Here is a 55,071-nt window from a genome sequence, read left to right on the forward strand (position 1 = left end):
TGGGCGGCCGGGCTCGACGACGTCGCGACCCCCTACACCCCGGCGTGGCAGGAGGAGATCACCTCGGTCCCCGCGCAGGCCGTGATCCGCACCGCCCGCGAGTTCGCGGCCAACGCGGAGAAGTCCGGCGGCCGGTCGATGATCATCCTGGGCGCCGGCATCTGCCAGTGGTACCACGGGGACGTCACCTACCGGGCGATCCTCGCGATGCTCATGCTCTGCGGGTGCCAGGGCCGCAACGGCGGCGGGTGGGCGCACTACGTGGGCCAGGAGAAGGCCCGCCCCATCACGGGCTGGGCCGCGATGGCCGCCGCCACCGACTGGACCCGCCCGCCCCGGTTCATGATCGGCACCGCGTTCTGGTACATGCACACCGACCAGTGGCGCTCCGACGGCTACTCCTCCGACTCCCTCCAGTCCCCCCTCGCCGAGGGGCACCTGAAGGGCATGCACACCGCGGACGTGATCGCGAAGTCCACCCGGCTGGGCTGGATGCCGTTCTACCCGCAGTTCGACGAGAACTCCCTCGACGCCGCGGACCGCGCCGCCGAGGGCGTGGCGCGCGGAGAGGCGCCGGACGAGGCGCAGTGGGTCGCCGACCGGTTGAAGTCGGGGCAGATGCGCTTCGCCGTCGAGGACGTCGACGCCCCCCAGAACTGGGCCCGCACCCTGGTGCTGTGGCGCTCCAACCTGCTGGGGTCCTCCGCGAAGGGCGAGGAGTACTTCCTCCGGCACCTGCTCGGCACCCACCACAACGTCATGGGCCAGGACCACTCCGCGTCCCGGCCGCGGGACGTGACCTGGCACGAGGAGGCGCCCGAGGGCAAGCTCGACCTCCTGGTCTCCGCGGACTTCCGGATGACGAGCTCCACCCTGCTGTCCGACGTCGTCCTCCCGGCGGCCACCTGGTACGAGAAGCACGACCTGTCCTCCACGGACATGCACCCGTACGTGCACGCCTTCACCCCGGCGATCAACCCGCCGTGGGAGGCCAAGACCGACTACGAGCTGTTCCGGCTGCTGTCCGAGGAGTTCTCCCGCCAGGCGCGGACCCACCTGGGGGTGCGCAAGGACCTCGTGGCCACCGCGCTGACCCACGACACCCCCGGGGAGATCGCCCAGCCCGGCGGGCACGCGCCCGACTGGAAGAACACCGACCTGCCGGCTGTGCCCGGCCGGAACCTGCCGAACCTCAAGGTCGTGGAGCGGGACTACACGGCGATCGGGGACAAGTTCTCGGCGGTGGGCCCCCTGGCGGAGCAGCTGGGCTTCACCACGAAGTACATCACCTACGACGTCTCCCACCAGGTGGACCAGCTGGCCCGCCTGCACGGGGTCTTCGACTCGGGGGCCGCCGCGGGCCGCCCCGCCGTGGACACCGACGCGCGGATGGCCGAGGCGATCCTGCTGTTCTCCGGCACCACCAATGGGGAACTCGCGGTGCAGGGCTTCGAGACCCTCGAGAAGCGCACCGGGGTGGAGCTCGCGGACCTCGCCCGCGGCTCCGAGGAGAAGCGGATCAGCTTCGCCGACACCCAGGCCGCCCCGGTCCCGGTGATCACGTCCCCGGAGTGGTCCGGCTCGGAGACCGGGGGGCGGCGCTACGCCCCGTTCACGGTCAACATCGAACGGCTCAAGCCCTTCCACACCCTCACCGGGCGGATGCACTTCTTCCTGGACCACGACTGGATGAAGGACATGGGCGAGACCCTGCCGATCTACCGCCCGCCCCTGGACATGCACCGGCTCTTCGGCGAGCCGCCGCTCGGGGAGCGGGGGGAGCTGTCCATCGCGGTGCGGTACCTGACCCCGCACAACAAGTGGTCGATCCACTCGGAGTACCAGGACAACCTGTTCATGCTCTCCCTCTCCCGCGGGGGCACCACGGTGTGGATGAGCCCCCAGGACGCCGCGCTGATCGAGGTCTCCGACAACGAGTGGGTCGAGTGCGTCAACACCAACGGCGTCTACGTGGGCCGGGCGATCGTCAGCCACCGGATGCCGGCCGGCGTGGTCTACGTCCACCACGCCCAGGAGCGCACCATCGACGTGCCGAAGTCCGAGGCGACCGGCCGCCGCGGCGGGATCCACAACTCGGTCACGCGCATCCTCGTCAAACCCACCCACATGATCGGCGGCTACGCGCAGCTGTCCTGGGCCTTCAACTACCTCGGGCCCACCGGCAACCAGCGCGACATCGTCTCCGTGGTCCGCAAGCGCTCCCAGGAGGTCCAGTACTGATGCGAGTCATGGCCCAGGTCGCCATGGTGATGGCGCTCGACAAGTGCATCGGGTGCCACACCTGTTCGGTGACGTGCAAGCAGGCGTGGACGAACCGCGCCGGCACGGAGTACGTGTGGTTCAACAACGTGGAGACCCGTCCCGGGCAGGGCTATCCCCGCCGGTACGAGGACCAGGAGAAGTGGAAGGGCGGCTGGGAGCTCAACCGCCGCGGCAACCTCAAGCTCAGGTCGGGCGGGCGCTGGGCGAAGCTCGCCGGGCTGTTCGCCAGCCCCGTCCAGCCGGAGCTCAACGACTACTACGAGCCGTGGACCTACGACTACGAGACCCTGACCAACGCGCCCGCCGGCACCGACTTCCCCGTGGCCCGTCCCAAGTCCCTGATCACGGGGGAGGACACCAGGATCGAGTGGTCCGCCAACTGGGACGACAACCTCGGCGGCGTCACCGAGGCCGGTCACCTGGACCCGATCGTGGAGAAGGTGCGCCGCGAGTCCGAGGACAGGATCAGGTTCGAGTTCGAGCAGACGTTCGCGTTCTACCTCCCGCGCATCTGCGAGCACTGCCTGAACCCGTCCTGCATGGCCTCCTGCCCCTCCGGCGCGATCTACAAGCGGACCGAGGACGGGATCGTGCTGGTGGACCAGGACCGCTGCCGCGGCTGGCGGCAGTGCGTCACCGGCTGCCCGTACAAGAAGATGTACTACAACCACAAGTCCGGCAAGGCCGAGAAGTGCACCTTCTGCTACCCCCGGATCGAGGTGGGCATCCCCACGGTCTGCGCGGAGACGTGCGTGGGCCGGCTGCGCTACATCGGCATCTTCCTCTACGACGCCGACCGGGTCACCGAGGCCGCCGCGACCCCGGACGAGCGGGACCTCTACGAGGCCCAGCTGGACCTCATGCTCGACCCGCACGACCCGGAGGTGGTCGCCGCCGCCCGCGCCGAGGGCATCCCCGAGGACTGGCTCGACGCCGCGCGCCGGTCCCCGGTCTACACCCTGGCCAAGGAGCTGCGGGTCGCGCTGCCGCTGCACCCCGAGTACCGGACGATGCCCATGGTCTGGTACGTCCCGCCGCTGTCCCCGGTCGTGGACCTGCTCAAGGACCAGGGGCACGACGGCGAGGACGCGGGGAACCTGTTCGGCGCCATCGAGTCGCTGCGCATCCCGGTCGAGTACCTCGCCGAGCTGTTCACGGCGGGGGACACGCAGATCGTCACGGACGTGCTGCGCAAGCTCGCGGCCATGCGCTCCTACATGCGCGACATCGCCCTCGGGGACGCACCCGACGAGTCGATCGCCGAGGGCGTCGGGATGACGGGCTCCGAGATCCAGAAGATGTACCGGCTCATGGCCATCGCCAAGTACGACGAGCGCTACGTGATCCCCTCCGCCCACCTGGAGGACGCGCACAACCTCGAGGAGATCGGCTGCTCCCTGGACGTGGACGGCGGGCCAGGAATGGGCCAGACCGGTGTGTTCGGCGAGGCGTCCGGCCGCCCCACGCCCGTGGCGGTGGAGAACTTCAACGCCCTGCAGGCACGGCAGACCGGCGAGTCCGCCACCGGGGAGCAGCAGATGGCCGGCCGCGTGAACCTGCTCAACTGGGACGGCAGAGGAGCGCCCGCGGGACTCTTCCCGCCGCGCTCCGAGGACGGGGACCGGCCGTGAGCCTGCTGGAGAAGCTGCTGGGCAGGCCCGGCAAGGGCACCCTCGACCCCGGGACCTTCACGGACCGGCACCCGCGGCGCAGCGCGGTGGCCCGGCAGGCCGCCGCCGTGCTGCTGGGCTACCCCGACCGCGAGCTCCTGGCGATGCTGCCGGTCCTGCGGGAGGCCCTCGAGGAGGTGGGCGCGCCCGTGCCCGAGGACCTCCTCGACCGGCTGCTGGGCCGTCCGCTCGACGAGCTGCAGGCCGACTACGTCCAGGAGTTCGACCTCTCCCGGCGGCACAGCCTGCACCTGACCTACTGGACCGACGGGGACACCCGGCGGCGGGGCGAGGCGCTCGCCGCCTTCAAGGAGGTCTACCGCTCCCACGGCGCGCAGCTGGACGAGACCGAGCTGCCGGACTACCTGCCGCTCGTGCTCGAGTTCGCGGCGAAGGTCTCCCCGGAGGACGGCTACGAGCTGCTCCAGCGCTACCGGCCGTCCCTCGAGCTGCTGCGGCTGGCACTGCGCGACGACGGCCTGCCGTACCACGGCGTCGTCGCCCTCGTGTGCTCGACCCTGCCCGGTGTCTCCCCGGAGGACCGGGACGCCGCCATGCGGATGGCCGGCTACGGCCCGCCCACGGAGTCCGTGGGCCTCGACCCCTACGACCCCCGGCTGCTGCCCGTGACCGAAAGGAACAGCGCATGACTGCCACCGCCGCGAGCCTGCTCGCGCCCGGGACCTCCCTCCCCCTCGAGGCGGCGGTCCCGGCCGCCGCCGAGGTGGGGGTCGGCGAGGTCCTGCTCTGGGGCGTGCTGCCCTACGTCGTGCTGGCGATCGTGATCGGCGGCACCGTCTGGCGGTACAAGTACGACCAGTTCGGCTGGACCACCCGGTCCTCGCAGCTCTACGAGTCCCGCATCCTGCGCATCGCGTCCCCGCTGTTCCACTTCGGGATCCTCGCCGTGCTGGCGGGCCACGTCATGGGCCTGCTCATCCCGAAGACCTGGACCGAGGCCGTGGGGGTCACCGAGGGGATGTACCACTTCCTGGCCCTGAGCATCGGGCTCGTGGCCGGCGTGGGCACGCTGCTCGGGATCGTCCTGCTCATCTGGCGCCGGCGCACCACCGGGCCCGTGTTCATGGCGACCACCAAGAACGACAAGTTCATGTACGTCATGCTCGTGGCCGCGCTGCTCACGGGGCTGGGCACCACCCTCATCTCGGTGTTCGACCACTCCGTGGTCAGCTACCGCGAGACGGTCTCCCCGTGGTTCCGCTCGATCTGGATCCTGCAGCCGGACGTCGCCGCGATGACGGCCGCCGGGATCTCCTTCAAGGTGCACGCCCTGTGGGCCATGGCGCTGTTCGCGATCTGGCCCTTCACCCGCCTGGTGCACGCGTTCACCGCGCCCGTGCACTACCTGTTCCGCCCGTACATCGTCTACCGCTCCCGCGACGGGCGGTCCTCCTCCGGCCTGGTGCCGGTGCGCCGGGGCTGGGAGCCGGTGGGCACCCAGGACCGCGTGCGCGGCTCCTCCCGCCGCCCGGCCGACCGCGGCAGCACCCGCGCCGGCCGCCGCTGACCCCTCCCACCGACCGACCCTGCAGGAGCACCATGTCAGCCGCATCGTCAGCCTCCGCGGACACCGCCGCACCGGACCTGCGCTCGGGACAGCTGCGCAATCTGCTGCTCGCCACGGTGGCCTCCGCCGTCGGCTTCTGGGCCTGGACCATCGTCGGCCCGCTGTCCAGGCGCTACGCCGAGCAGATGGAGCTCGACGCGGGCCGGGTGGCGGTGCTGGTGGCCATGCCCATCTTCGTGGGCTCGATCGCCCGCGTGCCCGTGGGCGCCCTGACCGACCGCTACGGCGGGCGCACCATGTTCACCGTGGTCCTGGGCGTCACCGCGCCGCTGGTGCTGCTGACCGGTCTCGTGGGCCGGACCGGCAGCTTCGGGCTGCTCGTGGTGGTGGCGTTCTTCCTCGGCATCGCCGGCACGGTGTTCGCCGTGGGCATCCCCTTCTGCTCCGCCTGGTACGAGTCCCACCGCAAGGGCTTCGCGACCGGGGTGTTCGGGGCAGGCATGGTCGGCACGGCCGTCTCCGCGTTCTTCACCCCCCGGCTCGTGGCCGGGCTCGGCTACCTGGGGGCGCACGTCGCCATCGCGATCGTGGTCGCCGTGATGGCGGTGCTCTGCGCGGTGGCGCTGCGCGACTCGCCGGTGCACACGGCCAAGACCCCGGAGCCGGTGCTGCCCAAGATGAAGCACGCCTTCACCCTCGTGGTCACCTGGCAGCTGTGCTTCCTCTACGGGGTGGTCTTCGGGGCCTTCGTGGCCTTCTCCAACTACCTGCCCACCTATCTCGACAACGTCTACGGCTGGGACGCCGCCGCCGCCGGTGCCCGCACCGCCGGCTTCGCCCTCGCCGCCGTGGTCGCGCGCCCGATCGGCGGGATGCTCGCGGACCGGGTGGGGCCCCGGACGGTCACGGTGGTCTCGCTGGTGGGCACCGCCCTGCTCGCCGTGGTGGTCGCCTTCCAGCCGGGCGCGGAGCGGGTCTACGGGCCCACGTTCCTGGCCATGGCCCTGTTCCTCGGCCTGGGCACCGGTGGCGTGTTCGCCTGGGTGGGGCGGGCCGCCCCGCCCCGGGACGTGGGCACGGTCGGCGGGATCATCGCGGCCGCCGGCGGCCTGGGCGGCTACTTCCCGCCGCTCGTGATGGGCGCCACCTACGACGCCGAGAACAGCAGCTACTTCGTGGGACTGACCCTGCTGGCCGTGTTCGCGGTGGCCGCCCTGGTGCTCGCGTTCACCGTGCGCAACGGGGGGAAGGTCGACGAGCGCGCTCGTGGATGAGCGCCGCACGGGCACCGGGGACGGTGTCCGTGCGGCGCCCGCTCAGCGGCTCCGCCGCCCCCGGCTCACTCGTCCGGGGAGTGCCGCGCCCCCGACAGCGGGGTGCGCCACACCTCCGGGTCCGCGACCGGGAACCGGCGGCCGGTCACGGGCCCCGGGACGATCCGGACGAAGATGCCCTTGCGGCCCGCCTGCCACGGGAACAGCGGCAGGTCGAGGGTGTCCGTGAGCTCCTGGACCTGCCGGATGCGCTCGGCGCGGCCCTTGACCACCACGCTCCACGCCTTCCCGGAGGCCTCGTCGTACCCGTCGATCTCGACCGCCACGGGCACGTCGGTCAGGGCTCCCGCGAGCTTCGTCCCCTCCGCCGAGCGGAAGACGAGGGTCCCGTGGTCCACCACGAAGTTGACCGGGAAGATGTCCGGGTGGTCCTCCACCCACACGGCGAGGCGGCCGACGCCCGCGTCCCGCAGCAGCTCCCAGCAGCTGTTGACCGCCAGCTCCTCCACGTCGTTGCCGTGCGTGTCCGTCATCGTGTCCTCCGTCGTCGTCGCTGTCCCGGCCTGCGGCCGCGTCCTGGTCCCCGTCCCGGTCCTCGTGCCGGTGCGGGGGTCTGCACTGTTCCTCACTCGAAGTCGGCGAGCCAGAGGTCCGGGCCGAACACCTCGTACTGGATGTCCCGGGCCGGGACGCCCCTCGCGACGAGCGCGCTGCGCACGGCCTGCATGAACGGCAGGGGCCCGCACAGGTAGTACTGCGCGTCCTTCGGCAGCTCCGCGGCGCGGAGATCCATGAACCCCTCGTGCTCGTTCTCGCCGCGCTCGCCCCCCGCCCAGGGCTGCTCGAACCACGCCTGCAGGGAGCCGTCCTCCAGGGCGGCGAGGTCCTCCTCGATCTGCCCGCGCAGCGCGAACGTCTCCGGGGAGGCGTCCGCGTGCAGGAACCGCACCGTGCGCTGCGAGCCGTCCTTCACCAGGTGCGAGAGCATCCCCGCCATGGGCGTGACGCCGATGCCGGCGCTGGCCAGGACCAGGGGCCGGTCGGAGTACTCCAGGACCACGTCGCCGGAGGGCACCGACAGCACCACCTCGTCGCCCACCTGCACCCGGTCGTGCAGCAGGGTGGACATCTCGCCGGCCGGGGTGCCGTTGCCGCGCACCCGCTTGACCGCGAAGCGCCGGTGGTGGCCGTCGTCGGCGCGGGTCAGGCTGTACTGCCGGGGCTGCTGCACCCCGTCGGGCATCTCCATCCGCAGGGTCACGTACTGCCCCGGCAGGGACCGCTTCACCTCGCGCTCGTCGACGCGCTCCACGACGAACGTCGTGACGTCCTCGGTCTCCGGGATCTTCTCGACCACCCGCCACGTCCGCCAGACGGTCTCGGGGGAGAGCCGGACCGCGTCGTAGAGGCCCCGCTCCTGGTTGATGAGCACGTTGGCCATCAGCCAGTAGACCTCGTCCCACGCCGCGGCGACCTCCGGGGTCACGGCGTCGCCCAGGACGTCCACGATGGCCCACATGAGGTTGTCGTGCACGATCTGGTACTGGTCCGGGTGCAGCCCCAGGGAGACGTGCTTGTGCGCGATGCGGGAGAGCAGGTGGTCCGGGAGCTCGGTCGGCTTGTTCACCAGGTAGCCGGCGAAGGCGGCCACGGACCCGGCCAGCGCCTGCTGCTGCCGTCCGTCGGCCTGGTTGCCGCGGTTGAACAGGCCGTCCAGCAGCTCGGGGTGCTCCTCGAACATGTGCGCGTAGAAGCGCCGGGCGATCTCCTGGATGTTCTCCCCGACCACGGGGAGCGTGGCCTTCACCACGGGGTACGAGGTGTCTGACAGCACGATGGGCTCCTTCACGAGCACCGACGTCGTCGACGGCGCTCTGGTCGCGTCACGTCAAGCTAGCACCGCGCCGGGCGCGGAACCAGGAGATGACACGGCGGCGCCCGGAGCCGTCGTGGGCCAGAATGGGAGGGACGCACCGACGGCACAGGCGAAGGGGACCGGACCGACATGACCGAGCAGCAGCAGGGCCTCACCCACGTGCGGGCGGACGGGTCCGCGCACATGGTGGACGTCTCGGCCAAGGCCGTCACCACCCGCGAGGCCACCGCGACGGCCACGCTGCGCACCCGCCCCGACGTCGTCGAGCAGGTCTTCGCCGCGGACCTGCCCAAGGGGGACGCCCTGCCGGTGGCCCGGGTCGCCGGCATCATGGCGGCGAAGAGGACCCCGGAGCTCGTCCCGCTGTGCCACCCCCTGCCGATCAGCAAGGTGACCGTGGACTTCGAGCGGCTGGCGGACGGCGTGCGGATCAGCGCGACGGTGCGCACCCGCGGGGTGACGGGCGTGGAGATGGAGGCGCTCACCGCGGCGACGGTGGCCGCCCTGACGCTCTACGACATGATCAAGGCCGTGGACAAGCTCGCCGAGATCGAACAGGTGAAGGTGCTCGCGAAGTCCGGCGGCAAGTCCGGGGACTGGGCGCGGACCGGCGGGGAGGGCGCATGAGGAGCGCCGCCGTCGTCGTCGCCTCGACCCGCGCCGCCGCCGGGGTCTACCAGGACCGGAGCGGGCGGATCGCCGCGGACTGGTTCGGCTCCCACGGCTTCACCGTGGAGGGCCCGTTCGTGGTGGCCGACGGCGAGGACGTCCGCGCCCAGCTCGAGCGGCTGCTCGTGGCCCGGGCGCCGGAGGACCGGCCCAGCGTGGTGGTGACCAGCGGCGGGACCGGTCTGGCCCCCGACGACCTCACCCCCGAGGTCACCCGGCCCTTCCTCGACCGCGAGCTGCCCGGCATCATGGAGGCACTGTGGGCGGAGGGCCGCAGGACCACCCCCCTGGCCGCGCTCAGCCGCGGGCACGCCGGGGTCAGCGGGCACACGTTCGTGGTCAACCTCCCCGGCTCCACCGGCGGGGTGTGGGACGGGCTGAAGGTGCTGGAGCCGCTGCTCGACCACGTCTGCGACCAGCTGGAGGGCCACCGCGACCGCGGGCACGCCGGCCCCCGCCACGACCCCCGACCGCACGAGGAGACCGACCGTTGAGCACTCCCGGACCCATCCAGGCCGACACCGCCGTCGTGGCCGCGTTCGTGACGGACGAACCGCTGGACCACGGGCAGGCCGTCGCGGCCGTGCAGGACGAGCGCACCGGCGCCGTGGTCTCCTTCAGCGGCGTCATCCGCGACCACGACGGCGGCCGCCCCGTCACGAGCCTCGACTACACCTGCCACCCCGGCGCCGACCGGGCCGTCCAGGAGGTCGCCCGCCGGGTCGCCGAGGAGTTCCCGGGGGTGCGGATCTGGGCCGCGCACCGGGTCGGCCGGCTCCGGATCGGGGACTCCGCCCTGGAGGCCGCCGTGGCCTCGGCCCACCGCAAGCTCGCGTTCGCCGCGTGCGACGCGCTCGTGGACCGGATCAAGACCGAGGTGCCCATCTGGAAGGAGCAGCTGTTCGCGGACGGCTCCACCGAGTGGGTCGGACTGGACGCCTGAGCGCCGTGGACCTGCCCCCGCTCGTCGAGCCGGCGCCCGAGCTCACCGACGCCGAGCTGCGCCGCTACGCCCGCCACCTGACCGTCCCCGAGATCGGCGAGCAGGGCCAGCGGCGGCTCAAGAACGCCCGCGTGCTCTGCGTGGGCGCGGGCGGGCTCGGCTCCCCGGCCCTGCTCTACCTCGCCGCCGCGGGCGTCGGGACCCTCGGCGTCGTCGACGACGACGTGGTGGAGGCCTCCAACCTGCAGCGCCAGGTCATCCACGGCGGAACGACGCTGGGCGCGGCCAAGACCGCCTCGGCCGCCGCGCGGATCGCCGACCTCAACCCGCTGGTGCACGTGGTGGAGCACCGCGAGCGGCTCACGGCCGCCAACGCGGAGGACGTCCTGGCCGGCTACGACCTCGTGCTCGACGGCACGGACAACTTCGGGACCCGCTACCTCGTCTCCGACGCGTGCGAACTGACCGGTCTGCCGCACGTGTGGGGCTCGATCCTGCGCTTCGACGGCCAGTACTCGGTGTTCTGGGGCGCGCACGGGCCCACCTACCGCGACCTCTACCCCGTGCCGCCGGCACCGGGCACGGTGCCCAGCTGCGCCGAGGCCGGGGTGCTCGGCGTGCTGCCGGGGATGCTGGGCACCGCCATGGCGGTCGAGGCCGTCAAGCTGGTCACCGGGATCGGCACCACGATGCTCGGCCGGGTCGCCACCTACGACGCCCTCTCGGCGCGCTGGTGGGAGATCCCGCTGGCGCCGACACCGGGGCGCGCGCCCGTCACGTCCCTCGCCCCCGGCACGACCGGCACCGGGGCCGACGGCGGGGCTCCCGCCTGCCCGGCGCCCGCCCCCGGACCCGAGCACGTCCCGACCGTGACGGCTCCCGAGCTCGCGGCGCTGCTGGCGGCGCGGGAGCGCGGCGCGGCGGACTTCGAGCTCGTCGACGTCCGGGAGCCCTACGAGGCGCGGCTCGCGGCGATCCCCGGCGCGCGGCTGGTCCCGCTGGGGCAGTTCGAGTCCGGGGAGGCCTTCGCGCGCATCGCCCCGGACCGCCGGGTGCTGCTGCACTGCAAGGCCGGGGCGCGCTCCGAGCGCGCCCTGCGGCTCCTGGTGGCCTCGGGGCACCCCGACGCCGCGCACCTCGAGGGCGGGGTGCTGGCGTGGATCGAGCAGGTGGACCCGTCCCAGCAGCCCTACTGAGCAACCCGGGCGGCCTCCCGGTGCGGTGCTCCCGCACTACGCGGGGAGCGGACAGCACTGGCCAGGGACCGGTCCCGTCCGCCTACGGTGAGGTCGTACCGCAGACGACGGAAGGACCAACAGCATGACCGAGAACAGCATCTCCGCCAGCCGCGTCATCGACGCCCCCGCCGACGCCGTCTTCGACGTCCTCAGCCTGCCCTCGCGCCACCGGCAGATCGACGGCTCCGGCACGGTGGTCTCCGGCGACGACCAGCGCATCCAGCAGGTCGGCCAGGTCTTCGTGATGAACATGAACGGCGAGCACATGGGCGGCGACTACGTCATGGAGAACACCGGCTCCGGCTACGACGAGAACAAGCTGCTCGCCTGGCGGCCCAAGCCGCAGGGCGCGGAGCTGGAGGGCTGGGAGTGGATCTGGGAGCTCGAGCCCCAGGGCCCCGGCGCCACGCTGGTCACCGAGACCTACTCCTGGGAGCACGCCACCCCGGAGGCCCGGAAGGCCGTGTCCTTCCCGCTCTTCGGGGAGGGCGCCCTGGAGCACTCCCTCGAGCGGCTCGCCGCGGCCGTCTCCGAGAAGTGAGCGCCTGAGCCGCCCGGCGGCACGGAGCCCGGTCACCCCGAGGTGACCGGGCTCCGTGCCGCCCAGGCCTGTGGGTCAGGGCTCCCGGCGGGCGGCGCGCGCCGGGGCCGCCGCCGGGTCGACCCACAGGATCTCCCACTGGTGGCCGTCGGGGTCCCGGAAGCAGCGCGAGCGCAGGAAGCCGTAGTCCTGGGCGTCGCCCTCAGTCCCGCCGGCGCGGACGGCGCGGTCCACGATGGTGTCGATCTCCTCCGGGGAGTCGACGCTGAGCGCGTTGACCACCGAGGCGTCGGCCGGGGTGCCGGGAGTCCCGGGACCCACCAGGCGCAGGTGGCGGTCCTCGCTCAGGACCATGACGTGCTCGTCCTCGCGGATCTCGACGGTCCCCGCCCCGCTGCCCTCGAACGCCGGGTGCAGCCGCCAGCCCAGGCCGGAGTAGAACCGCTTCGAGCGCTCCAGGTCCGAGACGGGAAGGGTGATGAATTCTGCCGGTGCCATGACGTCCCCCTCGTGCTGCGGCGGTCCCCGCCCTCAGCATGGTCCCCGGCCCGCGGGGGCGCAACGGTGTGACAGGATCTCCGCCCGCATGTCGCGGCGGCATCGCCACGGCATCGGAGCGGAGCCGGAATGGGTTCGTCCGTCCCGGGGTTGGAACGGGCATGCAGGTCATCGGAGTCGAGTCGTTCGGAGGGCCCGAGGTCCTCGCCGTCCACGAGCTGCCGGACCCCCACCCGGGGCCCGGGGAGGTGCGGATCCGGGTCAGGGCGGCTGCCGTCAGCCCCACGGACACCGTGCTGCGCGCCGGCGGTCAGCCGCTGGAGCACCTGAGCCCGCCGTACGTGCCGGGGATGGACGCGGCCGGGGTCGTCGACGAGGTCGGGCCGGGCAGCGCCTGGCGGGTGGGGGAGGCGGTCATGGCCGTCGCCCTGCCGCGCGGGGAGCACGGGGGCGCCTACGCCGAGCTCCTGGTCGCCCCCGACGACTCGATCGCCCGCCTCCCCGCGGGCACGGACTTCGCCACCGCCTCCACCCTGCCCATGAACGGGCTCACGGCCCTGCAGATCCTCGAGGTGCTGGACCTGCAGCCCGAGCAGACCCTGGCCGTCACCGGGGCCGCGGGAACCCTGGGCAACTACGTGGTGGAGCTCGCCAAGCACGAGGGCCTCACCGTCGTGGCCGACGCGTCGGAGCACGACCTGGAGCTCGTGGAGAGCCTCGGCGCCGACCACGTGGTCGCCCGCGGCGACGACGTCGCGGAGCGGATCCGAGAGTTCTTCCCCGACGGGGTCGACGCCCTCGTGGACGCCGCCGTGCTCCACGAGAAGGCGGTCCCCGCCGTCCGGGACGGCGGGGACTTCGCGACCGTGCGGCACTGGACGGGGGACCCGGGGCGCGGGATCACCGTCCACCGGATCAGCGTGCCCCGGGAGTACCACTCGGGCCGGAAGCTCGACCGGCTGCGCCGGCACGTGGAGGAGGGGGTGCTCTCCCTGCGGGTGGCCGCCGTCCTGCCCGCCGCGGACGCCGCCGAGGCGCACCGCCGGCTCGAGGCCGGGGGCGTGCGGGGGCGCCTCGTCCTGGAGTTCTGAGGCCCGGGTCCCGGAGGACCCGACTCAGAAGTGGGACCGGTACTGGTGGTCGATCCCGACCTGGTCCACCTTCCGGTGGAAGCGCATCCCGGCCAGGCCGCCCAGGACCGCCGCGAGCAGCGGGATGAGGACGGCGACGACCAGGGCGATGATGCCGCCCGTGGTGAGGGTGCCCTCGCCGATCGGGATCCGGGGGAAGCTGTTGAGCTCGCGCAGCACGTTGAACTGCTCGCCCGCCACCGCGCCCAGGAGCGCCAGGACGATCGCGATGAGGATCGCCCAGACCCACACGGCCACTCCCTGCTTGGCGCCGTCGAAGCGGGCCATGCGCCCGGCCACGTAGCCCCCGGCGAAGTAGGCGACGAAGAGGACCAGGGCGAGGGCGATCCCGCTGACCACGCCCACGGTGCCGGCGTCCTGGGCCACCTGCTCCGCGATCTCGCCGGGGTCGGTGCTGGTCGCCACGCCCACGCCCGCGCCGATCGCCCCGAGCAGCGCGGTGAGCAGCACGGCGATGCCCGTGGCGGTCATCCAGCCGAAGAACGCGGAGCCGAACTTCACGCCCCCGAACTCCCGCCTCTCCGCCGCGACGACCTCCTGCCGCCGCCCCCGCGGGGTGGACGCGCCCGGGCGGTCCGTGCCGGACGCCCGGGGCTCCTCCGGGACGGTCGATCCTGACTGGTCCTGGGTTGCCACGACTGTCTCCTCACGTCCGGCCGTCAGCTTGCTTCACATGCTCCTCTCCTCGGCGGTGGTCCGCAACGGGTCCGGAGGAGCGAATCGCACGAGCGACCCGGACCACGGCGGGGGGTGTGCCCGGGGTCGTGGCCGGACATAGGCTGAGGCCCCCGGGCCGCCCCGCACGGCGGTCCTCGCACCGGACGGACGGAAGGCCACGATCATGGAACGCACTCCCGACTTCGACCCGCGCACGGCCGTGGTGACCGGCTCCGACTCCGGTATCGGGCGCGCCACCGCCGTGGCGCTCGCGGCGGCCGGCATGGACGTGGGCATCACCTGGCACCAGGACGAGGCCGGCGCCGAGCGGACCGCCGAGGAGGTCCGCTCCTACGACCGGCGGGCCGTGGTCGCACGGCTGGACACCACGGAGCTGGAGAGCTGCGGCGCCGTCGTCGACGGCCTCGTGGAGCGGCTCGGCGGCGTGGACGTGTTCGTGAACAACTCGGGCACGGGGGCGAACGTCCCGTTCCTGGAGACGTCCCTGGCCACGTGGCGCAAGGTGCTGGCCACCGATCTCGACGGCGCGTTCCTGTGCCTCCAGGCGGCGGCACGGCACATGGTGGCCGCAGGCCGGGGCGGCCGGCTGATCGCCGTCACCAGCGTGCACGAGCACGTGCCCCGGGTCGGCTCGAGCGCCTACGACGCCGCCAAGCACGGACTCGGGGGACTCGTGAAGACCATCGCGCTCGAGCTGGGGCAGCACGGGATCACCGCGAACTCGGTGGCCCCCGGGGAGATCGCGACCCCCATGACGGGCCAGGAGGACGAGAACCCGCGGTCCACCCACCGTCCCGGCGTGCCGCTGGGCCGGCCCGGGGACGCCCGGGAGATCGCCTCGGTCATCGCGTTCCTCGCCTCCCCGGCCTCCGCCTACGTCACCGGGGCGTCCTGGGTCGTGGACGGCGGCATGGTTCAGATGGGGCCGCAGGCCGGATCCCACCTGACGAGCGACGAGTGGCGGAAGGGCTGACTCTCCGGCCGGTCCGCGGGACGCCACGGCTCCCCGCCGGCCGGGGCGCCGGCCCGCAGGGGCTCGCACGCCGTCCCCAGCGGCTTCGGACGGGGACGCGCCCTCAGCGGTCGAAGTGGGTGGTGGCCGGGCCCTGCCCCACGGTGGCGACCAGTTCCGCGGCCAGGTCGCGCAGCTTGAGGTTGCGGTGGCTGGAGGCGGCCCGCAGGATGGCGAAGGCCTCCTCCTGCGTGCAGCGGTTCTGGCCCATGACGATGCCCACGGCCAGGTCGATGGTGGTGCGGGAGGCCATGGCCGCCTTGAGGTCCGCCTCGGCGTCCCGGTGCTTCTCCATCCGCACGGCCAGGCGCAGCGCGGTGGAGGCGGACGCCACCTCGCGCTGGACGACCTCGATCGTCGCCGGGTCGAACTTGTGGGGGCGGTCGGCGTAGACGTCCAGGGCCGCGGAGGCCTCGCCGCCGAGGTCCAGGGGCACCCCGAGGGCGGAGCGGATGCCGTTGGCGGCGGCGGCCCTGCCGTACTCGGGCCACCGGGGGTCGGAACGGGTGTCCGCGACGTGGACCAGCCGGTGCTCGCGGGAGGCCGTCAGGCAGGGGCCGTCACCGTAGTGGTACTGGATCTCGTCCAGGGCCTCGGCCGCGGGGCTGGAGGAGGCCACGGTCGAGGACCTCTTCGGCCGCAGCAGGGTGACCGCGCACCACACCTCGTCCCCGTCGGTGGACAGCGCCTGGGCGATGGTGGCCGTGAGCGCGTCGAGGAAGGACGTGATGTCCTCGCTCTCGAGCAGCAGCTCGTGCGGTGCCGTGGGCGATGCGCCCGTCTCGTGCTCCGTCATGGTCTTCCTCCGGTGGTCGCAGCGGGCCCGCGGTGCAGGTGCCGTCGGCCCTGGCGGCAGAGGCCTCGGGGTCCGCACGGTCCATCATGCCGTGTTCCCGCGCCCCCTGCGTCCCGGCGTCCGCCGGGCGCGCGTGCGGCCCGTGCCGGTCACCGGCGATCCCGGTGCGGGGCCGCGCGGGATTAGAGTGGGGGCCGACCCCGCACGCCGGCGCACGGAGTGCGGCGGCGTGCCGGGCAGCGGCGGACCACGCCGCCGCGCGGCGCCGGCTCCGCCGCCCGCGACATCCCCGCCCCGTCCGCGTGCACTCCTGCACGCACCGACCCGAGAACTGAGGTCCTGGTGAGCGCTACCCCTGCCGCCGTCACGTCCCGCGCGGGACGCTCGACGGCGCTGACCGGCCTGGTGTGGCTGCTGCTGGCGGGCGCACTGGTGCGGTCCGTGTGGCTGACCCTCGACGGCAGCATCGACCTGGACGTCTACCGGCTCGGCGGCATGGCCGTGGTGGACCGGCACGGGTTCGCCGACGAGCTCTACGGGCCCGGGCTGAGCCTGCACGACGACGGCGGACTGCCGTTCACCTACCCGCCGTTCGCGGCGCTGCTGTTCGTGCCGCTCGCCTATCTCCCCGAGCAGCTCACCGAGCTCGCCCTGGGGCTCGTCACGATGGGCATCGCCGCGGGTCTGTCGGCCGTCCTCCTGCGCCGGGCCGCGGAGCGCGGCCGGCCGCTGCCGCTGCAGGGCCTGCTGGGCCCGGCGACCGCCGTGGCCGCGGGCACCGCGGTGCTGCTGTGGTCGGGGCCGTGGATGCGCAACGTGGGCCTCGGGCAGATCAACGCCCTGCTCCTCGCCCTCGTGCTCTACGACCTGCTGCGCACCCGGGACGACAGCCTCCTGGGCCGGATCCCGCGGGGGTTCTGGATCGGGCTGGCCGCGGGCGTCAAGCTGACGCCCCTGGCGTTCGGGCTGGTGTTCCTGATGCGCGGACAGCTGCGGCCGATCCTCACGATGGGCCTCACGTTCGCCGCGACCGTGCTGATCGGGTTCCTGGCGCTGCCCCGGGACGCCGCCGTGTTCTGGGGCGAGGCCGTGGTCAGCGACGAGCGCGTGGGCGACACCGGGTACGTCGACAACACCTCGCTGCAGGGGGTGCTCCTGCACCTGGGCGTCCCCGGCGAGGCCGAGCCCCTGCTGCGCTGGGCGCTGGTCCTCGTCATGGTCGTGGGCGTCGCCCTGCTGATCCGGGTCCTCGCGGCCCGGGGCATGGTTCTCTCCGCGGTCGCGGTCAACGCCCTCGTCATGCTCTACATGTCCCCGGTCACGTGGTCCCACCACCACCTGTGGTGGGCGCTGGTGTTCACGGCGCTGTGGGTCGAGGCGTGGCCGGCGTTCCTCCGGGACGGCCCGCGCCGGCTCGCCCTGGCACTGGGCGGGGTCGCCCTCGTGGGCCTGTACGTCGGTCCGATCCGCTGGGACGCGTGGCTGCGCCCGCTGAGCGTGCCCGGGCCGGTGATCGACGCCGTGGCCGCGCTGCCCTATCTCGCCCTGTTCCTGCTCCTGGCCCTGTGGACGGTCACCGGCCTCCGGGCCGGGACCCGGGGCGCCGTCGACGCGGACCGTGGCTGAGCCCGGCGCCTGGACCGGCTACGGCCGCGGCAGCCGGGGCTACCGGAGGGTGCTCCTGGCCCTGCTGTGCGCGGGTGTGGCGACGTTCGCCCAGCTCTACTCCGTGCAGGGCGTGCTGCCGCTCATGGCGGCGGACCTCGGGATCGGCGCCGCGGAGGCGTCCCTGGGCGTCTCCGCGGCGACCCTCGGCCTCGCCGTGGGCGTCCTGCCGTGGTCCGTGGTCTCCGACCGGTGGGGCCGGCTGCGGACCATGGTGATGGCCGTGCTGTCGGCCACGGTACTGGGACTCGTGATGCCCCTGGCACCGGGCTTCGAGACCGTGGTGGCGCTGCGCTTCGCGGAGGGCGTCGCCCTGGGCGGGATCCCCGCCGTGGCGATGGCCTACCTCGCGGAGGAGCTCGACCGCCGGCACGCCGCCGTGGCCGCCGGCACCTACGTGGCGGGGACGAGCCTGGGCGGGCTCGCCGGGCGCATCGTCGCCGCGCCCGTGGGGGACGCGTTCGGCTGGCGGACCGGCACGATCACCGTGAGCGTGCTGGCCGCGCTCGCGGCCGTGGTTTTCATCCTGATCGCCCCGCGCCAGCGGGGCTTCGTGCGCCAGACCGTCCGGCTCACCGGGCCGGGCGGTCTGCTGGGGCGGCTGCGCGCCAATCTCGCGGACCGCGGCCTGGTGGTGCTCTACCTGCAGGGCTTCCTGCTCATGGGCGGGTTCGTGGCGATCTACAACTACCTCGGCTTCCACCTCGGCGAGGAGCCGTTCGGGGTGTCCCAGACCGTGGTGAGCCTCCTGTTCCTGGCCTACCTCTCGGGCACCTGGTCCTCCGGGACCGCCGGACGCGTCGCGGCGGCCCGCGGGCGCCGGGTGGTCCTGGCGAGCAGCGGAGCCGTCATGCTCACCGGGCTGCTGGCCACGCTCGTCCCGTCGATCCCCGTGATCGTGGTGGGGCTGCTGCTGTTCACCGCGGGGTTCTTCGCCGCGCACGCCGTGGCCTCCGGGTGGGTGCCGGTGCGCTCCCGCACCGGCAAGGCGCAGGCCTCGTCCCTCTACACGCTCTTCTACTACGCCGGGTCGTCCGTGCTGGGCACGGCCGGCGGCGTCTTCTACACGGCCACCGGCTGGCCGGGGGCGGTCGGCTTCGTGGCCGGCCTCGTGGTCCTCGCGGTGCTGCTGGTCCTCACGGTCCTCCGGGAGCCCGAGCCCGCCTGACCGGGCCCCGCCGGCGGACCGGCGCTCACTCCTCGGTGCCGCCCCACTGCAGGGGGAACACCTCGAAGGAGCTCGCGAGCGGCACCCCGAGCCGTTCCCCCACGGCGGCGGCGTTGCCCCGCAGGAAGGCGTCCGGGTCGAAGTCGGTCCAGCCCAGGCCCTCGAGGTAGGCGCCGTGGGCGCGCAGCGACTCCACGCCGGCGCCGAAGGTCTCCGTGACGTCGGCCGCGTGCCGGGCGCCGGGCGAGGCGGCCGCCCACACCGCCAGCACGTCCGGCCACGGCTGCAGGCCCGTGCCGATCTGCTCCGGGAAGACCCACCGGTTGCCGGCGTCCCGCACGGCGTCCAGCGTGGCCCGGCCCGTGGCGATGTGGTCGGCCTGGTTGAGGTTGGTGGCGCTGTCCCAGGTGTCCCGGAAGTTGTTGGTGATCACCACGTCCGGGCGGTGCCGGCGGACCACCTCGGCGATCCGCCGCCGCAGGGGCACCCCGTACTCGAGCACCCCGTCCGGCTGGTGCAGGAACTCCACCTGCTCCACGCCCACGATCCGGCACGACTCCCGCTGCTCCGCCTCCCGCAGGGGGCCGCACTGCTGCGGCTCGAGCCCGTCGATGCCGGCCTCCCCGCTGGTGACCAGGCAGTACACCACGTCCTTGCCCTGTCCGGTCCAGCGGGCCACGGCCGCGGCGGCGCCGAACTCCATGTCGTCCGGGTGCGCGACCACCACCAGGGCGCGCTGCCAGTTCTCGTCGACGTGCCTGAGCGGGGTCTCGGTCATGCTCCCCATCATGGACCCGCTCCGGGGGACCGGCAACGGCGGCCCGCCCGATGTCGTCGTTCCGTGGGGACCTGCCGGCCACGGGGCGGCGACGGAGCGGCCGGGGAGGGCCTCAGCGGCCGGAGGCCGTGGCGGGCACGAGCGGCAGGGCCTCCGTGCGCGCCTCCGCCGGGGACGACGGCTCCCCGCCCGGCCGCCCGAGCTCGCCGGCGCTCTCACCGGCGCCCTCGGGGGCGGCCTCGTCGGCGGTGGCGTCTGCGCTGTCGTCGGCAGTGTCGTCCGGGCGCCGGTCCCGGACCGCGCCCACGAGCTGCCACAGCGCGTAGCCGAACAGGGCGGCGGCGACCAGCACGATCCCGCCGCGCTTCTGCTCGGCGTCCAGGAGGGTCGCGGCGTAGCCGGCCCAGGGCACGTGGTACTTCACCAGCCCGCGCAGCTGGGTGGCGGTGACCGGCTCCGCGTCCGGGACCGCGTTGGCGTCCCCCCGGGTCGTGAAGCTGCGCCGCCCCTCGCCGTCCACCGCCACGCCCACGATCCGGTGGGTGACGAGGGTGGGGTCGTCCGGGCGGGGCATGAACGTCACGACGTCCCCGGTGCTCAGCCCGGCGGCGTCGTCCTCGCCCTCGAGGGGGGCGACGACGACCTGGCTGCCGGTCGGGACGGTGGGCTCCATCGAGCCGGACAGCACCGTCAGGGGCACCCAGCCGAGCGCGAGCGGGACGACGACGACGGCGAGCAGCAGCGCGGCCACCGCGGTCAGGGCGAGCACGAGCAGCGGGTGGACGGTCCTGCGGAGCACGGTGGTCATGAGGGGAGTCCTTCACAGTGGATGTTGCCGCTCTTGCCGGGGGCCTTGATCGTCCACGCATAGGCGCTGTCCACGGGGGAGGTGCCTGCGTCGGCGAACACCGCCCGGACGAGGACCTCGTAGTCCCGGCTGGACGAATGGTCCGTGCTCAGGAGCTCGGCGGCGGTGACCCGGACCTCCCGTGCGGTGGGCGTCGGCACGGTCTTCACCAGCGTGGACGCCTCCGTGGTGCCCACGGGTCGCACGCGGACCTCCCACCGCGCGACGGCGGGAACGCCGGGGCCGCCGTCCCAGGACCACCGGAGCAGTGCGGCGTTCTGGTCCGCGCCGCACGGTGGTGCCTCCGGCGGCGCCGCCGGGCGAGGAGGAGCGGTCGTCGTCGGCTGCTCGTCGGTCGGCTGCTCCTCGGCCGGCAGCTCCAGGGCGAGCGGCACTGTCCACGGACGGGTCGCAGACCAGGCGCCGTCCCCGAGCGAGGCGGCCTCCACCTGCGTGACGACCCGCAGTCCCCGCTCGTCCAGCGCACGCAGCGCGTCGGTCGGAACGGCCCCGGTCGAGACGGTCAGGCACAGCCCGGCGGGCCGGTCCCGCTCCAGGGGCGCCCGGAAATCCCCGAGGACGTCCACCGGGGCGGAACCGCCCGGTGCGACGGCGGTCCACCGCACCGGGGCCGTGCCGTCGTCGCAGGCCGCGCCGGTGCGGTACGCGAAGTCCATGCCCTGCGGAGGCGCCACGGACGCCCCGGCGGAGTCGACGAGGGAGACCTGCCGGGGCCGGTACCGGACGCCGAACCCGGAGGTGTTGGTCAGGGTCGCCGAGCTCTCGGCGCCCTCGACCCCGCCGACCTCGAAGCCGACCCGGCCCGTGGCCATGGCGGGCACCTCGGCCCGGCCGGCGGCGGTCCAGCGTGCGTCCGTCCCGCCGCCCGGGGTCGTGAGCACGATGGCGGCCAGCAGGACGAGGACGCCGAGCACGTAGGCCGTGGGGGTGCGGTACTGGCTCATGAGAACTCCTGGGGGTCAGTTCTGGAGGAGGGAGACCGTGAGGGGACCGGGGTCGACGGTCGTGCCCTGGGCCGAGGGGGCGGCGGAGACCTCGTAGGCGACGGTGACGTCGTAGGCCGCGCCGTCGTGGGCCGCGGTCACCGTCCAGGAGGACGGCGCGGGACCGGGATCCATCGGCGGGGCGCCGAGGACGGGCACCAGCTCCGCGCGCGGGACGACCGCGCCGCCGACCGGCACGCCGGGATCGACCGTGAGCGTCGCGGTGAGGTTCGCGCCCTCGACGTCGAGGACCGCGCGGGTCGTGACGACGACGGTGTCGCCGGGGGCCAGGGCGGAGAGGGCGGTGCCGGTGAGGTCGGTGGTCCCGCGGGCGAGCGCACCGGTCGCCGGGTCGATGTCGGTGTGCTGGAGGGCGGCCCGTGCGGGCTCCAGCACCACGCCGAGGCTGCCGGTGCCGACGGCCCGCGTCTCGAGCGGGGCCGCGTCGGACCAGCGGGCGGCCGTCCCGAGGCCGTTGCCGAGCAGCGTCAGGGCCAGCAGCGCGGCTGCGGCGGCGGCCAGGGCGCGGCCGGCGGTCGAGGGGCGGCGGGTGCGGTGGGAGCGCGTCATGGGAGCCTCTGGGGGACGAGACGGAGGGGTGCGGGGCGTGCGAGGGGCGGGGGCACCCCGGTGCGGGGACGAGGCCGCACCGGGGTGCTCCGGGGCCGGAAGGCCCCGTGCGGTCACTGCTGGGCGAGGACGAGCTTGGTGCCGCTCAACGACTTGGACATGTTCTCGCCGGCGCTGCCGGTGGTCCTGTCCGCCTTCCAGGTGAACGAGGCGACGGCCGTCACGGTGTCCCCGTTATCGCTCGCGGTGACCGGGAACGAGTTCTGGGTCGACTTCTCGTCGCTGGCCAGAGTCACGTCGTAGGACACGTAGCCGGCCTTCTCGAGCGCGTCGATCTCCTGCTGCAGCTGTGCCGGCAGCTGCAGTTCGAGGGACCCCTGCAGGTTGTTGCCCTTCGCGATCACTGTGGTGGACGCGTGGAGCTCGATGGTGTCGCCGGGGACGATCTTGTAGGTGGCCGGGTCGATGTCCTTCCCGGTGCCGTCCGTCCAGAACACGGTGGTGTTCTCCATGGAGAGCTCACCGGCGGTGACGATGTCGTCCGAGGCGACGGCGTGCTCCTCGGACCACTTCGAGAAGGTGCCGCCGCCGGCGGCGAGGAGCCCGGCCGCCACGGCGCCGGCCAGGACGGCCTTGCCGGCACGCCGGTTCCTGCCGTCCCGCGCGGGGGACTCGGACAGGGGGGTCTGTGCTGCAGTGTTCATGGTTCCGCCTTCGAGCGAGAGAGGGGTGGGAGGACGGCGCGCCCGGGCTCGGTGCGCGTGCCGTGCCGGGCATCCGGTGGGGTGTCCGCGGGAGGCGGCGGGTGCCCGTCCCCCCGGATCACGGGGGACGGGGTGCCCGCTGCGCCGGGCGCGCCGTCGGCGTGCCGGCCCGGGAGCCGCAGTGGAGCGCCCGGGGGAGACCGCCGGCAGCCCTGCCGCGGAATCCCCTTGACACGTCAACACTAGACAAAAGTCTATGAATTCGAACAGGCTTCTCCTGTCCCCACTTCCCCCGACGTTACTGATCAGTAATGTCCCCCGTTCGGCGGTCTCCGGGGCGCCGCGCCTAGGATGCCGGGGGAGGGCCCCCGACCGGAGGGGCCGGGACCGGAGGACCGCCATGACCCGAGCTTCCCAGCGCCGCCGCGTGCACCGGTACACCGCCGACGGCGACGGCTCCGGACGGGCGGACACCCTGGCCGGCGAGGAGCCCCTGGAGATCCGGCTCGACGGCAGGCCCTTCACCGTCACCATGCGCACGCCCGGCCACGACTTCGACCTCGTGGCGGGGTTCCTCGTCTCCGAGGGCGTGGTGCGCTCGCCGGCCGAGATCCTGCAGATGGACTACCGCAGCGGCATCGACCCGGACGGGCAGCGGACCTACAACGTGGTGGAGGTGCGGCTCGCGCCCGGCGTCGCGCTGCCGGACACCTCCATGGAGCGGCACGTCTACACGTCGTCGTCGTGCGGAGTGTGCGGCACGGCGTCCATCGAGGCCGTCACCAAGGTCTCCGTCCACGACCCGGCCGGGGACTCGGTCCGCCTGCCGGTGCCCGCGGTCCTGGCCCTGCCGGACCGGCTGCGCACCGGCCAGAGGCTGTTCGCCACGACCGGCGGTGTCCACGCCGCCGGTCTCTTCCGCTTCCCGGACGGTCCCGCCGCGCGCAACGGCGACGGCGTCGCCGAGCCCGAGCTGCTGTGCGTGCGCGAGGACGTGGGGCGGCACAACGCCGTGGACAAGGCCGTGGGCTGGGCCCTGCGCGAGGGTCTCCTGCCCCTGCGCGGCACCGTCCTGCAGGTCTCGGGCCGCGCCTCGTTCGAACTGGTGCAGAAGGCTTACATGGCCGGGATCCCCGCGCTCGCGGCCGTCTCGGCGCCGTCGGCCCTCGCCGTGGACCTCGCGGACCGCACGGGCGTCACGCTGCTCGGCTTCAGCCGCGGGACGTCGTTCAACGCCTACGCCCACCGGGAGCGACTCCGCTCCTGAGCCGGCCTCTCCCGAGTGCGCGGGGAGCGCCGCGGCGCTGGCTACGATGGGGTCATGAAGCCCTTCCTGCTGCTCGCGACCCGCGCCGAGGACGACGTGGCGGACGAGGAGTACGAGACCGTCCGCCGCTTCAGCGGCCTGCAGGAGAGCAGCCTCCACCGGGTCCGGCTGGAGGCCGGGCCCATGCCGCCGATCGACCTCGAGCGCTACTCCGGGGTCATCATCGGCGGGTCCCCGTTCAACTCCTCCGACCCGCCGCAGCTGAAGACCGAGGTGCAGCGGCGGGCCGAGTCCGAGATGCGGGACCTGCTCGACGAGGTGGTCGCCCGGGACTTCCCCTTCCTCGGCGCCTGCTACGGGGTCGGCACCCTCGGCACGCACCAGGGCGCGGTCGTGGACCGCACCCGTGGCGAGGAGATCGGCGTCATCGAGGTCACCCTCACCGACGAGGGGCGGCGGGACCCGCTGCTCCGCGGGTTCCCGCCCACGTTCCACGGCTTCGTGGGGCACAAGGAGGGCACGCGGACCCTCGCGCCCGCCGCCGTCCTGCTGGCCACGGGCACGGGCTGCCCCGTCCAGATGTTCCGGATCAAGCAGAACCTCTACGCGACGCAGTTCCACCCCGAGCTCGACGCCCCCGCGCTGCTGAACCGGATCGAGGCGTACAAGGAGCACGGCTACTTCCCGGAGGGCGCGGCCGAGCAGGTCAAGCACCGGATCCGCACGGGCCCGCCCGTGACGGAGCCCGAGAAGATCCTCGCCGCGTTCGTGGACCGCTACGCGCGCTGAGCCCCTCGGGGGCCGGGGATCCCGGCCCCCGAACTGTCGCGTGTCCGGAAGGGCCGGCTGAGGATACCGTGGGAGGTATGACCACGCGCGCCGCCCCCTGGAGGCAGGGGCCCCTCGACGACCTCCGCCCGAGCCCCGGTCCCCGCCTCCTGCCCTACCACCGGCTCGGCCACGCCGACCCCGAGCACCGGTGGTGGAAGCCGCTCGTGGAGCTGCTCCTCTTCGGGGCCTTCTACCTGGTGCTGACGATCGTCTTCGGCATCGTCTGGGCCGTGGGCCTCGTGGTCGTGCGCGGCGAGGAGGCCCTGGACGAGGTCTTCCTCGAGGCCACGGAGCTGGACATCATGGACCCGGCGATCTTTTTCATGCTGTTCTTCTCCCTGGTCCTGATGATCCCGGCGCTCCTCGCGGCCCGGGCCATCATGGGCCCGCGGCCCATCGGGCTGCTGCTGTCGGTGACGGGGCGGCTGCGCTGGGGCTTCCTCGGCCGGTGCCTCCTCGTGGCCCTGGCGGTCTACGCGCTGGGTCACGCGGCCGCCCTCGTGGTGGAGTACGCGCTGGTCGGGACGCCGGCCGCCCCGCGGCCCGTGGCGGGCTTCTGGTGGCTGATCGCGATGATCGTGCTCGTGGTCCCGCTGCAGTGCGCGGCGGAGGAGCTCGTCTTCCGCGGCTACCTGCTGCAGACCGTGGGGCGGTGGCTGCGCCGGCCCGTGTTCGCGATCCTGCTGCCCGTGCCCCTGTTCACGTTCGGGCACCTCTACGACGCCTGGGGGCTGCTGGCGGTCGCGGTCATGGCGGTCGTCGCCGGGTGGTTGACCTGGCGCACCGGCGGGCTCGAGGCGGCGATCGCCCTGCACGTGGTCAACAACGTGGTCGCCACGCTCTTCGGGGCCCTCGGGCTGGCCGACCCCGACGCCGAGGAGTCCTCCTGGGTGGCCCTGGCCGTCTCCGCGGCCATGCAGCTTCTCTTCGCGTGGCTCGTGGTCCGTGCCGCGCGCCGGCGCGGCGTCGAGGTGACCCGGACCGTGCACCCGCCGCGGCCGCCCCTCGCGCCCGGGCCCCGGCCCGGACCCGGAGGGCACGCCGGGGGCGGGCCCGGACGGACCGGCCACGGGCCCGCGGCCTGGGTGTGCCCCGGCCCGCCGGCCTGCCCCGGCCACTGGGCGGAGCCGGCGCCCGGCCCCGCGCCCCAGCACCTTTCGTAGACTGACCGCATGGAACCCCGCACCGCAGCCGACCCCCGTTCCGCCGTCGAGGACCTCGGCCGCTACGTGATGGAGTCGCCGAGCTCCTTCCACGCCGCGCACGCCGCCGCCGCACGCCTGGCGGAGGCGGGCTTCGTCCGCCTCGACGAGACGGAGGACTGGGCCCGGCACGGGGTCCGCGGACGGCGCTGCGTGCTCCGGGACGGGGCCGTCATCGCGTGGGTCACCCCCGCCGAGGTGCCGCCGGCGGCCGGGTTCCGGATCCTCGGCGCGCACACGGACTCGCCGGGCTTCAAGCTCAAGCCGAGGCCCACCAGCACGGCCCACACCTGGCACCAGGCGGGGGTCGAGACCTACGGCGGGGCGCTGCTGAACTCGTGGCTGGACCGCGAGCTGCGCCTCGCGGGCCGGCTCGTGGTGCGGGGCGCGGACGGGGTCCCGGCGGAGCACCTGACCGCGACCGGGCCCGTGGCCCGCATCCCGCAGCTCGCCATCCACCTGGACCGCGAGGCCAACAAGGGCCTGCAGCTCGACCGGCAGCAGCACGTGCAGCCGGTCTGGGGCGTGGGGCAGCCGGAGGACGCGGACGTCCTCGCGCTGCTGGCCGAGCACGCGGACGGCGGTCCCGTGGACCCCGCCCGGATCGTCGGCTACGACGTGGTGCTGGCGGACTCGCAGCGGCCCACCGTGTTCGGGCAGGGCGGGACCCTGTTCGCCTCCGGGCGGCTGGACAACCTGTCCTCCGTGCACGCCGGGCTGGGCGCCCTCGTCCGGGAGGCGGAGGCGGTGGAGCAGGGCCGGCACATCGCGGTGCTCGCCGCGTTCGACCACGAGGAGATCGGCTCGCGCACCCGCTCCGGCGCCGCGGGGCCGTTCCTCGAGGACGTGCTGGTGCGCATCAGCGAGGAGCTGGGTCGCACGGCCGCCGAGCACCGGCGTTCCCTGGCCGGGTCCGTGTGCCTGTCCGCGGACGCCGGGCACCTGGTGCACCCCAACTACCAGGGCCACCACGACCCCGTGAACCGGCCGGTGCCCGGGGCGGGTCCGCTGCTGAAGATCAACGCCGACCAGCACTACGCCACGGACGCGGTGGGCGCCGGGATCTGGGCCGAGGCCTGTGCGCGCGCCGGCGTGGGCTACCAGGAGTTCGTCTCCAACAACCGGGTGCCCTGCGGGTCCACGATCGGGCCCATCACCGCCGCCCGGCTGGGGATGCGCACGATCGACGTCGGCATCGGCCTGCTGTCGATGCACTCCGCCCGGGAGCTGTGCCACGTGGACGACGTCGCGGCCCTGGGGGCCGTCGCGGGGGCCTTCTACACCCCCTGACAGGGCGCGCCGGGCCCCGGGAGGGCCCGGCGCCCGGACACGGAGAGGGGCCGTGGCCCGCCGGAGCGCCGGCGGGCCACGGCCCCTCGTGGCCGGGCCGGGCTCAGCCGGCGACGGCGCCGACCGCGACCCGCTCGGCCGGGAACTGCGGCATGGCGATGTCGGCCATCCGGGCCAGCACCCGCACGACCTGGCAGGAGTAGCCGAACTCGTTGTCGTACCAGACGTAGAGCACCAGCGAGCTGCCGTTGACGATCGTCGCGAGACCGTCGACGACGCCCGCGCGGCGGGAGCCCACGAAGTCGGTGGACACGATCTCGGGGGAGTCGGTGTAGTCGATCTGCTTGCGCAGGGACGAGTTCAGCGAGATGTCCTTCAGGTACTGGTTGACCGCGTCCTCGGACTCCGGGGCCCGCTCGAGCTGCAGGTTCAGGATGGCCATGGACACGTCCGGGGTGGGGACGCGGATCGCGTTGCCCGTCAGCTTCCCGGCCATCTCCGGCAGGGCCTTGGCCACGGCCTTCGCCGCGCCGGTCTCGGTGATGACCATGTTGAGGGCGGCGGAGCGGCCCCGGCGGTCGCCCTTGTGCCAGTTGTCGATGAGGTTCTGGTCGTTGGTGTAGGAGTGCACCGTCTCGACGTGGCCCTGCGCGATGCCGTACTTGTCGTGGAGGACCTTCACGACCGGGGTGATCGCGTTGGTGGTGCAGGACGCCGCGGAGAGGATGGTGTCCTCCGGGGTGATGACGTCGTCGTTGACCCCGCACACGATGTTCTTCAGGTCGCCCTTGCCCGGCGCCGTGAGCAGCACCTTGGCCACGCCCTTGGACTGCAGGTGCTTGGACAGGCCGGCCTCGTCGCGCCACACGCCCGTGTTGTCCACGACGATCGCGTTGTCGATGCCGTGCGCGGTGTAGTCGATCTCCGTGGGGTCGTTCGCGTAGATGAACTTGATGGCCACCCCGTTGGCCGTGATGACGTCGTTCTCCTCGTCGACGTGGATGGTCCCGTCGAACTTTCCGTGCACCGAGTCGCGGCGCAGCAGGGAGGCGCGCTTGACCAGGTCGTTGCCCGGCTTCTTGCGCACCACGACGGCGCGCAGGTTCAGGCCGGTGCCGTCGTTGCGGTTGATCAGGATGCGGGCGAGCAGGCGGCCGATGCGGCCGAACCCGTAGAGCACCACGTCCTGGGCCTCCGGGGAGTTCTGGGCCCTGCGGTCCACCACGGGGGCGAGCTCCTCGCGCAGGAACGCCTCGAGGTCCTGGTCCGACTCCTGGGCGAGCCGGTTGAGCTTGCCGAGGTCCACCGCGCAGGTGCCCAGGTTCAGCCGGGACAGGGTCTCGAGCAGGCGGGTCGTGTCCTCCAGGGGCAGCTCCTCGCCGTCGATGCGGCGGGCGAAGCGGTGCGCCTTGATGATCTGGGTGACGGACTTGTGCACCAGGGAGCGGCCGTAGACCGTCGGCACGACCTTGTTCTCGCGGTGCAGACGTCCGACCAGGGGGACGATGCTCTCCGCGAGTGCCTCGCGGTCGGCCCAGCTTTCAGGAGTGCTCAAGAATGACTCTCTTCCTCGGCCGGGGACGTCATCGTGTCCGGCCGTGACGTGCCGCGCCTCATTGCGCGGTCGGATGCGCGCGCCGCTGCGGTTCGCACAGGGCGCCGCCCTCCATTCTAAGCGCACGGGCGCGCGTGCGAGGCCTCTGTGACACGTCCTCCGGGCCGCTCCGGGGCCGGGGCGGCGGGACCGGCGGGTGCTACCGTGAGGGCATGCTGACGGTGATCGGTGAAGCGCTCGTTGACGTGGTCTCGAAGCACGGCCAGGAGCCCCGCGCGCACGCCGGGGGGAGCCCCATGAACGTGGCCGTGGGCCTGGCCCGGCTCGGCCACGAGGTCCAGTTCCTCGGCCGCTACGGCGAGGACGAGTACGGCACGCAGGTCGAGGCGCACCTGCGGGACAACGGCGTCCTGCTGCCCTTCGGCCCCGACGCCCGGCCCACGTCCGTGGCGGAGGCCGTCATCGGGGACGACGGCGCCGCGACCTACGACTTCCAGCTGGACTGGTCCCTGGACCTCTCGGACGAGCAGCTGGGCGAGCTGCTGCGGGACACGACCCTGCTGCACGTGGGGTCGATCGGGGCGATGCTCGAGCCCGGCGCCTCGAGGGTTCTGCACGCCGTGGAGCAGGCCCACCGCTCGGCCCTGATCTCCTACGACCCCAACTGCCGGCCGTCCATCATCCCCGACTCCTCGGAGGCGCGGGCCCGCGCCGAGCAGCTCGTGGCCCTCGCCGACGTCGTGAAGGCCTCGGACGAGGACCTCCTGTGGCTCTACCCCCACCGCAGCGTCGAGGAGAGCGCCGGCGCCTGGCTCAAGGCCGGCGCGGAGCTCGTCGTCGTCACCCGGGGACCCCTGGGGCCCTGGGCCCGCACCCGGGCCACCGGCCCGGCCGGGGTGCAGGTGCCCGCCGCCCGCACCACCGTGGTGGACACGGTGGGGGCCGGCGACTCCTTCATGGCGGCGCTGCTCGCCTGGCTCACCGACCACGGCTACACGGGCGCGCAGGCCCGCGAGCGGATCGACAACCTGGACCAGGAGCAGGTCGGCGAGCTGCTGCGCCACGCCGCCTCGGCGGCCGGCGTCACGGTCTCCCGCGCCGGCGCCGACCTGCCCCGCAAGGACGAGCTGCCCGCACCCTGACCGGCCCGCGACCGACCCCCGACCCGATCCCGACCCGATCCCGACCGAAGGAGAGCCCGTGCTCGACCGCGATCCGTACGCAGACCTGCCCGACCTGCCGAGCTTCACCCTCACCTCCGAGGACATCACCGACGGCGGGCCGCTCGCCCCGGCCCAGCTCTCGGGCATCATGGGCGCCGGCGGCGAGGACGTGTCCCCGCAGCTGAGCTGGTCCGGGGCCCCGGAGGGCACCAGGAGCTACGTGGTCACGGTCTTCGACCCGGACGCCCCCACCCCCAGCGGCTTCTGGCACTGGTGCCTGTCCAACATCCCCGCCGACGTCACCTCGCTCGAGCGCGGCGCGGCCTCCCGTCCGCCGGCCGGGGCGGTCAAGCACCGCAACGACGGCGGCACCGACGAGTACGTGGGGGCCGCCCCGCCCCCCGGCCACGGGCCGCACCGCTACGTCGTGTGCGTGACCGCGGTGGGCGAGGAGCGGATCGACGTCGACGAGAGCGCCAGTCCCGCGGTGGTCAACTTCCAGCTGTTCAGCTCCGGGATCGCCCGTGCCTGCCTCACCGGGATGCACGAGGCATAGGTGGCGGAAGAGGTGGCAGCGCACCCGTGAGCCCGACTCCGGAGGTCCCCGGGGCGGCGGCGCCGATCCGGATGATCGCCAGCGACCTCGACGGCACCGTCCTGGGGCACGACTTCCGCTTCCGCCCCCGCACCGTCGACGCGATCCGGGCCGCCCAGGACAGCGGGATCCACGTGGTGTTCGTGACGGGCCGGCCCATGCGCTGGCTCGACCCGCTGCGCGAGCAGCTCGGCCACGAGGGCGTGGTGATCTGCTCGAACGGCGCGGTGGTCTACGACCTGCGGGCCGATCTCGTGGTGGAGTCGAGCCTGTTCCCGGCCCGGGACGCGTTCGCGGTGATGGACGAGGTCGCGGCCCGGCACCCCGGCACGCTGTTCGCGGCGGAGACGCTCGAGGGCGTGTTCACGGACCGCGGCTGGGCCCGCACCGACCGGATGGAGATCGGCGCCCCCCTGGTGGGGGCGCTGCGGGAGCGGGTGCCGGCGGACCAGGGGCTCGTGAAGTTCCTGGCCAAGCTGGACACCGCCGACCCGCAGGAGTACTTCCGCGCGCTCGCCGGGATCGTGGCGGGCCGGCTGTCCGTGACGCACTCCGTGGCGGCCGCCCCGCTCGTGGAGATGGGGCAGAAGGGGCTCACCAAGGCCCGCACCCTCGAGCAGTACGCGGCCGAGCGCGGGATCGGCCCGCACGAGGTGATGGCCTTCGGCGACATGCCCAACGACCTCGAGATGCTCACGTGGGCCGCCCACGGGTACGCGATGGCCGGCGGGCACCCCGCGGTGGCCCGCGCGGTCGGCCGCACGGCCCCGCCCTTCGAGGAGGACGGGGTGGCCCAGGTGATCGAGGCGCTGCTGCGCCGGGGGCGCCCCGGGGCGTCATGGGCGGGACAAACCGCTACCGCGGGGTAACAATAGGAGGGTGACCCCTCCAGCGCACCGGCGCGGCCGTCCCGCGGCCCTGGCCCACCGCGGCTTCTGCCGCGACGGCGCCGAGAACACCCTCGACGCGTTCCGCGCGGCCCGGGACCTCGGCTACGAGTGGATCGAGACGGACGTCAACACGACGGCCGACGGGGTGGTCCTGTCCTTCCACGACGAGACCCTGGACCGGGTCACCGGCGGCAGCGGGAAGGTCTCCGCGCTGACCTGGGAGCAGATCAGCACCCGGCGCGTGGCCGGCGCCGGGCGCATCCCACGGTTCGCGGACCTGCTGACGGAGTTCCCCGGGCTGCGGTTCAACGTGGACGTCAAGGACGAGGCGTCCGTGACGGCCCTGCCGGCCCTGCTCCACGAGCTCGGGGCCGCGGACCGGGTGCGGGTCACGTCCTTCTCCGAGAGCCGGCGGCGGCGCACGCTGCGGCGGATCCGCGAGCTCGACGGCCGGAGCGTGCCCACGTCCTCCGGCAAGGAGGGGATGCGCCTGCTGCTCGTGTGCTCGTGGCTGGGCGGTCCCAGCTGGCGGCTCGTCCGGCGGGTGGTCGCCCGGTGGATCGAGCCGTTCGACACCGTGCAGATCCCCCGCCGGTACCGGATGCGGGGCGGGGTGGAGGTCCAGCTCGTGACGCCCCGGTTCGTGCGCTTCGCCCACCGGCACGGCATCGACGTGCACGTGTGGACCGTCAACGAGACCGCCGAGATGGCGGAGCTGCTCGAGCTCGGGGTCGACGGGATCGTCACCGACCGGGCGGACCGGCTCGCCGAGCTGCTGGCGGAGCGGGGGCAGTGGCCGCCCACCGGCGTGTGAGCCATGACACGGCGGTCCGGCCCGTGGCAGGGTGGGGACCATGACCGACACCGCCACGGCCGGCACCGCGCCCGGCACCGAGCAGCACGTCCGGACCGAGGTCCGCAACGGCACCGGGCACATCGTGCTCAACCGGCCCCGGCAGCTCAACGCCCTGACCGCGCAGATGTACCGGGACCTCAAGGCCGCGCTCGACGCGTGGCGGGACGACGACGCCGTGCGCCACGTGCTCGTCACGTCCGCCTCGCCGCGGGCGTGGTGCGCCGGCGGCGACATCCGGGAGGTCCGCGACGCCGTGCTCGGCGGGCGGACCGAGGAGGCCACCGGGGTGTTCGCCGTCGAGTACGCCCTCGACTGCCTGATCGCGGACTACCCGAAGCCCTACGTGGCGCTCATGAACGGCATCTGCATGGGAGGCGGCATGGGCATCTCCGTGCACGGCTCCCACCGCGTGGTGGGGCCCTCGACGGTCATGGCGATGCCCGAGACGAAGATCGGGTTCTTCCCCGACATCGGCGCCTCCTGGTTCCTGCCGCGCGTCTCCCGCCCGGACCGCCGCGGCGAGCCGGGCCTGGCCGTGGGCCGCTGGCTCGCGCTCGGCGGGCAGCGGATCGGCGGCGCGGACGCCGTCGCCCTCGGCCTCGCCGACGTCCTCGTGGCCGACGAGGACTTCGAGGCCCTCGCCGGGGCCGTCGTGGAGGAGGGCCCGGAGGACGCGCTGGCCCGCTTCGCGCGGGAGCCGGAGGCGTCCTCCGTGGTCGCGCAGTGGGACCGGATCGAGGAGCGCTACGGCGCCCCGACCCTCGAGGAGGTCGTCGCCGCCGCGCCGGAGGACCTCACGGGGATGAGCCCGTCCTCCCTGGTGCGCGCCTTCGAGCTGCTCGAACGAGGGGCGGCCGACGACAGCGTGCGCTCCTGCCTCGAGCGGGAGCTGCGCCTGGCCGCCGACACGATCGTGCGCCCCGACTTCGCCGAGGGCGTGCGGGCGGTCCTCGTGGACAAGGACAACGCGCCGGCCTGGGAGCACGCCTCCGTCGCGGACGTCGACGTCGCGGCCGTACGGGCCGTGCTCGGCGAGAAGCTCCCGCTGCCCCTGTAGACGGCCCGGCACGGGCCCGCCCCGCTCAGCGGCGGGACGGGTGCTTCCCGTTGTCGCTGACCACCGTTCCGGAGGGGCCCGGGCGGTCGCCGGTCCCGGTGGGCCGGTCCACGAACCGGCGGTAGCCGAGGTACAGCACCACGGCCAGTGCCACGGTCACCACGCCGAAGGCCGCGAGGGTGTCCTGCGAGATCATGCTGCGGACCACGCTGTGGAGCAGCGTGAACAGGCCGCCGAGCAGGATGCCGTGGGCGAGGACCGGCCGGCGCCGCTCCACGGCCAGGCTCACCGCCAGGAGCAGGACCGAGGCGACCAGGGCGAGCACGCCGACGTCGCGGCTGTGGCGCATGAACTCGTCCTCCCACGCCCGGCGCTCCAGCTCGTAGCCCACCCACTGCTGCTGCTCCTCCGGGGTGAGTTCCCGCGTCTCCTGCGCCAGGGCGATGGACCGCGGCGGCTCCGGCTCCTCCGGACCGGGGTGGACCGTGGCGATGCCGAGACCCACGAACAGGGCCAGCAGCACCCCCAGGAAGAACGTGTAGACCGTCCGCAGGACCCTGCGGTCCTGCGAGCGGTCCTCCGTGCGGTCCACCATGCGGCGTGCTCCGTCTCTCCCGCTCCTGCGGGACGTCCGTCCAGGGCGCCCGGGACCGCGGACGGCGGCCGGGGCGTGCTCGCATTATGGGCCGGACCCGCAGGGTTGTCCACGGCCGTCACCTGGCCCGCGGGCCTTCCACCGGCTTCCCCGTCTGCCTACGCTGGACTCATCCGCCCCGGCCCGAGGGACCCGAGGGCCCGGGCGGAGCCGGGGAGCACCGGAGGGGCGGTGGGCCGCGCGCCCGCCGGAGAGGCGGTGGAGGCCATGGCGGTCTTCGAGAACAGGGTCGAGGCCGGACGGCAGCTGGGGAAGCGGCTGAGGTCCCTGCGCGGACAGGACGTGGTGGTGCTGGGCCTGCCCCGCGGCGGGGTGCCCGTGGCCCACGAGGTGGCCCGGATCCTCGACGCGCCGCTGGACGTCATCGTGGTGCGCAAGCTGGGGGTCCCCTCCCAGCCCGAGCTGGCCATGGGCGCCATCGGGGAGGAGGGCGCCCGTGTGCTCGAGGAGCGGACCCTGCAGTACTTCGGGGTGACGGACGCGCAGCTCGAGCAGATCGAGGCGCGGGAGCGGGCCGTGCTCGAGGCACGGACGGAGCGCTTCCGGGCGGGCCGGGAACGGGTCGATCTCACCGGGCGGATCGCCCTGGTCGTCGACGACGGCATCGCCACCGGCTCCACGGCGCGCGTGGCCTGCCGGATCGCCCGCCAGCTGGGCGCCGCACGGGTGGTGCTGGCCGTTCCGGTGGCCCCGCAGGAGGCCCTGTCCCGGGTGGTCGAGGCGGACGAGGTGATCTGCCTCGCGACCCCGCCGTACTTCACGGCCGTCGGCTACCACTACCGGGACTTCTCCGCCACGGAGGACGACGAGGTCGTGGCCCTGCTCGACGCCGCCCGGCGCCGCCACCAGGCGGAGCTGCCCGGGCCCGCCCGGGCGGACCGGGAACCGGACGGCCGGCCGGTCGACGCCGACGTGCGCATCCCGGCGGGGACGGAGCAGCTCGAGGCCCACCTGCACCTGCCGCGGCCCGGCGCCGGGGTGGTGGTCTTCGCCCACGGCAGCGGGAGCAGCCGGCACAGCCCGCGGAACCAGTACGTGGCCTCCGTCCTGCAGCAGGCGGGGCTCGGCACCCTGCTGCTCGACCTGCTCACCCCCGGGGAGGAGTCGGACCGCGGCAACGTCTTCGACATCGGCCTGCTCGCCGAGCGGCTGCTCCAGGCCACGGCGTGGCTGCGCGAGCAGCCCGGGTCCGCGGCCTCCCCGGTCGGGTACTTCGGGGCCAGCACGGGCGCCGGCGCCGCCCTGTGGGCCGCGGCCGAGCCCGGCGCGTCGATCGCCGCCGTGGTCTCCCGCGGGGGCCGCCCCGACCTCGCGGACGAACGGCTGCGCTCGGTGCGGGCGCCCACCCTGCTGATCGTCGGCAGCGAGGACTCCGAGGTGCTCGGCCTCAACCGGTGGGCGCAGGAGTCGATGCGCTGCCCCACCCGGCTGGCGGTCGTGGAGGGCGCCACGCACCTCTTCGAGGAGCCCGGCACGCTCGCCGAGGCCGCCGGGCTGGCACGGGACTGGTTCCTCCGCCACCTCCGGCCGGCCGGCGAGCACGGCGACGGGACGTCCCGGTGAGTGCCCGCGGACGGGGGGCCTCCCGGGAGGCCGAGGTCCTCGCGGAGATCCGCTCCCTCGCCCGGCCGCTGGAGGGGGCCCCGGACCTCGACCGGCTGGTCGAGCGCTGCGCCGGCGCCCGGTTCGTGTGCGTGGGGGAGGCCTCCCACGGCACCCACGAGTACTACCGGTGGCGGGCCCTGCTCAGCCGGCGGCTGATCGAGGAGCACGGCTTCACCTGGATCGGGGTCGAGGGGGACTGGCCGGACTGCCGGCGGATCGACCGGTGGGTGCGCGGCGAGGCGGACCAGGACCTCGACGCCCGCGGCGTCCTCGCGGGCTTCGAGCGCTGGCCCACGTGGATGTGGGCGAACGAGGAGGTCGCCGAGTTCCTCGACTGGCTCCGGGACGAGAACGCCCGCCGCGCCGGCCACGAGCAGGTGGGCTTCTACGGCCTGGACGTGTACTCGCTGTGGGACTCGCTGCGGGAGATCATCGGCTGGCTCGAGGCCAGCGCGCCCGAGGCCCTGCCCGCCGCGCTGCAGGCGTGGCAGTGCTTCGTGCCCTTCCACGAGGACCCGCACCGGTACGCGTGGCGCACCCGGATCGTGCCCGAGAGCTGCGAGGCCGACGTCGTGGCCCTCCTGGCCGAGGTGCGCCGGCGCACCATGGACCGGACGGCCGGTGACCCCGCCGCGTTCGACGCCGCCCTCAACGCCATGGTGGCGGTCGACGCCGAGCGCTACTACCGGACCATGGTCCGGGGCGACCGGCAGTCCTGGAACGTGCGGGACGAGCACATGGCGGACACCGCCGGCCTGCTCTCCCGCCACCACGGGCCCGGGTCCAAGGGCCTGGTGTGGGAGCACAACTCCCACGTGGGGGACGCCCGGGCCACCGACATGTTCGACGCCGGGCTGGTCAACGTGGGCCAGCTGCTGCGCGAGCGCCACGCCGCGCACGAGGTGGTGCTCGTGGGCCTCGCCTCCTGGGCCGGCACGGTGGTCGCGGCGGAGTCGTGGGGCGCGGCCGAGGAGGTCGTGGCCGTCCCCGAGGCCCGTCCGGGCAGCCACGAGGACCTGCTGCACCGGGCCCTGGAGGACCCCGCGGTGCTGGTCTTCGGCCGCGACCGCTCCGGGCCCTGGCTCTCCGGGCGGTACGGTCACCGGGCCATCGGGGTGGTCTACCACCCGTGGCGCGAGGCCGGCAACTACGTCCCCACCCGGATGGGGGAGCGCTACGACGCCCTGCTCTGGTTCACGGTGACCGCCGCGCTGCGGCCCCTGCACCACGAGGGCCCGCCCGGGGAGCCCGAGCTGGAGACCGAGCCGACGGGCTTCTAGGGTCGTTCCGGCGGAGCGGTCCGGACGCCGGTCCGCTCCGGCCGCTCCTCCTCGGGCGCGTCCTCGGCGGGACGGTCCTGGAAGAAGCGGCGGTGGCCGAGGAACAGCACCACGGCCAGGCCCACGCCCACGGCGATGAACGTCATGGTGGTCTCGCTGGAGGCGAAGCTCCGCCCGATGGCGTAGAGCAGGGTGAAGAGACCGCCGAGCATCACGCCGTTGGTCAGCACCCTGTTGCGCTTCTCGAGCACGAGGCTGAGCACGAGCAGGAGCACGGAGCTGACCAGGGCGACCACGCCCACGTTGCGGTTGTAGTCCTGCTGCTCCTCCTGCCACTGCCGCCACTGCCGCTCGTTCTCCGCCATCTCCTCGCGCTGCTCCTCGGTGGGGGCGCCGCTCCCCTCGGGAACGAACTCCACCCCCGAGGTCGGCTCCGGCATCTCCGGGCCCGGGTAGAAGGTCTGGATGCCGAGCCCCACGAACAGCGCCAGCAGGGCCCCCAGGAAGAAGGTGTAGACGATCTTCATCACGTTGTTGTCCACGGCGGACACTCCGATCGGTCCCGGTCCCCGCGGCGCTCCGCCGGTCGGCGGCGGCACCCGTGGAGGATGCCCTGATTATCGCCCCGCGGCCCCTGCGGATCCAGCGCTCCGGGAGCCGGCCGAGCGGGCCCGTCATCATGGCGCCCCGGGCGCCGCGGGGCTTACGCGCCCGGTCGGCGGTGTCTACGCTGGAAGGGTCGAGGCGGACCGCGCCGGTTCCCCGGCCGGCCGGGGCCGACACCCCGGCGGCGCCGTGGAGCGGTGCCACGGGAAGGAGTCAGGTCATGGCCGGATTGATGCGCAGGGAGGGCCTGGAGATGCTCGAGCCCCTCCGGCGCCTCCTGGAGGGGGACGTCGAGGCGTCCTGGCCCCGGGTGGAGGAGTACCGGGACGGCGACACGGTGGTGATCCGGGCGGAGCTGCCCGGCATCGACCCGGAGCAGGACGTGGAGCTCACCGTGGCCGACGACGTGCTCCACCTGCGGGCCGAGCGCCGGGAGCGGACCGAGCACAAGGACAAGGGCAGCTACCGCTCGGAGTTCCGCTACGGCTCGTTCTCCCGCACCCTGCCGCTGCCCGCCGGGTGCCGGGACGAGGACATCAGCGCCGCCTACCGCGACGGCGTGCTGGAGGTCCGCGTGCCCGTCGCCGAGCACGTCGAGCCCCCGGCCACCAAGAAGATCCAGGTGACCCGAGGCTGAGGCCGCGCCGGCCGCGCGGGGGCGGGCGGACCGGCCCGGTGCCGCCCGTCGTCGCGCGGGCCCCGCGGGCCGGGGGGCCGTTGTGACGGACCTCACCGGGTCCTATCGTGGAGACAGGCGGACCGGCCGACCCGCCGTGATCGAGGAGGTACAGCATGGACGAGCCGTCGTCCGGTGACCGGATCGTCGTGGGAGTCGACGGATCCGGCTCGTCCAAGGCCGCGCTCCGGGAGGGGGTGCGGCTCGCCGAGGCCCTGGGCGCGCCGCTCGAGGCCGTCATGTGCTGGGAGGACCCGCTGCTCTACGAGAGCTACCGCGTGGTGGACCCCGAGGAGTTCCGCCGCGGCAGCGAGCAGCTGTTCGAGAGCACGCTCGCCGAGGTGTTCGGGGAGCAGCGCCCCGCGCACCTCACCACCCGGCTGCTGCGCGGCCAGGCCGCCGCCCGCCTCATCGAGGAGAGCGAGGGCGCCCGGATGCTCGTGGTGGGCCGGCGGGGCACGGGTGGGGTGCTCGGGATGATCCTCGGCTCCGTCTCCTCGGCCCTCGTCTCCCACGCCAAGTGCCCCGTCCTCGTGGTGCGGCACTGAGCGCTCCGGCAGGAACCTGCCGGACGGAGCGCGCCCCGGGCTCGGACCGTGGGCGCCGGAACGAAGGAGTTCGACCATGGCAGCACCATCGCAGCAGCGGATCCTCGTGGGGATCGACGGATCGGACTCCTCGAAGGAGGCCCTCCGGACGGGGGACCGGATCGCCCGGTCCCTGGGCGCCCGGCTGACCGCCCTCATGTTCTGGCAGGGCCCGCCGGTCTACGAGGGCTGGGAGACCGTCGACCCGAACAATCCGCCGGCCGGCACCGAGGACGTGCTCCGCGCGACGGTCGAGGACGTGTTCGGCGGCGAGGTCCCGGAGCACGTGAGCGCCGAACTCGTGCACGGGCGGCCCGCGGCCCGGCTGGTCGAGGAGAGCGAGAACGCCCTGATGCTGGTCCTCGGCCGCCGCGGCCACGGCGGCATGCGCGGTTCGGCCCTGGGCTCCGTCTCCAACGCGTGCATCGCGCACGCCCACTGCCCGGTGCTGGTCGTCCGGCACTGACCGGCCGGCGCGGGCCGCCCGGCGCGGCCCCCGCGGCCCCGAGAGACCGGCTCCCGGGAGCCGGCCCGGACCAGGAGGTTCGACCATGAGTGCACCGACGGACCAGCGGATCCTCGTGGGGATCGACGGCTCGGAGTCCTCGATGGAGGCCCTGCGGCTCGCCGCGGGACTGGCGGAGGCCCTCGACGCCCCGCTCGAGGCGATCGCGTGCGCCGGGGACCCCACCGTGCTGGACGCCGAGCTCCTCGTCGACGAGGAGGCGCTGCGCGCCAACCACGAGCGGATCCTCGCGCGCACGGTTGCGGCCGTCTTCGGGGAGGACGTCCCCGGACGGCTGACCACCACGGTGACCCACGGCCGCCCGGCCGGCCGGCTCATCGCGGAGAGCGAGACCGCGCAGCTGCTCGTGCTGGGCCGGCGCGGCCGTGCCGGACTGCTCGGCTCCGGCCTGGGGTCCGTGTCCCACGCGTGCGTCGCCTACGCGCACTGCCCGGTGCTCGTGGTCCGGCACTGAGCGGACCGGCCCGTCACTTCTCGCCGTGCGGTGTGCGGCCGTGCGTTCCTGGGCTGTGCGGCTCGGAGGTGTGCGGTGCGGGACGGGCCCGTCACTTCTCGCCGTGCGGCCCCCGCAGGGCGCGCAGGGCGTTGAGGATGGCCAGGAGGTCCACGACCTCCTGGCTGAGGGCGCCGAAGATCGCCGGGATCGCCCCGGTGGCGGCCACGAGCATGAGCACCACGGACAGGGCGATGCCCAGCCAGATGCTCTGCAGGGCCACCTGCATGGTGCGCCGGCCGATCCGCACCGCGGTCGCGGTCCGGGCGAGGTCCTCGGTGAGGACCACGACGTCGGCGGACTCGCTGGCGGCGGTCGCGCCCCGGGCGCCCATCGCGACGCCGACGTCGGCGGCGGCGAGCACGGGGGCGTCGTTGACGCCGTCGCCGACCATGAGCACCGGCCGGTCCCGGGCGTCCCGGACGGTGCGGACCTTGTCCTCCGGCAGGCACTCGGGCAGCACCCGCGTGATGCCCAGCGCCGCGGCGACGTGCTCCACGGTGGCGCGGGCGTCCCCGCTGAGCACCAGGATCTCCCGCACCCCGAGCGCGGTCAGCTGGGCCATCGTGGCCGCCGCGTCCTCGCGCACCCGGTCGCTCATCACCAGGGTGCCGGCGAAACGGCCGTCCACGGCCACGTACACGGCCAGCTCGCCGGGTCCGAGCGCCTGCTCGACCACGTCCGGGGCGGAGCGGGCCACGTGGGCGCGCTTGCCGACCACCACCCGGCGCCCCTCGACCGTGGCGGTGACCCCGTGGGTGGCCTCCTCGTGCGCCTCCTCGGCGGGGACCGGCTCCAGTCCCCGGGCGAGCGCGGCGTCCCGCACCGAGGCCGAGAGCACGTGCGAGGAGTACTGCTCGGCGGAGGCCGTCAGGCGCAGCAGCTCGTCCGCCCGGAACGGGGGACGGGCGTGCACGGCCAGCAGCTCGGGGCGGCCGTAGGTGATCGTGCCGGTCTTGTCGAAGGCGGCGGTGCGCACCGCCGCGAGCCGTTCGAGCGTTCCGGCGTTCTTGATGATGACCCCGTTGCGGGCCGCCCGGCTCATCCCGCCCAGGAACGCCACGGGCGCGGCGATCAGCAGCGGGCAGGGGGTCGCCACCACGAGGACCTCCGCGAAGACCACGGGGTCCCCGTGGTACCACCAGGCCAGCCCGGCCACGAGCAGGGCGAACCCGGTGAAGGGCACGGCGTAGCGGTCGGCCAGGCGCACCACCGGCGCGCGGGACGCGGCGGCCTCGCGCACCATCGCCACGATCGTGGCGTACTGGCTGTCCGCCGCGGTCGCCGTGGCCCGCAGGACCACGGCCTGCTGCTCGTTGAGGACGCCCGAGAGCACCGCGTCACCGGCGCGGCGGGTCACGGGCAGGCTCTCCCCGGTGATGGAGGACTCGTCGAAGTCGGCCTCCGCGCCGACCAGCCGGCCGTCCACGGGCACGACCTCGGCGGGGCGGACCAGGATCTCGTCCCCGGGCCGGACCTCCTCGACCGGGACGTCCCGGACGGAGCCGTCCGGACGCAGCCGGTGGGCGAGCACGGGGGCCCGCTCGAGCAGCGCGTTGAGCTCCTTGCGGGCCCGGTTGGCGGCGTAGTCCTCGAGGGCCTGCCCGCCGGTGAGCATGAGGACCACCACGAGGGACGCCAGGTACTCGCCGACCGCCACGGTGGAGCTGATCGCGGTGACGGCCAGCAGGTCCACGCCCCAGTGCCCGGCGAGGACGTCCTCGACCATGCCCCACGCCACCCGGGCGGCCACGGCCAGCGCCCAGCCCGAGCCCAGCCACTGCGCCGGGACCGGCTGCCCCGCGGCCAGCAGCCCCACGACCACGGCGCCCACGGCCAGGGTCGCGGCCACGAGCGGATAGCGCCGCGGGAACTCGAGCAGCCGGCCCGCGCGGCCGGGGTCGACGTCGAGGTCGGGGCGTGCGCCCACGGAGAGGCTCATGCGTCCCTGGTGCCCCCGGGCCCGGTTCCGAGGCGACGTTCCGTCTCGGCGATCCGCCGTGCGGTGCGCAGGAAGCTGTCCGGGTTCAGGGAGATCGAGTCGATGCCCTCCCGGACCAGGAACTCGGCGAAGTCGGGGTGGTTGCTGGGGCCCTGGCCGCAGATGCCGATGGGGATGCCGGCGGCGTGGGCCTTGCGGATCGCCTCGCCGATCATCCGGGTGACGGCCTCGTCCCGCTCGTCGAAGAGCGCGCGCAGGGCCTCCGCGTCCCGGTCCACGCCCAGGACGAGCTGGGTGAGGTCGTTGGAGCCGATGGAGAAGCCGTCGAACCGCGTGGCGAACTGCTCGGCCAGGACCACGTTGGAGGGGATCTCGCACATCATGTACACCTTCAGGCCGTGCCGCCCCCGCTCCAGGCCGTGCTCGGCCATCGTGGCGAGGACCCGGTCCGCCTCCGCCACGGTGCGGCAGAACGGGACCATGACCACCACGTTGTCGAAGCCGATGCGCTCGCGGACCCGCCGCAGCGCCCGGCACTCGAGGGCGAAGCCCTCGCGGTAGCGCGGGTCGTAGTAGCGCGAGGCGCCCCGGAAGCCGAGCATCGGGTTCTCCTCGGGCTCCTCGAAGGCCGCCCCGCCCACGAGGTGCGCGTACTCGTTGGTCTTGAAGTCGCTGAGCCGCACGATCACGGGCAGGGGGTGGTACGGGGCGGCGAGCTTGGCGATGCCCAGCGCGAGCGTCTGCACGAAGTACTCCTGCCCGTCGGCGAAGCCCGCCGTCAGCTCCGCGATCCGCCGCCGGTCCGCCTCGTCCCGCACCCGCTCCGGGTGCACGAGGGCCATGGGGTGGACCTCGACGATGTTGTTGACCACGAACTCCATCCGGGCCAGCCCCACCCCGTCGGCCGGCAGCCGCCACCAGCGGAAGGCCGCGGCGGGGCTCGCCACGTTGACCATGACGGCGGTGCGCGCGTCCGGCAGCTCCCCGAGGTCGACCTCCTCGACGTCGAACGCGAGGGCGCCCTCGTAGACCGTGCCCCGGTCGCCCGACGCGCAGGAGACCGTCAGCTCCTGGCCCTCCGGGATCGTCCGGGAGGCGTCCCCGGTGCCGACCACGGCGGGCAGGCCCAGCTCCCGGCTGACGATCGCGGCGTGGCTGGTGGGCCCGCCGTGGTCGGTGACGATCGCGGCGGCACGCTTCATCACCGGGACCCAGTCCGGGTCCGTCATCTCGGTGACGAGCACCGCGCCGTCCCGGAAGGACTCGATGTCCGCCGCGGTGCGCACCACGCAGGCCGGTCCGGTCGCCACGGCGTCCCCGACCGCGGCGCCCACCGCGAGCACGCGTCCCTCCTCGCGGAGGTGGTGGACCGTGAAGCGGGTCCCGCTGCGCCCGGCCTGGACGGTCTCCGGCCGGGCCTGCAGCAGGAACAGCTCGCCGGTGAGCCCGTCCTTCGCCCACTCCAGGTCCATGGGCCGGCCGTAGTGGTCCTCGACGAGCACGGCCCAGCGGCCGAGCTGCAGGACGTCGGCGTCGCCGAGCACCCACGCCTCCCGCTCCGCGGGGGAGGTCTCCACGAGCCGGGTGGCGGCGGCGCCGGCGGGGGCGTCGTCGTCGTGCACGAGCTTGTGCAGCTTGGCCCCGCGGGTCCGCTCCACGATCGGGGCCTCCGCGACGTCGAGGAGGGGCTTGAAGACGAGGTACTTGTCCGGGTCCACGGTCCCCTGCACGACCGTCTCGCCCAGGCCCCACGCCGCGCTGATCACGGCCACGCGGGGGAAGCCGCTCTCGGTGTCGATCGAGAACATCACCCCGGAGCCGCCGAGGTCCGAGCGCACCATCTCCTGCACGCCGACGGACAGGGCGACCGCGAGGTGGTCGAAGCGCTTGAGCTCCCGGTAGGTGATCGCCCGGTCCGTGAACAGGGATGCGTAGCACCGCCGGCACGCCGCCAGCAGCTCCTCCTCGCCGACCACGTTGAGATAGGTCTCCTGCTGACCGGCGAAGCTCGCGTCCGGGAGGTCCTCCGCGGTGGCGCTGCTGCGCACGGCCACGGACGGCCGGGCGCGGCCGGTGCGCTCGGCGAGCTCCCGGTAGAACCGCCGGATCTGCCGCGCCGTCTCCTCGGGGAACTCCCCGCGCAGGAACAGCTCCCGCACGGCGGCCCCGGTCTCCCGCAGCGTCGCGCGGCCCGCGCGGTGGTCCTCGAGCCGGTCCCGCAGGGCGGGCCCGATCCCGTTGGCCTCCACGTAGGACCGGTAGGCGTCCGCGCTGGTCGCGAAGCCGCCCGGCACGCGCACGCCCCGGGACGCCAGCTCCCGGACCAGCTCCCCGAGCGAGGCGTTCTTGCCGCCCACGAGGGCGACGTCCGCGATCCCGAGCTCCTCGAACCAGCGGACCTCGGGGGCGGCCACGTCAGCTCCTCCGGGCCAGGAGGGCGGCGCAGGCCTCCTCGCACCGCTCGCAGGCCTCGGCCGCGAGGGCGCAGTGCTCGTAGACCTCGTCGTGCTTGCGGCACGCGTCGCGGCAGACCCGGAGCGCGGCCCGGCACGCCTCGAGCAGCGGCACCAGCACGGCCCGGCCGTCCCCGGGCTCAGGGAAGCCGAGCCGGGCCAGCACCTGGGCGGTGGCCGAGCAGATCACCGCGCAGTCCTGCTCGGCGCGCAGGCACTCGCGCAGCTCCGCGACGGCGTCCTCCTCGACGCACGCGTCGGCGCTGATCCGGCAGATCTGGGCGGTGTCGAGGCACGCCTCGATGCACTCGGCCTCGGCCGCGCGCTCCTCGTGCGTGAGCTCCGGGGCGGCGGGGTGCGCCATCAGGGCGCGGCTGATCGTGCTCACGGGACGTCCTCCATCGGGTGGGACCGGTACGGGTCGGATCAGCCCGCGAGGCGGGACCTCGGGGCGGCTCGGGGCCGGGCCGCCCGGCGCGCGGGCTCGGGGCTCCCGGGGCGGCGGGAGCCCGCCCACCCGGCGAGCTGGGTGACGGTGCCGTGGCCGGGCAGCTCGGCGGGGACCACGAAGTCGACGGCGGGCGTGCCGCGCACGGCGTCCTCGTGCTCCGCGGCCCAGCGCAGCAGGTCCACGGCGGCCGGCTCGACGTGGTGGGCGGTGGTGAGGTCCACGACCACCGCGATGTCCGGCGCCAGGGTGCGGGCGCGGCGGACCAGGGGGCACAGGGCCCGGTGGTTGAGCTCCGTGACGCACCCGCTGACCACGAGCCGGATGTGCCTGCCGTCCAGATCGACCTGGACGAGGACGGACGGTTTGTGGTGCATGCTGTCTCCCCTGCAGCTCACGGTGCGTGGCCGGCTGCTCGGCCTTCCCGCACTCCACGCTAGGGGACGGGAGACCTGGGTCACCACGAAAGCTGGCCTCTCACGGGCACATTTCGTCTACCGACGAGTAGGAGGGGTGCGGCGCTCAGCCCAGGGGAGAGGGCTGCCGCGTGGCGTCGGGGGCGAGCGGGTCGCTGCCCACCGTCCCGCGCACGCGGGCGAGGAAGGCCATGAGGTGGTACACGACGAGCGTGGCCGCGGTGCCGAGGGCGATGCCCGCGAACTGCAGCCCGGAGGCCTCCCACGTGTAGTCGGCGATCCCGATGATCATGGCCACCGCCGCGGTGGTGAGGTTGACCGGGTTCGAGAAGTCCACGCGGTTCTGCACCCAGATCCGCACGCCGAGCATGCCGATCATCCCGTACAGCACGGTCGCGGCCCCGCCCAGGACCCCTGCGGGGACCGTGGCCACGGCGGCGCCGAAGACCGGGAAGACGCTCAGCAGGATCGCCACGACGGCGGCGACCCAGTAGGCCGCCGTCGAGTAGACGCGCGTGGCCGCCATGACGCCGATGTTCTCCGCGTAGGTCGTGGTCCCGGAGCCGCCGCCCGAGCCGGCGATCACGGTGGCGAGCCCGTCGGACATGATGGCCCGGCCGATGTACGGGTCGAGGTCGTCGCCGGTCATGAGCGCCACGGACTTCACGTGCCCGATGTTCTCGGCCACCAGCACGAGGATGACCGGGACGAACAGGCCCATCAGGGGCAGGTGGAACTCGGGGGCCTGGAACGGGGGCAGCCCGAACAGGCCCTGCTGCTGCCACGCCTCGGCGATCCGGGTGAACTCCACCTCGCCCCGGAGCACCGCCGTCAGGTAGCCGATCAGCACGCCGAGCAGGATCGACAGCCGGCCGGGCAGGCCGCGGAAGAGCACCGAGATGAGGATGATGGAGAACAGCGTCACCAGCGCGGTGACGGGGGCGTCCATGAAGTTCTGCTGCGCGGACGGCGCCAGGTTGAAGCCGATGAGCGCCACGATGGTGCCCGTGACCAGCGGCGGCATGAGCTTCTGGAGCCACGCCGTGCCCGCGAACTGCACCACCAGGCCGATGAGGAACAGCGCCGCGCCGGCCATCAGGACGCCGCCCAGCGCCCCGCCCGGGCCGTACTGGTTCGTCGAGGCGCCGATGGGGGCGATGAAGGCGAAGGACGAGCCGAGGTAGGAGGGCACCCGGCCGGCGGTGACCACCAGGAAGAGGATCGTGCCCACGCCGGAGAAGAACAGCGTGGTCGAGGGCGGGAAGCCCGTGATCAGGGGGACCAGGAACGTGGCGCCGAACATGGCCACCACGTGCTGCGCGCCGATCGTGACCGTGCGGGGCCAGGTGAGCCGCTCCCGCGGCCGCACGACCTCCCCGGCGGTGACGGTGCGGCCGTCGCCGTGGAGGCGCCAGCCGAGGCCGAGGCGGGTGGCGATGCTGCGTCCGGGCACGGGGGAACTCATGGGGTCTCCTCGACGGCGGGGTGGGGGCCCGGATCCGGGCCCCCACCACTGTACTCGGTGCCCCCGCCGGTCGGGGCGGGCCCCGCGTCCCGTGCCGGAGGTGCCGGAGGCCCTCCATGTGATCAGCACGGTGATGGAAACTATGATGGTGGGCGACCAGCACCACCGCCCGGACAGGAGTCGACACATGCGTCAGCCACAGCCACGAGGGCCGCTCGGCGAGGACCTCCTCGCGGTGCTCCGGGAGGAGCCCGGCAGCCCCGCGGCCGAGGAGCGGGCCTCGGCGCTGCCGGCGGCCGCCCGCGCCGCCGTGTCCCGCGCGGAGGACGTCCTCGCGGACGACGACGTCCAGCTCGGCCTCTTCGTGCTGCACGCCCTGCACTACCAGGGCGTCGAGGGGGTCGACGACCGCTGGGAGAGCGACCCGGAGCTGCTGCGCGCGCGGGAGGTGCTCTCCGCCGCGCTCGAGGCACGGCTGCGGGCGGAGCTGCCGGCCGACACGGTGCCCGGCACGCCGCAGTCGGTCGCCGACGCCCTGTTCGCCATGGCCGCCGAGGACGACGGCCCGAGCCTCGCGCGCCACCTCTCCGGCCGGGCGGACGGGGAGCAGGCACGGGAGTTCCTGCAGCTGAAGTCCGTCTACCAGCTCATGGAGGGCGATCCGCACACGTGGGGCATCCCGCGGCTGAGCGGCCGGGCGAAGGCCGGGCTGATCGAGATCCAGGTCGACGAGTACGGGGGCGGCAACGCCGCCCGGATGCACTCGGCCCTGTTCGCCGCCGGGATGCGCGAGGCCGGCCTCGACGACTCCTACGGCAGCGCCGTGGACCGGGTGCCCGCCGAGTGGCTCGCCGGGGTCAACACCGTCACGATGTTCGGTCTGCACCGCCGGCTGCGCGGCGCGGTGGTGGGGCACCTGGCCATGTACGAGATGACCTCCTCCGTGCCCTCCAAGTTCCTGGCGCGGGGCTTCCACCGCCTGGGGCTGCCCGCCGCGGCCGCGTTCTACGACGAGCACGTCGAGGCCGACGCCGCCCACGAGCAGATCGCGGCCCGGGACATGGCCGGGGGCCTCGTGGTCGAGGACCCCGCCGTCGCCGCCGACGTCTTCTTCGGCGCGCGCTGCGTCCTGCACCTGGACGGCCTCGCCGCACGCCAGGCGCTCGCGCGGTGGGAGGCGGGGGAGTCCGCGCTGCGCCCGGCCACGGCGGGGTCCGCACGGCGCGGCGCCGCGGAGCTCGTCCGGTGAGCGGGGAGCCCCGCGCCGGGGACCCCGCGCCGGACCCCGCGCCCGGTCCCACGGCGCTCCCCGGTCCCGCCCCGGCCGGTGAGCCGGTGACGATCACCGTGTGCCCCGACGGCCCGCTGCTGGTGCGCGGCGGCTACGAGCTGCTGGACGGCGACGACCGGCCCATCGACCCCGGACGCGCCACGGTGGCGCTGTGCCGCTGCGGGGCCTCGTCCATCAAGCCGTTCTGCGACGGCTCGCACAAGCGGGCCCGGTTCCGCGCCCGCTGAGCCTCAGCGGCGCGGAGCCGGCTCCCGCAGCAGCCACTGCGCGAGCTGGTCCAGGACCATGCCCAGCAGGCCGATCACGAGGATCACCACGAGCATCTCGTCGTAGGCCAGCCGGTCCCGGGCGTTGAGGATCTCGTAGCCCAGGCCGCTGCTGACGCCGAGCATCTCCGCCGGGACGATGACCACCCACGAGATCCCCAGGGCCAGCCGCACACCGGTCATGACGAACGGCCGGATGCTGGGCAGCACCACGGTGCGCAGCCGCTCGAGCGGGGTGGCCCCGAGGGTCTCGGCGACCCGCAGGTGCAGCGGGTCCAGCGCCTGCACGCCCGCGGCCGTGCTCATGGTGATCGGCCAGACGGCGGCGGCGGCCACGAGGAAGACGACGGGCGCGTTGCCCACCCCCAGCAGGGCCACGGCCACCGGCGCCCAGGACAGCGGGGAGACCATGCGCAGGAACTGCACGACCGGGGCGCTGGTCCACCGGAACCGGCGGTAGGAGCCGATGAGCAGACCCAGGGGCACGCCGACCCCGGTGGCCACGGCCAGCCCGCACAGCAGCCGCCACAGGCTCGTCAGGCCGTCCTGGACCACCACGCCCCGCTCGAACAGCGAGGCCACGGCGCCGGGCATGCGCTCGGGCTGGAACGCGGCGATCATCGTGCTGGCGCCCGCCGCGGCGTGGGTGAACGCCCACCACACGGCGACCGTGACCAGCACCCCGAACACGCCCCAGGCGGGACCGGCCCAGCGGGGCCCGGTGCGCCGGGCCGTGCGCGCCGGGGCGGAACCGCCCGGGCCGGAACCGGCCGGCGCGGAGCGGGACGGGCCGGTGCGGGCGACGTCGTCGAGGTCGGTGGGGGTCCCCGAGGCGTCCTGCGGGGTCCGGTGCGGGGCGCTCATGGGGCGATCTCCTCGGTGCGGGTCGTGCCGGTCAGGCCGAAGACGCCCAGCCCGCCGACCTTCTCGATGCTGCGGATCACGAGCCTGTCGTCGACGAGCTCGCGGTGGGCGGCGGCCGGGTCGAGGCCGTCGAGGAACCCGGCCGGCGCGTCGACGACCGTCTCCTGCATGGCGCGCACCAGCTCCTCGGTGAAGCTCGCGTACGGGTACGGGCGGAAGTCCAGGCGCTCGCCGTTCCAGGCGGGGTGGTGCAGTGCGCCCCGGTGCTCGGCGGCGTGGTAGGTCAGGGCCTGCTGGATCACCGGCCGGGGCTGGGGGAGGTAGTCGGCCGAGAGCAGCGCCGCGGTCTCGGGGCGGTTCTGCCGGGCCCAGGCCTGGGCCCGGACGAGGGCGTCCATGAACCCCTGGGCCTGCGCGGGGCGGTCGCGGATGAGCTCGCCGCGCAGCATCGTCACGCAGCACGCGTGGTCGTGCCACACGTCGCCGAGGAACCGGTGGATGTTCCCGACGTCCTTCGCCTCGGCGGCGGCGTTGAACGGGTCGGCCACCACGTAGCCGCCGATCACCCCGTTGTTCAGCGCCGGGAGCATGTCGGAGGGGGCCATGGGCAGCAGGGCGACGGTGCGGCGCTGCCGGGACGGGGCCTCCCGCATGACCGGGACGAGACCGGCCTCGCGCAGCAGCTTCTGCACGATCACGTTGTGCACGGACCACCACGCCGGGATCGCCACGGACTCCCCGGACAGGTCCTCGAGCCGCTGCACGTCCGGGCGGACCGTGAGCGCGGAGCCGTTGATGTGGTTCCAGGCCGTGATGCGGACGTCGGCCCGCAGCCCGTAGCGCATGTACAGGGCCATGGGCATGAGCATGTGGATCGCGTCCACCTTGCCCGCCACGAACGCCTCGGACAGGGACGCCCAGCTGCGGAAGAGCACCGGGTCCGCGACCGGGACGGCGGCGTCGTCGTAGTAGCCGTTGGCGTGGGCGACCAGCAGGGGGGAGGCGTCCGTGATGGGGAGGTACCCGATCCGCACGGGCCGTGCCGGGCCGTCCGCGCCGCGGGCGTCCTGCTGGCTGCCCGCGTAGAGGCTCCCGGCGCCCCAGCCGAGACCGGTGAGGGCCGCGGCCCCGGCCCCGGCCCGCAGCAGGGTCCGCCGGCTCGGTCCGCCGGTGCTCATATGACCCAGTTCCCGTCGTCGTCCCCGCCGCCGCGGTAGTGGGCGAGGATCTGCTCGGCCGTGGTGCCGTCCTGCGCCGGCACCCACTGCTGCCGGAATCCTCGCGGACCGGCGAAGAAGCCGATCCGGTCGCCGAGGGTGATGGCCTCGTCGACGTCGTGGGTGACGAGGAAGACCGTCAGCTCGAGCTCGGTCGCGAGCCCGCGCAGCCACAGCTGCAGGTCCTTGCGGGTCGCGGGGTCCAGGGCGCTGAAGGGCTCGTCGAGCAGGAGCACGTCGGGGCGCACCGCGAGCGCACGGCCCACGGACACGCGCTGGGCCTGCCCGCCGGAGAGCTCCTGGACCGGGGTGTGCGCCAGCGCGGCCAGGCCGAGGATCCCGAGCAGGTCGTCCACGCGGGCGTCCTCGAAGCGGTCGCGGTTGCGCCGGTACCGGCCGCCGAGGGCGATGTTCTGGCGCACCGACAGCCAGGGGAACAGCCCGGGGTCCTGGAAGACGACGGCGAAGCGCTCGTCGGCGTCGCCGAACTCGATGCTGCCCCCGTCCAGGGGCTCGAGCCCGGCGATGGCCCGCAGCAGAGTCGACTTCCCGGAGCCGCTGGGGCCCAGCACGGCGAGGGTCTCGCCGTTGCGCAGGGTCAGGTCCACCCCGTCGAGGGCGGGGGCGGATGCTCCCGGGTAGCTCTTGCGCAGCCCGCGGACGGTGAGCGCGGGCCGCGGGGCGGGGCTCAGACCAGGTTCTGCAGGACCCACCGCAGGTGTCCTTCCGTGGGGGACTGGACGGGCAGGAACGCGGCCTCGCGGGCGCGGCGGGCCGTGGCCGACGACATGGCGTAGCCGCGCCCGCCCACGATCTTCCCCTCGAGCCGGGTGGCCCGGCCCGTGAGCAGCGCGGCGTCCAGGCGGAGGGAGAACAGCTCGCGGGGGCCCGCCGCGCGGGGCGCGTCCGCGAGGCGCAGCAGGTCGGCGCGCAGCCGCCGCTGCTCGGCGGTCGCCTCCTCCAGCTCCTCGCGGAAGACCTCGGCGACGCCCTGCAGGGCGTCGTGGGCGGCGGTCAGCGCGGCGGCCGAGAGGCCGAGGCAGAACGCGGTCTGCAGCAGCAGGAAGGGGCCCCGGACGGCGGCGAGGAAGGACGGGACGTCCTCGCTCAGCAGGTCCTCGGCGAGGTCGACGGGCACGTCCTCGAGCACGAGCACGCCCGAGGCCGTCGCGTTGAGCGCCATCAGGTTCTCGAGCAGCCGCACCGTCACGCCGGGCGCCGAGACCCGGGTCCGGAGCACCGCGCGGGAGCCGTCCGCCCGCACGGCGGGCAGCACCACGAGGCCCTCGGGGTACAGGTTGGAGGCCCACGGCACGGTGCCGTTGAGGACGGGCCCCGAGGCGCCGTCGGTGAGGGTCACGGGGATCTCCCCGATGCCGGCCGCGTCCTTGAACGCCGGCGCCATCGCCGAGCACCCGGGCACGGCCCCGGACCGGACGTCCGCGGGGACCCCGGTCCCGGTGGCGGCGAGGTACTCGACGGTCGCCCGGTGCGCCCACAGCGAGAACGCCGTGGCGGTGCACTCGGTGGCGAGGTCGAACACGACGGCGGCCTGCGGGGCCAGCGACCCGGTCAGGCCGAGGTCCAGCAGTCCCCGGTCGCCCAGCTCGCGCAGCGTCGTCAGCGGGGACGCGGCGGCCGTGTCGACGTCGCGGGCCCGAGCCGCCGCGGTGCGGCGGACGAACTCGTGGTCCGGGTAGTCGACGAGCGGGGCGAGCAGCGGCTCGGTCCCGGGGACCGGGCCGCCGGCCGTGGACGGGGTGCGCGTGGACTGGGTCATGGTCTTCCGTTCTGCCGGGGAGTGCGGTGCGGGGCCCGCCGGCACGGCGGGCGGGAAGCACGACGGCGGCCCCCGGCTCGCGGGGGCCGCCGTGGCGCCGAGCGCTGCGGTCCGCTCAGACGTTGAGCTTGAACATCCGGTCGAACGGGGTGCCCACGGCCTGGCGCGCGCGCTCCACGGACGCCTCGTCGGGGGCGTTGTAGAAGCACAGGCACTTCGCGGTGTCCTCGCGCACGTAGGTGCGCAGGAAGGAGACCTCGGGGACCTCGGCGTACTTGGGGGAGTTGGCCTTCTTGCGGGCCAGGTACTGCTCCATGGTGATCTCCGCGGGGATGTCCCACTCCACCAGGTACTGCGCGTCGCCCTTGAGCTTCTTGATGTCCTCGAGCTCGGCGCCCACGAGGCGGACGGCGTCGGGGCCGGTGACCTCCGCGGCGGCGTCCCCGGCGGCGGAGCGCACCGCCTGGGCGAGGCCCTCGCCGCTGTCGGCCTCGACGATCACGAACACCCGTCCGTGGTCGGCCGTGACCTGGGACTCGATGAACTCGGCGCCCGCCGAGGAGACGGCCTCGGAGACCGTGCCGATCAGCTGGGTCACGGCGTCCTTGGACGCGGAGGCGGGAACGATCTCGAGCAGGTGGAGAGACATGGGATTCCTTCCGGACGAGGGAGGCGGCGGAGCCGCGCCGGCACTGTTTCCAGGCTAGGCTCCTGCCCGCCGGACGTCGCGGAAATCGTCACAGTTCGCAACATCGGGCTCTTCCGCCCGTCTCCCTGGCCCCGGGGCCGTGTCGTGTGCACAATGCGCCCCGCTCCGCCCGCCGGGACGCGGCCGGCCGGTCCGGCGGGGACCGCACGGCCTCCGCGGGGGAGCGGGCCCCGGTCGGGGCGGGCGTCCCCGCGGGGAGGCGGTCCGGGGCGGTCCGGGCCCGGACCGCCCCGGACCCGTCAGGAGATGACGCCGTCCACCAGGGCCTTGGCCTCCTGCTGGACCTGCTGCAGGTGCTCCTCGCCGAGGAAGGACTCCGCGTAGATCTTGTAGACGTCCTCCGTGCCGGACGGCCGCGCCGCGAACCACGCGTTCTTCGTGGTGACCTTCAGCCCGCCGATCGCCGCGCCGTTGCCGGGGGCGTTGGTCAGCTTCGCCGTGATCTGCTCGCCGGCCAGGGTGTCCGCCTCCACCTGGGCGGGGGAGAGCTTCTTCAGGGCGGCCTTCTGCTCCCGGCTCGCCGGGGCGTCGATGCGCTGGTAGACGGGGGCGCCGAACTGCTGGGTGAGCTCCGCGTAGCGCTGGGACGGGGTCTTCCCGGTGCGGGCCGTGATCTCCGCGGCCAGCAGCGCCAGGATGATCCCGTCCTTGTCGGTGGACCACACGGAGCCGTCCCGGCGCAGGAAGGACGCGCCCGCGGACTCCTCGCCGCCGAAGCCGATCGAGCCGTCCATCAGCCCGGGCACGAACCACTTGAAGCCCACCGGGACCTCCACGAGCTCACGACCCAGGGAGGCCGCCACCCGGTCGATGATCGAGGAGGACACGAGGGTCTTGCCGACCCCGGCCTCCGGGGACCAGCCGGTGCGCTCGCGGAAGAGGTAGTCGATGGCCACCGCCAGGTAGTGGTTGGGGTTCATCAGGCCCGCGTCGGGGGTCACGATGCCGTGGCGGTCCGTGTCGGCGTCGTTGCCGGTGGCGATGTCGTACTTGTCCCGGTTGCCGATGAGCGAGGCCATGGCGGAGGGGGAGGAGCAGTCCATCCGGATCTTCTCGTCCCAGTCGAGGGTCATGAACGCCCACTGGGGGTCCACGTCCGGGTTCACCACGGTCATGTTCAGCCCGAAGCGCTGGGCGATCTCGCCCCAGTAGGCCACGGAGGCCGAGCCCATGGGGTCGGCGCCGATGTGCAGCCCGGAGTCACGGATCACGTCGAGGTCGACGACCTCCGGCAGCGTCCGCACGTACTCCTCGAGGAAGTCGTAGGCACCGGTGGTCTCCGCCGCCCGCGCCTGGGCCAGGGGCATCCTGCGGACCCCCGCCATGCCGTTCTCGAGGAACTGGTTGGCGCGCTGGGCGATCCACTCGGTGGCGTCGCTGTCCGCGGGGCCGCCGTTGGGCGGGTTGTACTTGAAGCCGCCATCGGAGGGCGGGTTGTGGGACGGGGTGATGACGATGCCGTCGGCCATTCCCTCCGCCCGGCCCGTGTTGTGGGTCAGGATCGCGTGGGACAGCGCCGGGGTGGGCACGTAGCCGTCCCGGGAGTCCAGCAGGACGGTCACGCCGTTGGCGGCCAGCACCTCGAGCGCGGTGTCCTGCGCGGGCCCGGACAGGGCGTGGGTGTCCTTGCCCATGAACAGCGGGCCCGTGATCTGCTGGCCGGTGCGGTACTCCACGATGGCCTGCGTGATCGCCGCGATGTGCGGCTCGTTGAACGAGGCCTTGAGGGACGAGCCCCGGTGCCCGGACGTGCCGAAGGCCACACGCTGGTCCGGGTCCGAGGGATCGGGCGAGACGTCGGTGTAGGCGTCGAGGAGCTTGCCGAGGTCGACGAGGTCACTGGGTTGGGCGACGGTGCCCGCACGGTTGGTCATGGCGCCCAACCTACCGCCGGGCGGCGGGCGCGTGGGGCTGCCGCGCGATCGGGTCGCCAGGTTTCGCGCTCCCTGCCGCGCGGGGAAGGGCCGCGCCGCGGGGCGGACGGGCAGGGCCGCGCAGCGGGGGCCGGAGGGAGCGCACAGGGGCTGGAGGAATCGCGGCGGGTGGGACAGGATGAGGGCACCAGCCACGGCAGGACCGAACGAGGAGGCCGACACCATGAGCGACACACCCGACGAGACGACCGAGGGCTCGGGCAAGGGTCCGGAGGGCACCGTCCCGGACAACGAGCAGGGCATCGGGCTGACGGCCGAC

At 74.1% G+C, this 55,071-nt stretch carries 56 protein-coding genes (2 of these 56 only partly in view); 32 read left to right on the top strand and 24 right to left on the bottom strand.

Translation table 11 applies throughout. The features are described 5' to 3' along the window. The 5 genes in view from RCG67_RS09475 to RCG67_RS09495 are tightly spaced (at most 32 nt apart) and all read left to right on the top strand, a layout consistent with a single transcriptional unit that may run on beyond the window. A protein-coding gene (locus tag RCG67_RS09475) for a nitrate reductase subunit alpha (protein WP_368825883.1) crosses the window boundary here: on the top strand, window positions 1-2,241 show its 3' portion. It extends 1,485 nt beyond the left edge of the window; 2,241 of the gene's 3,726 nt are visible here — the last part of the coding sequence; its start codon lies beyond the left edge, outside the window; its stop codon occupies window positions 2,239-2,241. Then, window positions 2,241-3,914: a nitrate reductase subunit beta gene (gene narH / locus RCG67_RS09480; protein WP_368825884.1), complete on the top strand. Its 1,674-nt coding sequence runs from the start codon at window positions 2,241-2,243 to the stop codon at window positions 3,912-3,914. The genes RCG67_RS09475 and narH overlap by 1 nt, the downstream gene beginning before the upstream one ends. Continuing rightward, window positions 3,911-4,603 carry a nitrate reductase molybdenum cofactor assembly chaperone gene (gene narJ / locus RCG67_RS09485; RefSeq protein ID WP_368825885.1) on the top strand — a complete coding sequence of 231 codons (693 nt, stop codon included), beginning with the start codon at window positions 3,911-3,913 and terminating at the stop codon, window positions 4,601-4,603. Before narH ends, narJ begins: the two co-directional genes overlap by 4 nt. Then, window positions 4,600-5,481: a respiratory nitrate reductase subunit gamma gene (narI, locus tag RCG67_RS09490; RefSeq protein WP_368825886.1), complete on the top strand. Its 882-nt coding sequence runs from the start codon at window positions 4,600-4,602 to the stop codon at window positions 5,479-5,481. The genes narJ and narI overlap by 4 nt, the downstream gene beginning before the upstream one ends. A gap of 32 nt (window positions 5,482-5,513) precedes the next feature. Then, window positions 5,514-6,755, top strand: coding sequence for a nitrate/nitrite transporter (locus RCG67_RS09495; protein ID WP_368825887.1), 1,242 nt, complete (start codon window positions 5,514-5,516; stop codon window positions 6,753-6,755). A gap of 65 nt (window positions 6,756-6,820) precedes the next feature. Here RCG67_RS09495 and RCG67_RS09500 read toward each other — a convergent pair whose 3' ends face one another. Then, complete coding sequence (locus RCG67_RS09500; RefSeq protein WP_368825888.1) at window positions 6,821-7,288, bottom strand: pyridoxamine 5'-phosphate oxidase family protein; 468 nt, start codon at window positions 7,286-7,288, stop codon at window positions 6,821-6,823. Between the two features lie 92 nt (window positions 7,289-7,380). After that, window positions 7,381-8,589 (bottom strand): globin domain-containing protein, encoded by a 1,209-nt coding sequence (locus RCG67_RS09505; RefSeq protein ID WP_368825889.1) that lies wholly within the window; start codon window positions 8,587-8,589, stop codon window positions 7,381-7,383. A gap of 171 nt (window positions 8,590-8,760) precedes the next feature. Between RCG67_RS09505 and moaC the strand changes: the two genes are divergently transcribed. The 5 genes from moaC (at window position 8,761) to RCG67_RS09530 (ending at window position 12,022) form a co-directional block, all read left to right on the top strand. After that, window positions 8,761-9,258 carry a cyclic pyranopterin monophosphate synthase MoaC gene (gene moaC / locus RCG67_RS09510; protein WP_368825890.1) on the top strand — a complete coding sequence of 166 codons (498 nt, stop codon included), beginning with the start codon at window positions 8,761-8,763 and terminating at the stop codon, window positions 9,256-9,258. Continuing rightward, window positions 9,255-9,794: a MogA/MoaB family molybdenum cofactor biosynthesis protein gene (locus RCG67_RS09515; RefSeq protein ID WP_058875216.1), complete on the top strand. Its 540-nt coding sequence runs from the start codon at window positions 9,255-9,257 to the stop codon at window positions 9,792-9,794. The genes moaC and RCG67_RS09515 overlap by 4 nt, the downstream gene beginning before the upstream one ends. Next, window positions 9,791-10,243 (top strand): molybdenum cofactor biosynthesis protein MoaE, encoded by a 453-nt coding sequence (locus RCG67_RS09520; protein WP_368825891.1) that lies wholly within the window; start codon window positions 9,791-9,793, stop codon window positions 10,241-10,243. The genes RCG67_RS09515 and RCG67_RS09520 overlap by 4 nt, the downstream gene beginning before the upstream one ends. A 5-nt stretch (window positions 10,244-10,248) precedes the next feature. Next, window positions 10,249-11,439, top strand: coding sequence for a molybdopterin-synthase adenylyltransferase MoeB (gene moeB, locus RCG67_RS09525; protein WP_368825892.1), 1,191 nt, complete (start codon window positions 10,249-10,251; stop codon window positions 11,437-11,439). Window positions 11,440-11,563: 124 nt separating this feature from the next. Next, the gene (locus RCG67_RS09530; RefSeq protein WP_368825893.1) at window positions 11,564-12,022 is read left to right on the top strand and encodes an SRPBCC family protein; all 459 of its coding nucleotides are present in this window, start codon (window positions 11,564-11,566) and stop codon (window positions 12,020-12,022) included. 75 nt (window positions 12,023-12,097) lie between these two features. Here the strand turns inward: RCG67_RS09530 and RCG67_RS09535 are convergent, their stop codons facing one another. Next, window positions 12,098-12,520: a VOC family protein gene (locus RCG67_RS09535; protein WP_368825894.1), complete on the bottom strand. Its 423-nt coding sequence runs from the start codon at window positions 12,518-12,520 to the stop codon at window positions 12,098-12,100. 161 nt (window positions 12,521-12,681) lie between these two features. Here RCG67_RS09535 and RCG67_RS09540 point away from each other — a divergent pair, with 161 nt between their 5' ends. Next, the gene (locus RCG67_RS09540) at window positions 12,682-13,611 is read left to right on the top strand and encodes an NADP-dependent oxidoreductase (RefSeq protein WP_368825895.1); all 930 of its coding nucleotides are present in this window, start codon (window positions 12,682-12,684) and stop codon (window positions 13,609-13,611) included. 24 nt (window positions 13,612-13,635) lie between these two features. On the opposite strand, the gene RCG67_RS09545 is transcribed toward RCG67_RS09540, so the two are convergent. Next, window positions 13,636-14,307, bottom strand: coding sequence for a hypothetical protein (locus RCG67_RS09545; protein WP_368825896.1), 672 nt, complete (start codon window positions 14,305-14,307; stop codon window positions 13,636-13,638). 205 nt (window positions 14,308-14,512) lie between these two features. Here RCG67_RS09545 and RCG67_RS09550 point away from each other — a divergent pair, with 205 nt between their 5' ends. After that, window positions 14,513-15,322, top strand: a complete 810-nt coding sequence (locus tag RCG67_RS09550; RefSeq protein WP_368825897.1) for an SDR family oxidoreductase — start codon at window positions 14,513-14,515, stop codon at window positions 15,320-15,322. A 103-nt stretch (window positions 15,323-15,425) separates the two neighbouring features. Here RCG67_RS09550 and RCG67_RS09555 read toward each other — a convergent pair whose 3' ends face one another. Continuing rightward, window positions 15,426-16,157: a GAF and ANTAR domain-containing protein gene (locus tag RCG67_RS09555; RefSeq protein ID WP_368825898.1), complete on the bottom strand. Its 732-nt coding sequence runs from the start codon at window positions 16,155-16,157 to the stop codon at window positions 15,426-15,428. Between the two features lie 342 nt (window positions 16,158-16,499). Here RCG67_RS09555 and RCG67_RS09560 point away from each other — a divergent pair, with 342 nt between their 5' ends. After that, window positions 16,500-17,783 (top strand): glycosyltransferase 87 family protein, encoded by a 1,284-nt coding sequence (locus RCG67_RS09560; protein ID WP_368825899.1) that lies wholly within the window; start codon window positions 16,500-16,502, stop codon window positions 17,781-17,783. Further along, window positions 17,776-18,990, top strand: a complete 1,215-nt coding sequence (locus RCG67_RS09565) for an MFS transporter (protein ID WP_368825900.1) — start codon at window positions 17,776-17,778, stop codon at window positions 18,988-18,990. The genes RCG67_RS09560 and RCG67_RS09565 overlap by 8 nt, the downstream gene beginning before the upstream one ends. Before the next feature lie 25 nt (window positions 18,991-19,015). On the opposite strand, the gene RCG67_RS09570 is transcribed toward RCG67_RS09565, so the two are convergent. From RCG67_RS09570 to RCG67_RS09590, 5 genes are all read right to left on the bottom strand, one after another. Continuing rightward, complete coding sequence (locus tag RCG67_RS09570) at window positions 19,016-19,768, bottom strand: PIG-L deacetylase family protein (RefSeq protein ID WP_368825901.1); 753 nt, start codon at window positions 19,766-19,768, stop codon at window positions 19,016-19,018. Between the two features lie 112 nt (window positions 19,769-19,880). Continuing rightward, window positions 19,881-20,576, bottom strand: coding sequence for a signal peptidase I (locus RCG67_RS09575; protein WP_368825902.1), 696 nt, complete (start codon window positions 20,574-20,576; stop codon window positions 19,881-19,883). Continuing rightward, complete coding sequence (locus RCG67_RS09580; protein ID WP_368825903.1) at window positions 20,573-21,580, bottom strand: hypothetical protein; 1,008 nt, start codon at window positions 21,578-21,580, stop codon at window positions 20,573-20,575. Before RCG67_RS09580 ends, RCG67_RS09575 begins: the two co-directional genes overlap by 4 nt. A gap of 15 nt (window positions 21,581-21,595) precedes the next feature. Beyond that, the gene (locus RCG67_RS09585; protein ID WP_368825904.1) at window positions 21,596-22,189 is read right to left on the bottom strand and encodes a hypothetical protein; all 594 of its coding nucleotides are present in this window, start codon (window positions 22,187-22,189) and stop codon (window positions 21,596-21,598) included. A gap of 113 nt (window positions 22,190-22,302) precedes the next feature. Then, on the bottom strand, window positions 22,303-22,893 hold the full coding sequence (locus RCG67_RS09590; RefSeq protein ID WP_368825905.1) for an alternate-type signal peptide domain-containing protein: 591 nt from the start codon (window positions 22,891-22,893) through the stop codon (window positions 22,303-22,305). 400 nt (window positions 22,894-23,293) lie between these two features. On the opposite strand from RCG67_RS09590, the gene fdhD reads away from it, so the two are divergent. From fdhD to RCG67_RS09610, 4 genes are all read left to right on the top strand, one after another. Then, window positions 23,294-24,160: a formate dehydrogenase accessory sulfurtransferase FdhD gene (gene fdhD / locus RCG67_RS09595; protein ID WP_368825906.1), complete on the top strand. Its 867-nt coding sequence runs from the start codon at window positions 23,294-23,296 to the stop codon at window positions 24,158-24,160. Window positions 24,161-24,214: 54 nt separating this feature from the next. Further along, on the top strand, window positions 24,215-24,949 hold the full coding sequence (locus RCG67_RS09600) for a glutamine amidotransferase (protein WP_368825907.1): 735 nt from the start codon (window positions 24,215-24,217) through the stop codon (window positions 24,947-24,949). Between the two features lie 77 nt (window positions 24,950-25,026). Continuing rightward, the gene (locus RCG67_RS09605) at window positions 25,027-26,154 is read left to right on the top strand and encodes a CPBP family intramembrane glutamic endopeptidase (protein ID WP_368825908.1); all 1,128 of its coding nucleotides are present in this window, start codon (window positions 25,027-25,029) and stop codon (window positions 26,152-26,154) included. Between the two features lie 9 nt (window positions 26,155-26,163). Beyond that, window positions 26,164-27,483: a M18 family aminopeptidase gene (locus tag RCG67_RS09610; protein WP_368825909.1), complete on the top strand. Its 1,320-nt coding sequence runs from the start codon at window positions 26,164-26,166 to the stop codon at window positions 27,481-27,483. A gap of 103 nt (window positions 27,484-27,586) precedes the next feature. Here the strand turns inward: RCG67_RS09610 and RCG67_RS09615 are convergent, their stop codons facing one another. Further along, window positions 27,587-29,038, bottom strand: a complete 1,452-nt coding sequence (locus RCG67_RS09615) for a glyceraldehyde-3-phosphate dehydrogenase (protein WP_058875237.1) — start codon at window positions 29,036-29,038, stop codon at window positions 27,587-27,589. Window positions 29,039-29,250: 212 nt separating this feature from the next. Here RCG67_RS09615 and RCG67_RS09620 point away from each other — a divergent pair, with 212 nt between their 5' ends. Genes RCG67_RS09620 through RCG67_RS09640 form a run of 5 tightly spaced genes read left to right on the top strand, consistent with a single transcriptional unit; the run spans window position 29,251 to window position 33,599 of the window. Next, complete coding sequence (locus RCG67_RS09620; protein ID WP_368825910.1) at window positions 29,251-30,180, top strand: carbohydrate kinase family protein; 930 nt, start codon at window positions 29,251-29,253, stop codon at window positions 30,178-30,180. Window positions 30,181-30,238: 58 nt separating this feature from the next. Next, complete coding sequence (locus RCG67_RS09625) at window positions 30,239-30,757, top strand: YbhB/YbcL family Raf kinase inhibitor-like protein (protein WP_368825911.1); 519 nt, start codon at window positions 30,239-30,241, stop codon at window positions 30,755-30,757. Window positions 30,758-30,783: 26 nt separating this feature from the next. Further along, window positions 30,784-31,665, top strand: a complete 882-nt coding sequence (locus RCG67_RS09630) for an HAD family hydrolase (RefSeq protein ID WP_368825912.1) — start codon at window positions 30,784-30,786, stop codon at window positions 31,663-31,665. Window positions 31,666-31,675: 10 nt separating this feature from the next. Next, a complete protein-coding gene (locus RCG67_RS09635; RefSeq protein ID WP_368825913.1) occupies window positions 31,676-32,500 on the top strand; it encodes a glycerophosphodiester phosphodiesterase family protein in 825 nt (274 codons plus the stop codon). A gap of 40 nt (window positions 32,501-32,540) precedes the next feature. After that, a complete protein-coding gene (locus RCG67_RS09640) occupies window positions 32,541-33,599 on the top strand; it encodes an enoyl-CoA hydratase/isomerase family protein (protein ID WP_368825914.1) in 1,059 nt (352 codons plus the stop codon). Between the two features lie 25 nt (window positions 33,600-33,624). On the opposite strand, the gene RCG67_RS09645 is transcribed toward RCG67_RS09640, so the two are convergent. After that, window positions 33,625-34,194 carry a hypothetical protein gene (locus RCG67_RS09645; protein WP_368825915.1) on the bottom strand — a complete coding sequence of 190 codons (570 nt, stop codon included), beginning with the start codon at window positions 34,192-34,194 and terminating at the stop codon, window positions 33,625-33,627. A gap of 267 nt (window positions 34,195-34,461) precedes the next feature. On the opposite strand from RCG67_RS09645, the gene RCG67_RS09650 reads away from it, so the two are divergent. Both RCG67_RS09650 and RCG67_RS09655 read left to right on the top strand, forming a co-directional pair. After that, window positions 34,462-35,817 (top strand): phosphoribosyltransferase family protein, encoded by a 1,356-nt coding sequence (locus RCG67_RS09650; RefSeq protein ID WP_368825916.1) that lies wholly within the window; start codon window positions 34,462-34,464, stop codon window positions 35,815-35,817. After that, entirely contained in the window at window positions 35,814-37,139 is a 1,326-nt protein-coding gene (locus tag RCG67_RS09655; protein WP_368825917.1) for an erythromycin esterase family protein, read from the top strand. Before RCG67_RS09650 ends, RCG67_RS09655 begins: the two co-directional genes overlap by 4 nt. Here the strand turns inward: RCG67_RS09655 and RCG67_RS09660 are convergent. Continuing rightward, a complete protein-coding gene (locus RCG67_RS09660) occupies window positions 37,136-37,681 on the bottom strand; it encodes a hypothetical protein (protein WP_368825918.1) in 546 nt (181 codons plus the stop codon). The genes RCG67_RS09655 and RCG67_RS09660 overlap by 4 nt on opposite strands. Window positions 37,682-37,965: 284 nt before the next feature. On the opposite strand from RCG67_RS09660, the gene RCG67_RS09665 reads away from it, so the two are divergent. The 4 genes from RCG67_RS09665 (at window position 37,966) to RCG67_RS09680 (ending at window position 39,988) form a co-directional block, all read left to right on the top strand. Beyond that, entirely contained in the window at window positions 37,966-38,382 is a 417-nt protein-coding gene (locus tag RCG67_RS09665) for an Hsp20/alpha crystallin family protein (RefSeq protein ID WP_058875246.1), read from the top strand. Between the two features lie 155 nt (window positions 38,383-38,537). Continuing rightward, window positions 38,538-38,969 carry a universal stress protein gene (locus tag RCG67_RS09670; protein WP_368825919.1) on the top strand — a complete coding sequence of 144 codons (432 nt, stop codon included), beginning with the start codon at window positions 38,538-38,540 and terminating at the stop codon, window positions 38,967-38,969. A gap of 76 nt (window positions 38,970-39,045) precedes the next feature. Then, the gene (locus RCG67_RS09675; RefSeq protein ID WP_368825920.1) at window positions 39,046-39,474 is read left to right on the top strand and encodes a universal stress protein; all 429 of its coding nucleotides are present in this window, start codon (window positions 39,046-39,048) and stop codon (window positions 39,472-39,474) included. A gap of 85 nt (window positions 39,475-39,559) precedes the next feature. Then, window positions 39,560-39,988, top strand: coding sequence for a universal stress protein (locus tag RCG67_RS09680; RefSeq protein WP_368825921.1), 429 nt, complete (start codon window positions 39,560-39,562; stop codon window positions 39,986-39,988). A 91-nt stretch (window positions 39,989-40,079) separates the two neighbouring features. Here the strand turns inward: RCG67_RS09680 and RCG67_RS09685 are convergent, their stop codons facing one another. The 5 genes from RCG67_RS09685 to RCG67_RS09705 form a co-directional block, all read right to left on the bottom strand. Further along, the gene (locus RCG67_RS09685; protein WP_368825922.1) at window positions 40,080-41,969 is read right to left on the bottom strand and encodes a heavy metal translocating P-type ATPase; all 1,890 of its coding nucleotides are present in this window, start codon (window positions 41,967-41,969) and stop codon (window positions 40,080-40,082) included. Continuing rightward, on the bottom strand, window positions 41,966-44,383 hold the full coding sequence (gene ppsA / locus RCG67_RS09690; protein ID WP_368825923.1) for a phosphoenolpyruvate synthase: 2,418 nt from the start codon (window positions 44,381-44,383) through the stop codon (window positions 41,966-41,968). The genes RCG67_RS09685 and ppsA overlap by 4 nt, the downstream gene beginning before the upstream one ends. A gap of 1 nt (window position 44,384) precedes the next feature. Beyond that, a complete protein-coding gene (locus RCG67_RS09695; RefSeq protein ID WP_368825924.1) occupies window positions 44,385-44,810 on the bottom strand; it encodes a four-helix bundle copper-binding protein in 426 nt (141 codons plus the stop codon). Between the two features lie 38 nt (window positions 44,811-44,848). Then, window positions 44,849-45,247, bottom strand: coding sequence for a hypothetical protein (locus RCG67_RS09700; protein WP_368825925.1), 399 nt, complete (start codon window positions 45,245-45,247; stop codon window positions 44,849-44,851). A gap of 145 nt (window positions 45,248-45,392) precedes the next feature. After that, the gene (locus RCG67_RS09705) at window positions 45,393-46,751 is read right to left on the bottom strand and encodes a uracil-xanthine permease family protein (protein WP_368825926.1); all 1,359 of its coding nucleotides are present in this window, start codon (window positions 46,749-46,751) and stop codon (window positions 45,393-45,395) included. A 187-nt stretch (window positions 46,752-46,938) separates the two neighbouring features. On the opposite strand from RCG67_RS09705, the gene RCG67_RS09710 reads away from it, so the two are divergent. Together RCG67_RS09710 and RCG67_RS09715 are read left to right on the top strand one after the other, a co-directional pair. Continuing rightward, on the top strand, window positions 46,939-48,000 hold the full coding sequence (locus RCG67_RS09710; protein ID WP_368825927.1) for an iron-containing redox enzyme family protein: 1,062 nt from the start codon (window positions 46,939-46,941) through the stop codon (window positions 47,998-48,000). Beyond that, window positions 47,997-48,269 (top strand): CDGSH iron-sulfur domain-containing protein, encoded by a 273-nt coding sequence (locus RCG67_RS09715; protein ID WP_368825928.1) that lies wholly within the window; start codon window positions 47,997-47,999, stop codon window positions 48,267-48,269. The genes RCG67_RS09710 and RCG67_RS09715 overlap by 4 nt, the downstream gene beginning before the upstream one ends. A gap of 3 nt (window positions 48,270-48,272) precedes the next feature. On the opposite strand, the gene RCG67_RS09720 is transcribed toward RCG67_RS09715, so the two are convergent. The 6 genes from RCG67_RS09720 to pgm all read right to left on the bottom strand — a co-directional run bounded on the left by RCG67_RS09720 (window position 48,273) and on the right by pgm (window position 54,752). Next, a complete protein-coding gene (locus RCG67_RS09720; RefSeq protein WP_368825929.1) occupies window positions 48,273-49,172 on the bottom strand; it encodes an ABC transporter permease in 900 nt (299 codons plus the stop codon). Beyond that, a complete protein-coding gene (locus tag RCG67_RS09725; protein WP_368825930.1) occupies window positions 49,169-50,350 on the bottom strand; it encodes an ABC transporter substrate-binding protein in 1,182 nt (393 codons plus the stop codon). Before RCG67_RS09725 ends, RCG67_RS09720 begins: the two co-directional genes overlap by 4 nt. Next, on the bottom strand, window positions 50,347-51,102 hold the full coding sequence (locus tag RCG67_RS09730) for an ABC transporter ATP-binding protein (RefSeq protein ID WP_368825931.1): 756 nt from the start codon (window positions 51,100-51,102) through the stop codon (window positions 50,347-50,349). The genes RCG67_RS09725 and RCG67_RS09730 overlap by 4 nt, the downstream gene beginning before the upstream one ends. Then, the gene (locus tag RCG67_RS09735) at window positions 51,078-52,169 is read right to left on the bottom strand and encodes an acyl-CoA dehydrogenase family protein (RefSeq protein WP_368825932.1); all 1,092 of its coding nucleotides are present in this window, start codon (window positions 52,167-52,169) and stop codon (window positions 51,078-51,080) included. The genes RCG67_RS09730 and RCG67_RS09735 overlap by 25 nt, the downstream gene beginning before the upstream one ends. A 115-nt stretch (window positions 52,170-52,284) precedes the next feature. Then, window positions 52,285-52,818: a DUF4242 domain-containing protein gene (locus tag RCG67_RS09740; RefSeq protein ID WP_058875257.1), complete on the bottom strand. Its 534-nt coding sequence runs from the start codon at window positions 52,816-52,818 to the stop codon at window positions 52,285-52,287. Window positions 52,819-53,117: 299 nt separating this feature from the next. Next, the gene (pgm, locus tag RCG67_RS09745) at window positions 53,118-54,752 is read right to left on the bottom strand and encodes a phosphoglucomutase (alpha-D-glucose-1,6-bisphosphate-dependent) (RefSeq protein WP_368825933.1); all 1,635 of its coding nucleotides are present in this window, start codon (window positions 54,750-54,752) and stop codon (window positions 53,118-53,120) included. Between the two features lie 223 nt (window positions 54,753-54,975). Between pgm and RCG67_RS09750 the strand changes: the two genes are divergently transcribed. Then, a protein-coding gene (locus RCG67_RS09750) for a hypothetical protein (protein ID WP_368825934.1) crosses the window boundary here: on the top strand, window positions 54,976-55,071 show its 5' portion. Its footprint extends 99 nt past the window's final position; 96 of the gene's 195 nt are visible here — the first part of the coding sequence; its start codon is at window positions 54,976-54,978; its stop codon lies beyond the right edge, outside the window.

This window comes from Kocuria cellulosilytica (genome assembly GCF_040981245.1).
GTDB classification, from domain to species: Bacteria; Actinomycetota; Actinomycetes; order Actinomycetales; family Micrococcaceae; genus Kocuria; species Kocuria cellulosilytica.

Bases quoted from the DNA above. Each gene is read 5' to 3' on its own strand.
- narH (WP_368825884.1), top strand. From the start codon at position 2,241: ATGCGAGTCATGGCCCAGGTCGCCATGGTGATGGCGCTCGACAAGTGC.
- narI (WP_368825886.1), top strand. From the start codon at position 4,600: ATGACTGCCACCGCCGCGAGCCTGCTCGCGCCCGGGACCTCCCTCCCC.
- RCG67_RS09495 (WP_368825887.1), top strand. From the start codon at position 5,514: ATGTCAGCCGCATCGTCAGCCTCCGCGGACACCGCCGCACCGGACCTG.
- RCG67_RS09500 (WP_368825888.1), bottom strand. From the start codon at position 7,288: ATGACGGACACGCACGGCAACGACGTGGAGGAGCTGGCGGTCAACAGC.
- moaC (WP_368825890.1), top strand. From the start codon at position 8,761: ATGACCGAGCAGCAGCAGGGCCTCACCCACGTGCGGGCGGACGGGTCC.
- RCG67_RS09515 (WP_058875216.1), top strand. From the start codon at position 9,255: ATGAGGAGCGCCGCCGTCGTCGTCGCCTCGACCCGCGCCGCCGCCGGG.
- RCG67_RS09530 (WP_368825893.1), top strand. From the start codon at position 11,564: ATGACCGAGAACAGCATCTCCGCCAGCCGCGTCATCGACGCCCCCGCC.
- RCG67_RS09535 (WP_368825894.1), bottom strand. From the start codon at position 12,520: ATGGCACCGGCAGAATTCATCACCCTTCCCGTCTCGGACCTGGAGCGC.
- RCG67_RS09540 (WP_368825895.1), top strand. From the start codon at position 12,682: ATGCAGGTCATCGGAGTCGAGTCGTTCGGAGGGCCCGAGGTCCTCGCC.
- RCG67_RS09550 (WP_368825897.1), top strand. From the start codon at position 14,513: ATGGAACGCACTCCCGACTTCGACCCGCGCACGGCCGTGGTGACCGGC.
- RCG67_RS09555 (WP_368825898.1), bottom strand. From the start codon at position 16,157: ATGACGGAGCACGAGACGGGCGCATCGCCCACGGCACCGCACGAGCTG.
- RCG67_RS09570 (WP_368825901.1), bottom strand. From the start codon at position 19,768: ATGACCGAGACCCCGCTCAGGCACGTCGACGAGAACTGGCAGCGCGCC.
- RCG67_RS09575 (WP_368825902.1), bottom strand. From the start codon at position 20,576: ATGACCACCGTGCTCCGCAGGACCGTCCACCCGCTGCTCGTGCTCGCC.
- RCG67_RS09580 (WP_368825903.1), bottom strand. From the start codon at position 21,580: ATGAGCCAGTACCGCACCCCCACGGCCTACGTGCTCGGCGTCCTCGTC.
- RCG67_RS09585 (WP_368825904.1), bottom strand. From the start codon at position 22,189: ATGACGCGCTCCCACCGCACCCGCCGCCCCTCGACCGCCGGCCGCGCC.
- RCG67_RS09590 (WP_368825905.1), bottom strand. From the start codon at position 22,893: ATGAACACTGCAGCACAGACCCCCCTGTCCGAGTCCCCCGCGCGGGAC.
- fdhD (WP_368825906.1), top strand. From the start codon at position 23,294: ATGACCCGAGCTTCCCAGCGCCGCCGCGTGCACCGGTACACCGCCGAC.
- RCG67_RS09600 (WP_368825907.1), top strand. From the start codon at position 24,215: ATGAAGCCCTTCCTGCTGCTCGCGACCCGCGCCGAGGACGACGTGGCG.
- RCG67_RS09605 (WP_368825908.1), top strand. From the start codon at position 25,027: ATGACCACGCGCGCCGCCCCCTGGAGGCAGGGGCCCCTCGACGACCTC.
- RCG67_RS09610 (WP_368825909.1), top strand. From the start codon at position 26,164: ATGGAACCCCGCACCGCAGCCGACCCCCGTTCCGCCGTCGAGGACCTC.
- RCG67_RS09620 (WP_368825910.1), top strand. From the start codon at position 29,251: ATGCTGACGGTGATCGGTGAAGCGCTCGTTGACGTGGTCTCGAAGCAC.
- RCG67_RS09640 (WP_368825914.1), top strand. From the start codon at position 32,541: ATGACCGACACCGCCACGGCCGGCACCGCGCCCGGCACCGAGCAGCAC.
- RCG67_RS09645 (WP_368825915.1), bottom strand. From the start codon at position 34,194: ATGGTGGACCGCACGGAGGACCGCTCGCAGGACCGCAGGGTCCTGCGG.
- RCG67_RS09650 (WP_368825916.1), top strand. From the start codon at position 34,462: ATGGCGGTCTTCGAGAACAGGGTCGAGGCCGGACGGCAGCTGGGGAAG.
- RCG67_RS09665 (WP_058875246.1), top strand. From the start codon at position 37,966: ATGGCCGGATTGATGCGCAGGGAGGGCCTGGAGATGCTCGAGCCCCTC.
- RCG67_RS09670 (WP_368825919.1), top strand. From the start codon at position 38,538: ATGGACGAGCCGTCGTCCGGTGACCGGATCGTCGTGGGAGTCGACGGA.
- RCG67_RS09675 (WP_368825920.1), top strand. From the start codon at position 39,046: ATGGCAGCACCATCGCAGCAGCGGATCCTCGTGGGGATCGACGGATCG.
- RCG67_RS09680 (WP_368825921.1), top strand. From the start codon at position 39,560: ATGAGTGCACCGACGGACCAGCGGATCCTCGTGGGGATCGACGGCTCG.
- RCG67_RS09685 (WP_368825922.1), bottom strand. From the start codon at position 41,969: ATGAGCCTCTCCGTGGGCGCACGCCCCGACCTCGACGTCGACCCCGGC.
- RCG67_RS09700 (WP_368825925.1), bottom strand. From the start codon at position 45,247: ATGCACCACAAACCGTCCGTCCTCGTCCAGGTCGATCTGGACGGCAGG.
- RCG67_RS09705 (WP_368825926.1), bottom strand. From the start codon at position 46,751: ATGAGTTCCCCCGTGCCCGGACGCAGCATCGCCACCCGCCTCGGCCTC.
- RCG67_RS09710 (WP_368825927.1), top strand. From the start codon at position 46,939: ATGCGTCAGCCACAGCCACGAGGGCCGCTCGGCGAGGACCTCCTCGCG.
- RCG67_RS09720 (WP_368825929.1), bottom strand. From the start codon at position 49,172: ATGAGCGCCCCGCACCGGACCCCGCAGGACGCCTCGGGGACCCCCACC.
- RCG67_RS09725 (WP_368825930.1), bottom strand. From the start codon at position 50,350: ATGAGCACCGGCGGACCGAGCCGGCGGACCCTGCTGCGGGCCGGGGCC.
- RCG67_RS09735 (WP_368825932.1), bottom strand. From the start codon at position 52,169: ATGACCCAGTCCACGCGCACCCCGTCCACGGCCGGCGGCCCGGTCCCC.
- RCG67_RS09740 (WP_058875257.1), bottom strand. From the start codon at position 52,818: ATGTCTCTCCACCTGCTCGAGATCGTTCCCGCCTCCGCGTCCAAGGAC.
- pgm (WP_368825933.1), bottom strand. From the start codon at position 54,752: ATGACCAACCGTGCGGGCACCGTCGCCCAACCCAGTGACCTCGTCGAC.